This window comes from Pseudomonas sp. SJZ077, assembly GCF_007993905.1.
GTDB lineage: Bacteria > Pseudomonadota > Gammaproteobacteria > Pseudomonadales > Pseudomonadaceae > Aquipseudomonas > Aquipseudomonas mandelii.
On the sequence record NZ_VIUJ01000007.1, the window covers coordinates 123,516 to 179,958 of the forward strand.

Annotated in this window: 56 protein-coding genes (1 of these 56 running past the window's edge); 31 read left to right on the top strand and 25 right to left on the bottom strand. The window is 60.6% G+C overall.

What is annotated here, in order from left to right:
* The 6 genes from FBY01_RS13035 to FBY01_RS13070 all read right to left on the bottom strand — a co-directional run.
* On the bottom strand, window positions 1–2,119 hold a 2,119-nt coding region (locus FBY01_RS13035; protein WP_178114268.1), incomplete at its 3' end, for an Ig-like domain-containing protein.
* A gap of 360 nt (window positions 2,120–2,479) precedes the next feature.
* Entirely contained in the window at window positions 2,480–5,737 is a 3,258-nt protein-coding gene (locus FBY01_RS13045) for a hypothetical protein (protein ID WP_145308066.1), read from the bottom strand.
* Between the two features lie 141 nt (window positions 5,738–5,878).
* Window positions 5,879–7,819 carry a cyclic di-GMP receptor LapD gene (gene lapD, locus FBY01_RS13050; protein WP_010461980.1) on the bottom strand — a complete coding sequence of 647 codons (1,941 nt, stop codon included), beginning with the start codon at window positions 7,817–7,819 and terminating at the stop codon, window positions 5,879–5,881.
* 22 nt (window positions 7,820–7,841) lie between these two features.
* Complete coding sequence (gene lapG, locus FBY01_RS13055; RefSeq protein WP_010461977.1) at window positions 7,842–8,549, bottom strand: cysteine protease LapG; 708 nt, start codon at window positions 8,547–8,549, stop codon at window positions 7,842–7,844.
* A gap of 221 nt (window positions 8,550–8,770) precedes the next feature.
* Window positions 8,771–9,166 (bottom strand): YbaN family protein, encoded by a 396-nt coding sequence (locus FBY01_RS13065; RefSeq protein ID WP_042932301.1) that lies wholly within the window; start codon window positions 9,164–9,166, stop codon window positions 8,771–8,773.
* A gap of 10 nt (window positions 9,167–9,176) precedes the next feature.
* Window positions 9,177–9,764, bottom strand: coding sequence for a YecA family protein (locus tag FBY01_RS13070; protein WP_010461974.1), 588 nt, complete (start codon window positions 9,762–9,764; stop codon window positions 9,177–9,179).
* Between the two features lie 410 nt (window positions 9,765–10,174).
* Here FBY01_RS13070 and recQ point away from each other — a divergent pair, with 410 nt between their 5' ends.
* The 4 genes from recQ (at window position 10,175) to FBY01_RS13090 (ending at window position 15,070) form a co-directional block, all read left to right on the top strand.
* Window positions 10,175–12,301: a DNA helicase RecQ gene (gene recQ, locus FBY01_RS13075; RefSeq protein ID WP_010461973.1), complete on the top strand. Its 2,127-nt coding sequence runs from the start codon at window positions 10,175–10,177 to the stop codon at window positions 12,299–12,301.
* Window positions 12,302–12,419: 118 nt separating this feature from the next.
* Window positions 12,420–12,854 carry a MarR family transcriptional regulator gene (locus FBY01_RS13080; RefSeq protein WP_010461972.1) on the top strand — a complete coding sequence of 145 codons (435 nt, stop codon included), beginning with the start codon at window positions 12,420–12,422 and terminating at the stop codon, window positions 12,852–12,854.
* Between the two features lie 128 nt (window positions 12,855–12,982).
* Window positions 12,983–14,737 carry a FimV/HubP family polar landmark protein gene (locus FBY01_RS13085; protein WP_145308064.1) on the top strand — a complete coding sequence of 585 codons (1,755 nt, stop codon included), beginning with the start codon at window positions 12,983–12,985 and terminating at the stop codon, window positions 14,735–14,737.
* 45 nt (window positions 14,738–14,782) lie between these two features.
* A complete protein-coding gene (locus FBY01_RS13090) occupies window positions 14,783–15,070 on the top strand; it encodes a SelT/SelW/SelH family protein (RefSeq protein WP_010461968.1) in 288 nt (95 codons plus the stop codon).
* Here the strand turns inward: FBY01_RS13090 and FBY01_RS13095 are convergent.
* A complete protein-coding gene (locus tag FBY01_RS13095; RefSeq protein ID WP_145308062.1) occupies window positions 15,064–15,954 on the bottom strand; it encodes a DMT family transporter in 891 nt (296 codons plus the stop codon). The two genes, FBY01_RS13090 and FBY01_RS13095, sit on opposite strands and share 7 nt — an antisense overlap.
* 72 nt (window positions 15,955–16,026) lie before the next feature.
* Window positions 16,027–16,791 carry an AraC family transcriptional regulator gene (locus FBY01_RS13100; protein WP_077748023.1) on the bottom strand — a complete coding sequence of 255 codons (765 nt, stop codon included), beginning with the start codon at window positions 16,789–16,791 and terminating at the stop codon, window positions 16,027–16,029.
* 129 nt (window positions 16,792–16,920) lie between these two features.
* Here FBY01_RS13100 and FBY01_RS13105 point away from each other — a divergent pair, with 129 nt between their 5' ends.
* On the top strand, window positions 16,921–17,736 hold the full coding sequence (locus tag FBY01_RS13105; protein ID WP_010461962.1) for a UDP-2,3-diacylglucosamine diphosphatase: 816 nt from the start codon (window positions 16,921–16,923) through the stop codon (window positions 17,734–17,736).
* Window positions 17,737–17,873: 137 nt separating this feature from the next.
* Here the strand turns inward: FBY01_RS13105 and FBY01_RS13110 are convergent, their stop codons facing one another.
* A complete protein-coding gene (locus tag FBY01_RS13110) occupies window positions 17,874–18,464 on the bottom strand; it encodes an HD domain-containing protein (RefSeq protein WP_077748022.1) in 591 nt (196 codons plus the stop codon).
* A 99-nt stretch (window positions 18,465–18,563) separates the two neighbouring features.
* Window positions 18,564–18,875: a DUF962 domain-containing protein gene (locus FBY01_RS13115; RefSeq protein ID WP_010461958.1), complete on the bottom strand. Its 312-nt coding sequence runs from the start codon at window positions 18,873–18,875 to the stop codon at window positions 18,564–18,566.
* Between the two features lie 163 nt (window positions 18,876–19,038).
* Here FBY01_RS13115 and FBY01_RS13120 point away from each other — a divergent pair, with 163 nt between their 5' ends.
* Window positions 19,039–20,100, top strand: coding sequence for an AraC family transcriptional regulator (locus tag FBY01_RS13120; RefSeq protein ID WP_200667930.1), 1,062 nt, complete (start codon window positions 19,039–19,041; stop codon window positions 20,098–20,100).
* Here the strand turns inward: FBY01_RS13120 and FBY01_RS13125 are convergent.
* Window positions 20,057–21,511: a TrkH family potassium uptake protein gene (locus tag FBY01_RS13125; protein WP_010461954.1), complete on the bottom strand. Its 1,455-nt coding sequence runs from the start codon at window positions 21,509–21,511 to the stop codon at window positions 20,057–20,059. The two genes, FBY01_RS13120 and FBY01_RS13125, sit on opposite strands and share 44 nt — an antisense overlap.
* Before the next feature lie 122 nt (window positions 21,512–21,633).
* Between FBY01_RS13125 and FBY01_RS13130 the strand changes: the two genes are divergently transcribed.
* Complete coding sequence (locus tag FBY01_RS13130; RefSeq protein WP_010461952.1) at window positions 21,634–22,197, top strand: NAD(P)H nitroreductase; 564 nt, start codon at window positions 21,634–21,636, stop codon at window positions 22,195–22,197.
* Window positions 22,198–22,289: 92 nt separating this feature from the next.
* On the opposite strand, the gene FBY01_RS13135 is transcribed toward FBY01_RS13130, so the two are convergent.
* From FBY01_RS13135 to FBY01_RS13160, 6 genes are all read right to left on the bottom strand, one after another.
* Window positions 22,290–23,630 (bottom strand): cell wall metabolism sensor histidine kinase WalK, encoded by a 1,341-nt coding sequence (locus tag FBY01_RS13135; protein WP_010461950.1) that lies wholly within the window; start codon window positions 23,628–23,630, stop codon window positions 22,290–22,292.
* A 148-nt stretch (window positions 23,631–23,778) separates the two neighbouring features.
* Entirely contained in the window at window positions 23,779–24,228 is a 450-nt protein-coding gene (locus tag FBY01_RS13140) for a Spy/CpxP family protein refolding chaperone (RefSeq protein WP_077748019.1), read from the bottom strand.
* Window positions 24,229–24,490: 262 nt separating this feature from the next.
* Window positions 24,491–25,168 carry a response regulator transcription factor gene (locus FBY01_RS13145; RefSeq protein WP_010461945.1) on the bottom strand — a complete coding sequence of 226 codons (678 nt, stop codon included), beginning with the start codon at window positions 25,166–25,168 and terminating at the stop codon, window positions 24,491–24,493.
* Between the two features lie 7 nt (window positions 25,169–25,175).
* A complete protein-coding gene (locus FBY01_RS13150) occupies window positions 25,176–25,589 on the bottom strand; it encodes a translation initiation factor 2 (protein ID WP_010461943.1) in 414 nt (137 codons plus the stop codon).
* Between the two features lie 109 nt (window positions 25,590–25,698).
* Window positions 25,699–25,998, bottom strand: coding sequence for a YciI family protein (locus FBY01_RS13155; RefSeq protein WP_008156126.1), 300 nt, complete (start codon window positions 25,996–25,998; stop codon window positions 25,699–25,701).
* A gap of 1 nt (window position 25,999) precedes the next feature.
* The gene (locus FBY01_RS13160) at window positions 26,000–26,596 is read right to left on the bottom strand and encodes a septation protein A (protein ID WP_010461937.1); all 597 of its coding nucleotides are present in this window, start codon (window positions 26,594–26,596) and stop codon (window positions 26,000–26,002) included.
* Between the two features lie 87 nt (window positions 26,597–26,683).
* Here FBY01_RS13160 and FBY01_RS13165 point away from each other — a divergent pair, with 87 nt between their 5' ends.
* From FBY01_RS13165 to rluB, 6 genes are all read left to right on the top strand, one after another.
* Window positions 26,684–27,547, top strand: a complete 864-nt coding sequence (locus FBY01_RS13165) for a PHP domain-containing protein (RefSeq protein WP_010461935.1) — start codon at window positions 26,684–26,686, stop codon at window positions 27,545–27,547.
* A gap of 13 nt (window positions 27,548–27,560) precedes the next feature.
* Window positions 27,561–28,190, top strand: coding sequence for an L-threonylcarbamoyladenylate synthase (locus FBY01_RS13170; RefSeq protein ID WP_010461933.1), 630 nt, complete (start codon window positions 27,561–27,563; stop codon window positions 28,188–28,190).
* On the top strand, window positions 28,191–29,012 hold the full coding sequence (locus FBY01_RS13175) for a ScpA family protein (protein ID WP_010461931.1): 822 nt from the start codon (window positions 28,191–28,193) through the stop codon (window positions 29,010–29,012). It begins immediately after the preceding gene.
* Window positions 29,013–29,023: 11 nt separating this feature from the next.
* Window positions 29,024–30,010, top strand: coding sequence for an SMC-Scp complex subunit ScpB (gene scpB / locus FBY01_RS13180; protein ID WP_145308060.1), 987 nt, complete (start codon window positions 29,024–29,026; stop codon window positions 30,008–30,010).
* Between the two features lie 135 nt (window positions 30,011–30,145).
* On the top strand, window positions 30,146–30,337 hold the full coding sequence (locus tag FBY01_RS13185; RefSeq protein ID WP_145308058.1) for a DUF1289 domain-containing protein: 192 nt from the start codon (window positions 30,146–30,148) through the stop codon (window positions 30,335–30,337).
* Window positions 30,338–30,494: 157 nt separating this feature from the next.
* On the top strand, window positions 30,495–31,793 hold the full coding sequence (rluB, locus tag FBY01_RS13190; RefSeq protein ID WP_010461925.1) for a 23S rRNA pseudouridine(2605) synthase RluB: 1,299 nt from the start codon (window positions 30,495–30,497) through the stop codon (window positions 31,791–31,793).
* A 233-nt stretch (window positions 31,794–32,026) separates the two neighbouring features.
* Here rluB and FBY01_RS13195 read toward each other — a convergent pair whose 3' ends face one another.
* Both FBY01_RS13195 and FBY01_RS31550 read right to left on the bottom strand, forming a co-directional pair.
* Entirely contained in the window at window positions 32,027–32,992 is a 966-nt protein-coding gene (locus tag FBY01_RS13195) for a leucyl aminopeptidase (RefSeq protein WP_077748013.1), read from the bottom strand.
* Between the two features lie 70 nt (window positions 32,993–33,062).
* The gene (locus FBY01_RS31550; RefSeq protein ID WP_010461921.1) at window positions 33,063–33,200 is read right to left on the bottom strand and encodes a hypothetical protein; all 138 of its coding nucleotides are present in this window, start codon (window positions 33,198–33,200) and stop codon (window positions 33,063–33,065) included.
* A gap of 931 nt (window positions 33,201–34,131) precedes the next feature.
* Here FBY01_RS31550 and FBY01_RS13205 point away from each other — a divergent pair.
* A complete protein-coding gene (locus FBY01_RS13205; protein WP_083374760.1) occupies window positions 34,132–35,547 on the top strand; it encodes an amino acid permease in 1,416 nt (471 codons plus the stop codon).
* A gap of 225 nt (window positions 35,548–35,772) precedes the next feature.
* Window positions 35,773–36,186 carry an alternative ribosome rescue aminoacyl-tRNA hydrolase ArfB gene (gene arfB, locus FBY01_RS13210; protein ID WP_010461917.1) on the top strand — a complete coding sequence of 138 codons (414 nt, stop codon included), beginning with the start codon at window positions 35,773–35,775 and terminating at the stop codon, window positions 36,184–36,186.
* Here arfB and FBY01_RS13215 read toward each other — a convergent pair.
* The 5 genes from FBY01_RS13215 to FBY01_RS13230 form a co-directional block, all read right to left on the bottom strand.
* Complete coding sequence (locus tag FBY01_RS13215; RefSeq protein WP_145308056.1) at window positions 36,183–37,397, bottom strand: MFS transporter; 1,215 nt, start codon at window positions 37,395–37,397, stop codon at window positions 36,183–36,185. The two genes, arfB and FBY01_RS13215, sit on opposite strands and share 4 nt — an antisense overlap.
* 105 nt (window positions 37,398–37,502) lie before the next feature.
* On the bottom strand, window positions 37,503–37,685 hold the full coding sequence (locus FBY01_RS13220) for a hypothetical protein (RefSeq protein ID WP_145308054.1): 183 nt from the start codon (window positions 37,683–37,685) through the stop codon (window positions 37,503–37,505).
* A gap of 77 nt (window positions 37,686–37,762) precedes the next feature.
* Window positions 37,763–37,894, bottom strand: a complete 132-nt coding sequence (locus tag FBY01_RS31830; RefSeq protein WP_010461912.1) for a hypothetical protein — start codon at window positions 37,892–37,894, stop codon at window positions 37,763–37,765.
* 272 nt (window positions 37,895–38,166) lie between these two features.
* Entirely contained in the window at window positions 38,167–38,574 is a 408-nt protein-coding gene (locus FBY01_RS13225) for a PA2817 family protein (protein WP_145308052.1), read from the bottom strand.
* Between the two features lie 65 nt (window positions 38,575–38,639).
* Window positions 38,640–41,087 (bottom strand): acyl-CoA dehydrogenase, encoded by a 2,448-nt coding sequence (locus FBY01_RS13230; protein ID WP_145308050.1) that lies wholly within the window; start codon window positions 41,085–41,087, stop codon window positions 38,640–38,642.
* A gap of 248 nt (window positions 41,088–41,335) precedes the next feature.
* Between FBY01_RS13230 and FBY01_RS13235 the strand changes: the two genes are divergently transcribed.
* The 4 genes from FBY01_RS13235 (at window position 41,336) to FBY01_RS13250 (ending at window position 44,504) form a co-directional block, all read left to right on the top strand.
* Window positions 41,336–41,995 (top strand): transglutaminase family protein, encoded by a 660-nt coding sequence (locus FBY01_RS13235; RefSeq protein WP_145308048.1) that lies wholly within the window; start codon window positions 41,336–41,338, stop codon window positions 41,993–41,995.
* Between the two features lie 43 nt (window positions 41,996–42,038).
* Window positions 42,039–42,662, top strand: coding sequence for a glutathione S-transferase family protein (locus tag FBY01_RS13240; protein WP_010461904.1), 624 nt, complete (start codon window positions 42,039–42,041; stop codon window positions 42,660–42,662).
* A gap of 133 nt (window positions 42,663–42,795) precedes the next feature.
* Window positions 42,796–43,728, top strand: coding sequence for an ABC transporter ATP-binding protein (locus tag FBY01_RS13245; RefSeq protein ID WP_010461902.1), 933 nt, complete (start codon window positions 42,796–42,798; stop codon window positions 43,726–43,728).
* The gene (locus FBY01_RS13250) at window positions 43,725–44,504 is read left to right on the top strand and encodes an ABC transporter permease (RefSeq protein WP_010461900.1); all 780 of its coding nucleotides are present in this window, start codon (window positions 43,725–43,727) and stop codon (window positions 44,502–44,504) included. The genes FBY01_RS13245 and FBY01_RS13250 overlap by 4 nt, the downstream gene beginning before the upstream one ends.
* A gap of 141 nt (window positions 44,505–44,645) precedes the next feature.
* Here FBY01_RS13250 and FBY01_RS13255 read toward each other — a convergent pair whose 3' ends face one another.
* The gene (locus FBY01_RS13255) at window positions 44,646–45,164 is read right to left on the bottom strand and encodes a DUF2062 domain-containing protein (RefSeq protein ID WP_010461897.1); all 519 of its coding nucleotides are present in this window, start codon (window positions 45,162–45,164) and stop codon (window positions 44,646–44,648) included.
* Window positions 45,165–45,299: 135 nt separating this feature from the next.
* Here FBY01_RS13255 and FBY01_RS13260 point away from each other — a divergent pair, with 135 nt between their 5' ends.
* The 12 genes from FBY01_RS13260 to FBY01_RS13315 form a co-directional block, all read left to right on the top strand.
* The gene (locus FBY01_RS13260) at window positions 45,300–47,534 is read left to right on the top strand and encodes a DNA internalization-related competence protein ComEC/Rec2 (protein WP_145308046.1); all 2,235 of its coding nucleotides are present in this window, start codon (window positions 45,300–45,302) and stop codon (window positions 47,532–47,534) included.
* 98 nt (window positions 47,535–47,632) lie between these two features.
* Window positions 47,633–48,268: a MotA/TolQ/ExbB proton channel family protein gene (locus tag FBY01_RS13265; protein WP_010461893.1), complete on the top strand. Its 636-nt coding sequence runs from the start codon at window positions 47,633–47,635 to the stop codon at window positions 48,266–48,268.
* The gene (locus FBY01_RS13270; RefSeq protein WP_010461891.1) at window positions 48,265–48,696 is read left to right on the top strand and encodes a biopolymer transporter ExbD; all 432 of its coding nucleotides are present in this window, start codon (window positions 48,265–48,267) and stop codon (window positions 48,694–48,696) included. Before FBY01_RS13265 ends, FBY01_RS13270 begins: the two co-directional genes overlap by 4 nt.
* Window positions 48,696–49,706: a tetraacyldisaccharide 4'-kinase gene (gene lpxK / locus FBY01_RS13275; protein ID WP_077748005.1), complete on the top strand. Its 1,011-nt coding sequence runs from the start codon at window positions 48,696–48,698 to the stop codon at window positions 49,704–49,706. Before FBY01_RS13270 ends, lpxK begins: the two co-directional genes overlap by 1 nt.
* Window positions 49,707–49,731: 25 nt before the next feature.
* The gene (locus FBY01_RS13280) at window positions 49,732–49,917 is read left to right on the top strand and encodes a Trm112 family protein (protein WP_010461887.1); all 186 of its coding nucleotides are present in this window, start codon (window positions 49,732–49,734) and stop codon (window positions 49,915–49,917) included.
* Window positions 49,914–50,678: a 3-deoxy-manno-octulosonate cytidylyltransferase gene (gene kdsB / locus FBY01_RS13285; protein WP_077748004.1), complete on the top strand. Its 765-nt coding sequence runs from the start codon at window positions 49,914–49,916 to the stop codon at window positions 50,676–50,678. Before FBY01_RS13280 ends, kdsB begins: the two co-directional genes overlap by 4 nt.
* Complete coding sequence (locus tag FBY01_RS13290; RefSeq protein ID WP_010461884.1) at window positions 50,678–51,142, top strand: low molecular weight protein-tyrosine-phosphatase; 465 nt, start codon at window positions 50,678–50,680, stop codon at window positions 51,140–51,142. The genes kdsB and FBY01_RS13290 overlap by 1 nt, the downstream gene beginning before the upstream one ends.
* The gene (murB, locus tag FBY01_RS13295; RefSeq protein ID WP_145308044.1) at window positions 51,139–52,158 is read left to right on the top strand and encodes a UDP-N-acetylmuramate dehydrogenase; all 1,020 of its coding nucleotides are present in this window, start codon (window positions 51,139–51,141) and stop codon (window positions 52,156–52,158) included. The genes FBY01_RS13290 and murB overlap by 4 nt, the downstream gene beginning before the upstream one ends.
* Window positions 52,159–52,403: 245 nt before the next feature.
* Window positions 52,404–52,874 carry a (2Fe-2S)-binding protein gene (locus FBY01_RS13300; protein ID WP_010461879.1) on the top strand — a complete coding sequence of 157 codons (471 nt, stop codon included), beginning with the start codon at window positions 52,404–52,406 and terminating at the stop codon, window positions 52,872–52,874.
* Window positions 52,871–55,192: a xanthine dehydrogenase family protein molybdopterin-binding subunit gene (locus FBY01_RS13305; RefSeq protein WP_145308042.1), complete on the top strand. Its 2,322-nt coding sequence runs from the start codon at window positions 52,871–52,873 to the stop codon at window positions 55,190–55,192. The genes FBY01_RS13300 and FBY01_RS13305 overlap by 4 nt, the downstream gene beginning before the upstream one ends.
* Window positions 55,192–56,175 (top strand): XdhC family protein, encoded by a 984-nt coding sequence (locus FBY01_RS13310; RefSeq protein ID WP_010461876.1) that lies wholly within the window; start codon window positions 55,192–55,194, stop codon window positions 56,173–56,175. Before FBY01_RS13305 ends, FBY01_RS13310 begins: the two co-directional genes overlap by 1 nt.
* Window positions 56,172–56,443, top strand: the 5' portion of a protein-coding gene (locus FBY01_RS13315; protein ID WP_145308040.1) for an NTP transferase domain-containing protein. 319 nt of this gene lie beyond the right edge of the window; the window shows 272 of its 591 coding nt (coding positions 1–272); it begins with the start codon at window positions 56,172–56,174; its stop codon lies off the right edge, out of view. The genes FBY01_RS13310 and FBY01_RS13315 overlap by 4 nt, the downstream gene beginning before the upstream one ends.

Genomic DNA, 56,443 nt, shown 5'->3' on the forward strand with positions numbered 1-56,443 from the left:
TGACCGCCACCGCCACGGTAAACGTGCGCAACGGGGTGGATGCTTCGCCCTCGCCATACAGCGCCAGCGCCTTGAGACTGTAAGCCTTGACGGTCAATGCATTCACGACCTGAGTCCAGATGCCCGAACCATTGGTGGTAGGTTCTCCCAATGAAGTGGTGCCATCGAGCAAGCGGACTTTCTGGTTGGGGCTGGCCGTGCCAGTGACGGTTACTGATCGGTCAAAGGTGATGCCGCCCTGGGGGACCGGGCCTTTGGAGTCGGTGACTGTGTCCAGTGTCGGTGCAATCCATGCTGCGACCAGCAAATTCAACGTAATCGAATAACTCCACAACCCCGTAGCCGCATGCTTCACCGTGTAACGTACCTTGACGTACTTGCCGATGTTGGCCGCGACGAACTCCTCCGCCACTCTGAACGTCACGGGTTTTCCGGCGGTCACGGTGGTGATCGGCACCCAGTTGGTTGTGCTGCCAAAAGGACCGTTGCCGCTCCAGTGACAGGTCAGAATGTCGCCCGGGAGCGTGCCGAGGTAGTTGACCCTGACATTCACGTTATGGAAAACCTTCGAGGGGTCGAGCACATCCGGTGGGTCGGCTTCCAGCACCACGGGCACCGGCAGTGTGGTGCGCAATTGTTCGACCTTGAGCAGCAAGCGTTCCGATTCACTGATGCCATACAGCGCTACGGCGTCGTTGGTGATGCGGTAGGACAGGTCCAGCGAACCCTTGTCCAGCACGACAATGTGCTGACTGTCGATGTGGAAGGTCACTAGCTTGTCGGCGGCCTCTCCGGCGCTGACAGTGTGTGGCTCTTCGTGCAAATACGACTGACCGTTGGCTTGGGTGCCCAGCCAGATCAGGTTGAGGGAATCGCCGCTGGCCATGCCGGGATAGCTGACACGCACCGTTGCATATTCGTTGTCGGGTTCAAGCGTGCCGCCCACCGCTTGCTCAACGATGGGCGCCGGGATGATTGCCACATCCCCAACGACATCGGCGAATGCGCGCTTGGACGACAGGGGCGGCGAGTTATCCAGTTTGGTCAACACATACGAGGCGTCGGCCGACCCCATGGCGATTGCGCGGACCTCGGCGTAGGGCACCTTGAATTCGAGGTGGTGCGGGATGTTGTCCACGGTTCGCGATTGCGTATGGATCAACGGCTTGCCGACAGCAGGCGTGCCGATCCAGGTCAGCGTCACCGTATCGCCGATTGCAAAATCGTCGCCAGCAATCTTGACCAGAACGGTGACGTCTTCGTTGTTCAGATCCTTGAGGGTGATGACCCCGTTCACGGCTTCATTGATGATCGGTGATTCCAGGCGCCAGGCACCGGCATCGACCAGAACCGTCGTGCTTATGGAGTGCTTCTCGGCCCAGTTCCACACCGGGTCGTGCGGAAAGTAGCGAACCGGCAACGCCGCGCTGTCACCGCCGGCGAGAATGGCGTCCTGATCCACCGTGATGATGATGGGGGTTTCGCGATTGGCCTGATCGGGGGTGACGGTATGAGGGATTCGAACGCTGCCCCAGTGCAGATTCACCACGTCGTAAGGGAAAATTCCAAGGTAGAAGGGGATCGTGACAGGGACACCGCTGGCGGCCCACTCCGCATCGATACCATTGTCAATGACGTCTTGGGGGAGTTGAGGTTTATGCAGTTCGGAATGGCCTGGCAGATGAGGTTCCTTGTCGCGCCCCCCCGGCCTGTCGAGCTTCACCAGCACCCGCAACCCAGCTGACGGGTCGTCCGGCACTGTTTCGTCCTTGCGCGTGAGCACGTAGTAAACCGTTTCCACCCAACCGGGAACCATGGGGGCGACGGGCAGGAAAAAGAACAGGAAATCACCGTCGACTTCTTCTGGCTGGAGTTCCTTGTGGAAGATCTTGTCACCGTCCCAATACACATCAATCTGATCGCCCGCCAGCACTGGAGGGCTGTATTTATTGATAGCGCACAACACCCCCTCCGGATGGCTCTCCACCACACTGATGTTGATACCCGCGTCACCGTCGACAATCGGCTCGACCGCGCCGGCAATCATCAATGGCCGGTGCTGCAGCGGGGCGACGACCAACCTTGAAGGGCGAAACAGGAATAAACCAGAAGCGGCCATCAAAAACTCCTTGGCGAAGGTACGCCACTGTGGGGGAGGGGACATTGACGGGTAGATTGGGCACGATGAAAGGCGCGCTGACTACTGTCAGAACTAACAGGTGGGCGGGGGTTTTCGACAAACGGTAGGCGAAAAAAAACGGCCTGGGTAGGCCGTTTCTTGTTCCATGCACCTCCGTGATCGACCCAGACCCAATGTGGGAGCGGGCCTGCTCGCGAAAAACGATGACACGGTATGACTGGCCAGTGATGACTTCGGATCAAGGTTATCCAGCATCCGATTCACCGCCAGCTCGCCCAGCATCACCACTGGCTCAATCCCCAGTTCAGTGTTGCAATGCGTAGTCAATCGATCCGTCCCTTAAACACTCACCCCACGCGAAACTGCACTTACCTGATAGGAAACCTGACCGACCAACTGGTCTTGCACTGCACTGCTGTTGCCTCCTTTTACCGGGTTACCCCAGGTTACAACGCGACCATCGGAGGTCAGGGCGGCGAACGCCTCGTCGCTGGCGTATAGGGCTTGTACATTGATCAGTTGGTCCTCAACCGCTGACGTATCCCCCCCCATATCCGGCTGACCCCAAGCTACGACGGTACCATTCTTACGCAAGGCTGCGAACGCACTCTGCGTGCCGGCCACCTGCACAATGTCGTTCAGCAGCGCGATGTCGGCAGGCACCACGCCGCCCCTTTGCGGGTGTCCCCACGCCACTACATGGCCGTTGGCACGACGAGCTGCGAATGCTGATGCTGTCGAGCTCACGTCGACAATATCCGTCAATCCCGCGAACTCTGGGCTGATAGTGCCACCACTTGATGGTTCGCCCCAAGCCACCCATTGGCCTGTAGCGCGCTTCGCTATAAACGCCAGAGCATTACAACGCAGCTCGATGATATCGTTCAATGAAGCAATCGGTGCTGGCAGATTTCCACCAAACTCGGCCCTGCCCCAAGCGACGAGACGGCCGTTGGCGCGAAGGGCCGCAAAGGCATACTGGGCACCGAGGATCATGTTGATATCGGTGAGCAGGGCAATGTCCGTCGGCAGGTTTCCCCCCCGACTGGGATCCCCCCAAGCCACCACCTGCCCGGTGGCCCGTTGCGCGGCAAATGCGTTGCTACTGACAACGATCCGTACAATGTCCCTGAGTGCCGCGATTGCAGTAGGCACAGTGCCGCCCCCATTGTCATACCCCCAGGCAACCACCTGACTCGCATTCTTTAGACCGGCAAACGCCGCTGAGTTACCAACAACCCGAACAAAGTCCGAAGGCACAACACTGCCCATGTTCCCACCACCATACGGTCTCCCCCACACCACCACCGCGCCATGGGTTCGGCGGGCAGCGTAAGCGGAGTAAGTGCTACTGACTTCAACGATGTCTTTCAGGGGGATAATGGCCGGAGGAATCTTCCCACCGTAATCAGCGTTGCCCCAAGCGATCACGTCACCCCCGTCACGATGCGCGACGAAGCAGTGTCCGTTGCCGATAATATTTGCCGGATTGAGGGTGATCTGTTTGTCGGAGGAACGAACCTGTAAAGATTCCTGTGGCGTTGTATCAGTCCAGGTGGCGGCAGTTGTCCACTCAATGTCTGTGGCATATTTCCACTGCGCCTCTATGGGTTGCTCGGTCGTGGCATCGAACGCGCTCAATACACGAGAAGCGCCGGTATGCCCAAACGTATGGCAATTGAAGCGCGCCCCCATGACTTTCAGGTTGCCTGAGCCAATCGCCTGGCCAACCCCAAATTCCAGCACATTCGAATAACTCGTCTCGTTCGTCGCCGCCCGCCAGATCCGGTAACTCACCGTCACCTTCTTGCCGCGATTCGGCTCGATGTGTTCGGCGACAAACGTGGCGCTGAGGGTGAAATTCACATCCTTGTCCTTGGACAGCCCGTTGAGGGTGACGGAGTCTTCCGTGGTACCCGTGACTTCACCCGTCCAGGTGTAGGTCACGATGTCACCGGATTGGGTCGGTTTGACGGTCGGCCTTGGCGCGGTCAGTTTGCCGATGCCGCCGGGCAGGTCCCCGGGCTCCAGCGCTCCGTCCTGTTCACCGAGGACGATGGGTTTGACCAGTTCGAGTTGCGGCTCGCCCACCTGCAGCAGCGCCGCATGCAGCGATTCGCGGCGGATGACTTCACCGTTCGGGCCTTCGCGGAGCAGGTAGTACGACAGCTCCAGCGTGCCGCCTTCCAGGGTTTTCAGGTGCCTGCCGTCCACCGCGATGAAGAAATCTTGCTGGGCTTCGATCTCTTCCCAGGTTGGAAAATACCAATCCAGCTCAGGGGTGTAGCTGCCGGTATCCGGGCGGGTGCCGGCCCAGATGAGGTCGATGGCCATGCCCTGCTGCATGATCGGATCGAACGGAATCCGCACGCGAGGGTGAGGCAGGTCCGGATCAATCGCGCCGTTTTGTTCATCTTCGGCCTTGGGCGCGGCCAGGTGTTTCGGTTCGCCGATGAAGGTGACGAATTGCCCCTTGGACGGCAAGGGCTCGGCCACGCCGGGGCGCTCCACCTGGTAGGAAAAAGTCACCTGGGTTTTGGCCAGTTGACGCACGTCGGCATTGGACAGTTTGAATTCATAGGTATGCGGCAGGTTGTTGACCGTCTGGGCCGGCGTGTTGACTTCCACGGCCTCGTTGTCCACGGTGGTGCCGCGCATCTTCAGGATGATGCGGTCCTCCAGCTTGAACGCCGGCCCTTTGGCCCAGACCTGAGCCGTGATGTTTTTGTCCTCCAGCGCATCAAGGTCAAGGATGTTGTTCGTCGCCTCCTTGACGATCGGCGCATCAAGCAGATCGACGCCGGTCATGACCACCAGCCGCGTGGCCTTGCACCAGTCTTCCGAAAAATTGTGCACCACATCGCGCACGCGGAAGGTGACCGCCAGCCCGGAGATGTCGGTGTCGCCCGCGGCCAGGATGGTGGCTTCGTCGACGTGGATCACGATCGGGTGAGTGGCCGGGTCGCTGATCTGCTCGGCAGTCAGCGGCGCGGATTCCACGAGCACACCGCCCCAGCTCAGCACCATGACATCGCCCACCGCCGCATCCGGATAAGGCTCGCCGGTCCCGGACTCGGCCCGAATGATGATGTCCACCCCGGCCGCGGCAATCTCCTTGTCGACGATGTCCTCGACGATGGCCGGATCGATGAACAGGTACAGGTTCGAGTGGCTGCCTTCTTCCGGGTTAAGGTCCTGGCCCGCAGGGATCTCCAGCTTGGCGTAGAGCTTGAGTGCCGGCGTAAACGTCTCGGCGCCCTGATTGAAACGGGTCACCCGGTACGCCAGCGTGTGCGCCCCGGTCAGCCAATGCCTGGGCTCGACCCACAAGGTCACTCGCTGACCGACTTCGGCGTCGTCGGTGATGATGTGCTGATTGACCACCTGGTCGTCGAACTGCAGCTCGACCTTGTCGCCTTTGCCCATGCTTGACCAAGCCGGGACGTAGACTTTGAGCCCGTTGATGGGGAAGTTGTCCAGGGCCGCGGCGCGGTTGATTGCCCAGACGTCAGTGGAAGAGTCCAGTAGACGGGCACCGGGGATTTCTGGTTCACGCAGCAGCATGGAAACAAGGTGACGGACGGGTTGCACGAGCATGGGGAGACTCCTGTCGAGGGGGGATGTGCGACGGAGTCATTTAAGGTGTTAGACCGTGCGGTTGGCTACTGTCAGAAATAACAGGGTAAGTCCCTGTTTCCGATAAGCGGTAATGCATTAGCAGGATTGGTGTTCACCGGCCTACATCGGCTCCGGCGGCCCGATCAACCGTCCCATGACCCCGAACAACCCCAACGCCCGAATCACCTCCAGCTCGCCTTTGGTCTCGACCATCTCCGCAATCAACGGCAAATCAATGCTGTTGGTCGCCCGGTAGATCGCATCAATAAACAGCCGCTTGTCACTCTGCTCATCGATGTGGCGGATGTACGCCCCATCGATTTTCAAGTACGCCAATCCAAGCTGCGTCAGGTTGCCGATCTGGCTGAAACTGCCGCCAAAGTGCTGCAAGCCGATGCGATAACCGGTGTCGAGCAGGCTGTGGCTCAGGCGTTGCAGTTCATCGGGGGGCGGCAGTTGGCGTTCGTCGATTTCCAGGGTCAGCAGAGGTGCCAGATCGGGCAGTGACTCGAGCATGTCGATGATTTGTCGCAGTTGCGCCGGGTCGCGCAAGGTGCTGCCGGAGAGGCTCAACGCCAAGGGCCAGCGGTTGACGATGAGGTAGTCGAGGGTGGCTTCGAGCATCGCCAGGTCGAACCGCGCGGTCCAGCCGAGACGCTCGATCCACGGCAGGAAATGCCCGGCGGCGATGGCCTCGCCTTGCGGCTCGAGCAGGCGCGCGAGGACTTTGTGGTGCAGCACCTGGCTGGTGTCGGCGCATTGCACCACGGGTTGGAAATACAGCTGCATTTTGCCCTCGGTGAGGGCGTCGTCGATCCAGGTGCGCCAGTCGTGTTGGGTGTGGTTCGTCGCGGTATCGGAGCGGGCCAGATGCACCCACGGCCGTTCGGGATGTTGCTGGGCCTGGGCCAGTGCTTGATCGAGGCGCAGCAGGACGTCGCTGGCCGGTTCGCCGGGCTGATAAGCGACCACGCCCAAATGCGCCACGGGCATGCAATCGCTGGCACCGGTCAGGCGCAGATTTTCCAGGGTGGCGCTGATTTCCGAGGCGAGTCGGGCGGCTTCGGTACTGTCCAGGCCGGGGGTCAGCAGGCTGAACTCACCACCACGATTGCGCGCCGCCAGCCAGGTACGGCGTTCAGGCAGCTGCGTCAGACGCTTGAGCAATTCGCCGACGGCGCTGATCAGCCCGTCGGTGCGCAGTCCGCCCAGGCGCTGGTTGAGGCCGATCAGGTCGTTGATCCGCAGCATCAGTAAATGGCCGTCACTGCTTTGCTCGGAAACCAATAAATGGTCGGCCAGTTGTTCATCCAGCAAGCGTCGATTGGCCAGGCCGGTGAGGCTGTCCTGATAAGACTCGGCGCGCAGTTTTTCGCTGCGCGTGGCTTCTTCGGAAAACAGCGCCTTGAGCTTTTCGACCATCTGATTCATGGCCAGCACCACACGCCTCAGTTCAGGTGTGCGTGGCAATTTGGGCAGGCTGAGGAACTCGCGTTTGCTGATGGCTTCGGCCTGCCTGACCATTTTGTCGAGCGGGCGCAATTGCCGGCGTAACAACCATCCACCGAATACGGCGCTGAGCAATCCGCAGACCAACAGCCAGATCAGGCTGCCGAGGGTGCTGTCCCAGAGTTTGGCCAGGGCGAACTGCGGATTGCTCAGCACTTCGACCCGCGCCACCTGTTCCCAACCGCGCATGACCAGGGCATCGCCACCTTCCGGGCGCAGGTTGACCAGGCTCACAAACCAGCCGGGCACGCCTTCGATCTGCGCCGGTGCGCTGCGCTCCACCAGCACTTGTCCATCGACGATATTGACGACGCGGATGCTGCGGAAATAGCCGCTGTCGAAAATCGAGCTGACCATCAATTCGGTCATCGCCGGGTCGTCGATCTGCGCGGTCAACGATAAACCCAAGGCGGTGGCAGCGTCCTGGGCGTGGGAGCGCAACTGGCCGAGCATCTGTTCACGGGAGCTTTCCAGGCTGACAAAAAAACTGCCACTGAAGGCCACCAGCAAGAACAGGCAAATGGCGAGAAACAACTGTTTGCGCAGCGACATAAAACGCTCCTTGCGATGGCGGCTAGCCTTCGCCCACGGCGAACCCTTCGGCTTGCATCTTTTTCAACACGTCTTGCCAACGCGACAACTTCTTCGAGTCGCTGCTGCGTTTGCCGCCATTGGCCCCCGGCAAGTACAGGCCTTCGGCATTGAAGGCGTACACCGGCAACAGGTCTTTGCGTTGGGAGGCGGGGCGGATCTCGCCGATCAGGTTGTCGAGCACCAGCGGCTCGGCCGTGGGGCTGCTGTAGAAGGTCAGCACCATGTGCGCCTGGTTTTGGGACAGTGCCTTGACGTAGGTAATGCGCAGTTTCTCGCTGGGAATCCCGAGTTGGCGCAGGCTGAAATATTTCGCCAGGGCGTAGTCTTCGCAGTCGGCGGCGCCCTTGATCAAGGATTCTTCCGGCGTGGCCCAGTAATCGGTCTGGCGCCAGATGCGCGTGTCGTCCTGAAAATTCAGCTGTTGATTGAAGAAGCGATTGACCGCGTCCAGTTGTTCGCGCTCGGGTTGGTTGAGTTCGCTTTTGAGCATTTGACTCCAGGCCTCGATTCTTCCTTGGGCGGGGCCGAGCGGACCGTAGCGCTTTTCGGCGATTTGCAGGATCTGCGTAAAGTTCCAGTTGGCCCACACGCTGCCGAGCCCGGTCAGCAGAAAACTGGCCAGCAGCAGCCATCCGCCGAGCCGAAGTCGGAGCGTTGACCTTCCTGGACTACGCCATCGACGGGACATGTCTGGCTGCTCGGGTGCAGATGACTGAAGTCTAGGCGGTGTTCTTTAAAAGACAGGACTAATCGTCGGGTCGGCAGATGGACCCTGTGGCGAGGGCGCTTGCTCCCGTTCGGCTGCGAAGCAGTCGCCAAACCAATCAATGAGGTCTGTCAGGAGAATTGGGGGGAGGTTCTGGGGATGCTTCGCAACCCAGCGGGAGCAAGCTCCCTTGCCACAGAAGCTCAGGGCTTTTGCAGGGTTTTCTGTTTGAGGATGTAGATCGTCACCAGCACCGCGCTGGTCAGCATGGCCCCTCGCGCCCACGGCAGGGGAACCAGGTAGCAGGAGAACAGGATGCTCACCCACATCAGGCCGATGGCGTAGACCTTGCCCTTGAGCGGGATGCCGTTGCCGTCAAGGTAGTCGCGAATCCACGGGCCAAGCCGTGGATGCCCCACCAGCCATTGATAGAAACGTGGCGAACTGCGGGCGAAACAGGCGGCCGCCAGCAGCAGGAAGGGCGTGGTGGGCAACACCGGCAGGAAAATCCCGATCACCCCCAGCGCTACGCTCAGCCAGCCGATGGCTAGCAGCACGTAACGCAACATCAGGGAGCGGTTGCCTATGGGGTTGTCCATAGGCAAAACCTTAGTGGTGACGTGGCTTGAGGATCGCCGGTTTTTCGTCTGGCGCCTGGCACAGCAGGTACAGCGCGGTCAGGGCTTCCGGGATCTGCACGATCATGTCGTCCATCAGATTGGCGTCTTTGGCGATGTCTTCGAACTCAGGCTGTTCGTCGAACAGACCCGAACCGACCATGATCGGAAGCAGCATTTCGCTGACTTCGTCTTCGGCGGTTTCGAACCAGGCCGCTTCGCGCAGGAACACGCCTTCCATGAAACCGATGCACCAGCCGCGCAGGTCGGAATCGTCCGGCTCTTCGCCCAGGTCCAGGTCGCAAGGCAGCTCGAACTCTTCATCGGAGGCCAGTTGGCGCGCGATGTGAGCCTTGAGGGCCAGCAGGGTGGATTCGATCGCTTCACGCTCGGTGTCGTCAGCGTAATGCGGCTCTTCGGCGAAGAGGGCGTCGATCCATTCACGATCCGGAACCTCTTCGGAACAGATCGACAGCGCAGTGAGGTAGCCGTGGGCGGCCACGTAGTCCAGCGCCTCGTCGTGCAGTTCGTCGGCGTCGAGGAAGACTTGCAAACGGGTTAGTTGCTCAGCGAAGGACATTAAAGGGCTACCTTGGGGAATTAACAGATGCGGGAATTCTAGGCCTTCTTGAGCGCTCAGGCCAGCCGCGCGGGATATTTGCAACGCTGGGACCTCACAAACACCGCAATCCCTGTGGGAGCGAGCCTGCTCGCGATGAGGTCGGTACATCCAATACATTTATCGCCTGACATGCCGCCATCGCGAGCAGGCTCGCTCCCACAGGTTGTGCGGTGTTTGTCCTTATGTGTCTTCTCAGCGGTGCCCTTTGCAAGGGAGGCCTCGGGTATACTCGCGCGTTTTGTGATGCCCTGCTGGCGTCGCGGCTGAAATGTGAAGCGTCATGCAATGCGCACTTACGATTTGTCAGTGCAGCCTGCGTGGTTCTGAACCAGCCTTGCAGGGATGTTTCGGTGATTTTTGGAGTTTTTATGCTCGAACAGGCTCAACGCGTCCTCAAGGACATCTTCGGCTACGACAGTTTCCGTGGCCGCCAGGGTGCAATCATTGAGCGCGTGGCCAGTGGCGGTGACGCCTTGGTGCTGATGCCTACCGGTGGCGGCAAATCCTTGTGCTTCCAGGTGCCGGCGCTGCTGCGCGAAGGCCTGGCCGTGGTGGTATCGCCGTTGATCGCACTGATGGACGATCAGGTCGCGACCCTCGAAGAGCTCGGCGTCGCCGCCGCTGCATTGAACTCCACCCTGAGCGCCGAGCAGCAGCGTGATCTCGCCGCGCGGATCAAGCGCGGCGAAGTGAAGATGCTGTACCTGGCGCCCGAGCGTCTGGTCCAGCCACGCATGCTGGCTTTCCTGCAAAGCCTTGAAATCGCCCTGTTCGCCATCGACGAAGCACACTGCGTGTCCCAATGGGGTCATGACTTCCGTCGCGAATACCTGCAACTGGGCCAGTTGGCGGAGCTGTTCCCCAACGTCCCGCGTATTGCCCTGACGGCCACGGCCGACAAGCGCACCCGCGAAGAAATCGTCGACCGTTTGCATCTGCAGAACGCCGAGCGCTTTCTCTCGAGCTTCGACCGTCCGAACATTTTCTACCGCATCGTACCCAAGGAGCAGCCGCGCAAGCAGTTGCTGGCGTTCCTTGCCGAGCGCCGCAGCGATGCCGGTATTGTCTATTGCCTGTCGCGCAAGAAAGTCGACGAAGTCGCAGTGTTCCTCAGCGAGCAAGGTTTTCCGGCGCTGCCGTACCACGCCGGTTTGCCCAACGACACCCGGGCCCATCACCAGAAGCGTTTCCTCAACGAAGAAGGGCTGATCATGGTCGCCACCGTGGCGTTCGGCATGGGCATCGACAAGCCCAACGTGCGCTTTGTCGCCCACCTCGATTTGCCGAAGTCCCTTGAGGCGTACTACCAGGAAACCGGTCGCGGCGGCCGTGATGGTCTGCCGGCGGATGCCTGGATGGCTTACGGCCTGCAAGATGTGGTGATGCTCAAGCAGATGCTGCAAAACTCCGAAGGCGATGAGCGCCACAAGCGTCTGGAGCAACACAAGCTCGACGCCATGCTCTCGCTCTGCGAAGAAACCCGCTGCCGTCGGCAAACCTTGCTGGCCTACTTCGACGAAGACATGCCCGAGCCGTGCGGCCATTGCGACAACTGCGTCGATGGCGTGCAGACTTGGGACGCCACCGAGCCGGCCCGTCAGGCGCTCTCGGCAATCTACCGCACCGGCCAGCGTTATGGCGTCGGGCATCTGGTGGACGTGCTGCTGGGCAAGGACAACGAAAAGATCCGCAGCTTCGGCCATCAACACCTGTCGGTGTATGGCGTTGGCAAGGCCATGGGCGAGAGCGAATGGCGCTCCCTGTTCCGCCAGCTGGTGGCCCGTGGCCTGGCAGACATTGACCTCGAAGGCTACGGCGGCCTGCGCCTGAGCGACACCTGCCGGCCGCTGCTCAAGGGCGAAGTGACCCTGGAACTGCGCCGCGACCTCAAGCCGCAGACCACCGCCAAAAGCAGCAAGAGCCAGGCGAGTCAGCTGGTTCGTGGCGAAGAACGCGAACAGTGGGAAGCCTTGCGTGCCTTGCGTCGCAAGCTCGCCGAGGAACATGGCGTGCCGCCTTATGTCATCTTCCCCGACTCGACACTGTTGGAAATGCTCCGCAGCCAGCCAACCTCTCTGGCGGAAATGGCCACGGTCAGCGGCGTCGGCGCACGCAAGCTCGAGCGTTACGGCGAAGCCTTCCTCGAAGTGCTGGGCGGTCAGGTCGAGGCACCGAAAGTCGTTGCCGACGTGCGCCACGAGTTGATCACCCTCGCTCGCGCAGGCATGACGCCGCTGCAGATCGCCGGCCAACTGCAATGCTCGGAAAAGAATGTCTACACCATGCTTGCCGAGGCCATCGGCAAGCAGCAGTTGTCGCTGGAACAAGCGCTGGACCTGCCCGAAGAATTGATGGGCGAAGTTCAGGATGCCTTCCTCGATGGCGAGGGCGAGTTGCCGCCAGTGTCGGAGATTGCCGCGCTGTTCGCCGGGCGAGTGCCGGAAGGTGTCTTGTACTGCGTTCGGGCGGCGCTGCAATCCGAATTCGAGGTTTAAATGACCTGTTACAGTGATGTAACGATTCACTACAGACCAGACCTTGCCTCAAGCCAACGGTCATGCTTAGCTGACTAATAATTAGTTTTTCTCTTTTCAGTCTAATCATGAGTTTTTTATGCCGTTAACCGATCAACACCGTTTTGGCATGCAACTGGCCCAGATGTCGCGCGGCTGGCGTGCCGAACTGGATCGCCGTCTGGCTGGCCTGGGTCTGTCCCAGGCGCGCTGGCTGGTGCTGCTGCACCTGGCGCGCTTCGAAGAAGCACCGACCCAGCGTGAACTGGCGCAAAGCGTCGGCGTTGAAGGGCCGACCCTGGCCCGGTTGCTCGACAGCCTGGAAACCCAGGGTCTGGTCCAGCGCCAATCCGTGCTGGAAGACCGCCGGGCGAAAAAAATAGTCCTCTGTGCTCCGGCCCGTCCTCTGATCGAACAAATTGAAACCATTGCCACTCAACTGCGCCGCGAACTGTTCGACGGCGTCGATGAGGCGGATTTGAAGGTGTGCATGCGGGTCCACGGGCACATTCTGGCCAACCTGGAAAAATCTTGAGGCATAACCACGCGCCAGCTTTTTGAGATACCCCGTTGGGCAGACTATAAAGAACTACTAGGCAATATCGTGTTCGTACCGGATGTGCGAACGCGTACAGGTTGGTTCTGGTTATCTAAGGGATGCTCATGCTCGAGAGTTGGCACGTTGTATTGAAGTGTTGCGCCAGGCTGCTTCTGGTCGGTGGTGCTGTCACTTACTCGGCATTGGCCCCTGCGCTGGGATTGGGCGACATTACCCTTCATTCCGCGTTGAATCAGCCGTTGCGCGCTGACATTGCCCTGGTCGATGTCGGCGGGCTGGAGGAGGGCGAACTCTCGATCAGCCTGGCGACAGCGGAGGAATTCACCCGCGCCGGCGTCGATCGGGTGTTCTTCCTCAACGACCTGAAGTTCACGCCGGTCCTGCGGGGCAATCGCAGCCTGATCCGGGTGACCTCCAACAAACCGGTCAATGAACCTTTCCTGAATTTCCTGGTGCAGCTCAATCAGCCCAATGGGCGCTTGCTGCGCGAGTACACGGTGCTGATCGATCCGCCGGGTTCACCGGGGATCGTGCCGGCAGAAGACGAACCTGCCGCCAGCCCACAGAACTCTCCATTCCCGAGCGTCAAACCGGCCACTGCGCCGGCACCGGCGGCGAAGAAGTCCGCACCGGCGCCGGCCGTCGTGCAACCTGCCACCGATCCTGCCGCCGAACAACTGGCCGCCAGCGTGTTGCAAAACCAGCAGCTGCAAAAAACCATCGATGAGTTGAATGCAAAGCTTCAGGCTCAGGATGAACAGATCGCCGGTCAGAAGAAACAGGTGAGCGAACTGCAAACCCGGCTGTCGGAGGTCAATCAGGCGCCGCCGGTGACTCCGGTAGCGGTGGCACCTGCCCCCGTCGTTGTTGAAGAGCCCGAGGCCAGCCATTGGCCGCTGATTATCGGCTTGCTGGCGCTGATCGCGCTGGTATTGCTGGGGCTGTTTGTTCGACGTCAACGCCAGCAGGTTCAGGCGTTACCCGAGCCTTCGCCCGTTTTGCCCGTTTCACCCTTGAAACAGGAGCCGGGGCTTGAGCGTGCGGCGCACCCGTCGGTGCAACAGCCCATGCTGAAACCCGCTCCGGATCATCGTGAAGAGGCGCCGACAGGCGATGTGCTCGAAGGGGTCGGCATCTACCTGGCGTATGGCCGTTTTTCCGAAGCCGCAGGGTTGTTGCGAGAAGCATTGGTCAAGGAACCGCAGCGCACGGATCTGGGCGTGCAACTGCTGGAAATCCTCGGCAAACAGGGGGATGTTCCCGCCTATGACGCACAGGAAAAAAACCTGCGTGACGGCGGGCTCGACGAAAAAAAGCTTGAGGACATCCGCGCCCGCCACCCGAAACTGAGCAATGCGGCACCAGCGGCAGCCGTGGCAGTCATCACTTCCGCGCAAGCGGCACCTGCCGACGAGTTCCAGTTGAATCTGGATGACCTGTCCATGGATTCCAGCTGGGACCTGATCAGCCCTTTCGACAACGCTAAACCTTCAGGCGAATCACCCAAGGCCGTAGAGCCGGCGTTCACCTCGAATCTGCACGTGTTGCCCGAGGTATTCGAGATGCCTGAAGAGCCGACGCTGGATGAGCCAGAGCTTGAGTGGGTCGCCGAACCGGACTCACAGGCGCTGAGCGACGATTTTCTCGACGAGTTCAGCGATCCCGGTCAGTCCTTGGAGCTTGACTCCCTGACCTTGGAGCCTGTCGAGCCGACCAATGCCGGTAAACTGGAACAAGCCCAGACCTGCATCGATGATGGCGACCTGGACAGCGCCATCGAACTGCTCAACGAGCTGCTCAAGGAGGGCGATGAGCCGCTCAAGCAAACCGCCCGGAGCCTGTTGGCCGGGATCCGCTGAGCCACTACTATAGCGGCGCCCTCTGGCTCAGGAGTCTTGTCCGTCATGACCACGCATAAACCGGAAATCATCATCACCTACTGCACGCAATGCCAATGGCTGTTGCGTGCGGCCTGGCTGGCCCAGGAGCTGCTGAGCACCTTCGGCGACGACTTGGGCAAAGTGTCGCTGGTGCCCGGCACTGGTGGGGTTTTCCATATTTTTTGTGACGAGGTGCAGCTCTGGGAGCGCAAGGCCGACGGTGGTTTCCCGGAAGCCAAGGTGCTAAAGCAGCGGGTCCGCGATCAGATCGACCCGGACCGCGACCTCGGCCACAACGACCGCACTCAGTGAGATGGGGCTTCGGCTGCCACGGTCTTTTTGCTTGAACCGGACAGTCTGCTGGAGACCACAATCGCGACGATGATCAAGGCGCCACCAAGCAGCATGCGCAACGTCGGGTTTTCATCGAACAACAACCAGGCCACGGTGATGCCGTACACCGGTTCCAGTGCGAACACCACGGCGGCGGTGCGCGCCTTGATCACCGCCAGGCTGGCGACGAACAGACTGTGAGCGACGCCGGTGCAGAACACCCCGAGCAAACCGATCCACAGCCAGTCGATGGCGCGGACGTCGCTCAACTGCGGCGCCGCCACCGGCAGAAGGCACAGCGCGACCACCACGTTCTGACACAGCGCGGCCTGCACCGGCGGGATTCTGCCGGAGCTGGCGCGGTTGGTCAGCGACAGCAGGGCGAACAGCAAGCCTGAACCGATCGCCCAGAGCAGGCCCGTGGTGGCGCCACTTGCCAGATCGAAGTCCGGCGTCACCAGCACCAGCCCGACACTCACCAGTACCACCAACAGAATTTCATTGGCGCGGATCCGCTCCCGGAATATGACCCCTTCGAGGATCACGGTAAACGCCGGGAAGCTGGCGAAACCCAGGGTCGCTATCGCCACTCCGGCGACTTTAACCGCAATGAAAAAACTCACCCAATGCCCGGCCAGCAGCAAGCCACTGAGAAGCAGACGGCGCCAGTCCTGCGCTTCGAGTGTGTACCAGCGCGTCCTGCTGGCAAACCGCGCGAACACCGCCAGGGCGAGTACCGCAAATGCCGCGCGACCAAACACGATGACCGCGGGCGAGGCAGCAGCGAGTTTGCCGAACACACCGGTCAGGCCGAACATCAATGCGCCGATATGCAGGGCGCCAAGGGCGGTACGGGGAGTCATTGCGATCCTTAACAACAAGACAAACAGAGGGGGACATTGAACCGCGCCATACTCGTTGAGTCTGTCGGCAGACTATCGACTTTTGTCGCCAGCCTCGCGCCGCAGTTCGCCCGGAGTCTTACTAAACTCGCGCAACACCGCTGCGGCAAAGGCACTCTGCGAACTGTAACCGACCCGACTGGCAATCTCGCCGATGGGCAATGGCGAATCGCGCAGCAGTCTTACCGCACTATGCAGCCGCCGGCTGCGGATGTAATCCATCGGCGTCTGCCCGCACTCAGCGACAAACCGAGCATGCAATCGGGCACTGGACAGCCCGGCAACGCGCGCCAGGTCGGCGACCTGCAATGGATACGCCGCGTACTGATCGATATGCGCATTCAACGCCGCATATGGCAGACGGCGACCGCCCACGATTTCAGGCTTGGCGTTATTGAGGCTGGCCAATAACAGCACCGCGCCTTGCTGGGCAATCAACGGGTCACTGACCTGGCTGCCCGCCAGCCAACTCACCAATTGGCTTTGCCCGGCATCCAGCGGCAGGCGCCCAGCGTTGTCGAGCAAACGGCGGCTGGCGTCGGCGTGATCGCCAAGGGACTGCGAAACCCATTGGTCACTCGGTATATCCAGCACCAGGCAGCGGCTGCCATTGCTGCTGCCGCAGGCGTGATGAAAGCCCGACGGCACCACCACGAAACTCTGCTGAACCACTTGGCTACCATGCCCGTCGACCTCGAAGTCCAGCGCACCCGACAACCCGAACACCAGTTGTGCGTGGTCGTGGCTGTGGACGATCAGGTCCTTGGTGTATTGGCGCAGCGTGAGGATCGGTCTCATCGCAGGTCTCCCGGTCAAGATGCGGCCAGTCTACACCGGCCGGGCGTTGTCACAGGATTGACTCGCAGCTGTCATGGGCCATTAACCCGAACCGCGCAAGCTTGCCAAAACTTGTCCTGAGGGTTGCCAATGACCAGCGCCGAGCTCGCCAAACCCAGCCGTAAGCAACGTGTGCGGACCTTGTGGATTTCCGACGTGCATCTGGGCACCCGGGACTGCCAGGCCGAACACCTGTCGCAGTTTCTCAAGGGCTACCACGCGGACAAGATCTACCTGGTCGGCGACATCATCGATGGCTGGAAACTGCGCGGCGGCATGTACTGGCCTCAGGCGCACACCAACGTGATTCGCCGCCTGCTGACCATGAGTAAGCGCGGCACCGAGGTGATCTATGTCACCGGCAATCACGACGAATTCCTGCGCCGCTATTCGAAGCTGATCCTGGGCAACATCCAACTGGTGGACGAAGCGGTGCATGTGACCGCCGATGGCCGCCATCTGCTGGTGATCCACGGCGACCAGTTTGACGTGATTACCCGGTATCACCGCTGGCTGGCCTTTCTCGGCGACTCGGCCTACGAATTCACCCTGACCCTCAACCGTTGGCTGAATCACTGGCGCGCGCGTTATGGCTACGGCTACTGGTCGCTGTCGGCCTACCTCAAACACAAGGTGAAAACGGCAGTCAGTTTTATCAGCGACTTTGAAGAAGCCATCGCCCACGAGTGCGTCAAACGCGAGTTGCATGGAGTGGTGTGCGGGCACATTCACCATGCCGAGATTCGCAAGGTCGGCGGGGTGGATTACCTCAATTGCGGGGATTGGGTGGAGTCGTGCACGGCGTTGATCGAGCATTGGGACGGGTCGATCGAGTTGTACCGGTTGGCGGATGCCCAGGCGCGGGAGGCCGAATTGAAAGCCTTGAAGATCGCAGAGCCGGCATAAAAGTCAGCGTGCCTGGTCTGGCCCCATCGCGAACAGGCACGCGCCCACAATTTTGACCGTATTGACCTGAACGGACTCTGACACCTGTGGGAGCGAGCCTGCTCGCGATGGACCGCGCAGCAGTCCCCCCGGATCTGTCAGGCTGGCGAATATGCTTCCATCGCCGCCTTGTAGATCGAATGCTTCGGTTGCGCAAACAAGCGCTCCATCATTGGCTCAAAGAAGCTCAGCGGTAACGTCTCGTAAGCCGGATCAAACGCCGCCGCGTCATATTTGGCGCAGAACTCGATGGTCGCCTGATACTGCGGATGCCCGCTGAATTGTTCGCGCAGATGCCGATCCATTCCCAGGTGATGGAAGAAGTAATACCCCTGGAATATCCCGTGCTTCTCCACCATCCACAGGTTTTCGGCACTGACGAACGGCTTGAGGATCGCCGCGGCGATGTCCGGATGGTTGTAGGAACCGAGCGTGTCGCCGATGTCGTGAAGCAGCGCGCAGACCACGTATTCTTCATCCCGGCCATCGCGCCAGGCACGGCTGGCGGTCTGCAGGGAATGGGTCAGCCGATCCACCGGGAAGCCGCCAAAATCACCCTCCAGCAATTTCAGGTGCGCCACAATCCGTGACGGCAACTGCCTGGCGTAGGCACTGAAGTCGGCGGCGATGATCGCCCAGTCTTCCTGCGTGCCATCCTGCATGTGGGTGAATCGTGCATTGGCGTTCATCAGCTATCCTCTTGTTCTAATCGAAAGGGATGTCTTGAGTGTAGGACTTGGATCCAACATCGCACTGGCTGCGCAGGACGCTTTGATGGCCAGTGGAGCCTAGAAGGGCACGCGACCCAGAATCATGTCGCGGTACATGACAAAGTCGCCGAGCAGGCTATAAAGAGGATGCTGAAACGTGGCGGGACGGTTCTTCTCGAAAAAGAAATGCCCGACCCAGGCGAAGCTGTAACCCGCCAGCGGCAAGGCGAGCAACATCAACCAGGCACCTTTGCCGATGGTCAGCGCCAGAATGAAGATGACCAGGCTGGTGCCGATAAAATGCAATCGTCGACAGGTGCTGTTGCTGTGTTCACTGAGGTAGTACGGGTAAAACTCAGCGAAACTGTTGAAACGTTTGACGTTTTCCACGACTGCGATCTCTGTGGTTGTTGTTCTGATTGCAAGTTGTTCTGCGGGTAGCTTATTTGAGTCTAGAGTGATCATTGGCATCAGCCAGTGACAATGGGCGCCACTTTAGTATCCTTCGAAAACTTGCCGCGGTAGACGGCTCACAAAACAGTAAGAAAACGCCATGAGCGAACGAACGACTTCTGCAAGCTGGGCGATGGGGATTGTCAAAGCACTGGAGATGGACGGCCTGGATTGCCGGGTTCTGTTCAAGCAGCTGGGGCTCGACTACGCGTCTCTGGATGATCCGGATGCGCGCTTCCCGCAAGACTCCATGACACGCCTGTGGCAGCGCGCGGTCGAGCTGTCCGGCAACCCGGCGATTGGCCTGAACATGGGCAAGGTGGTGCGACCGGCGTCCTTCCATGTGGCTGGCTACGCACTGATGTCCAGTCAGACCCTGGCCGAAGGCTTTCAGCGGCTGGTGCGTTATCAGCGGATCATCGCCGAAAGTGCCGACCTGAGCTTCCGACTGCTGGATGAAGGTTATGCGCTGATTCTGACGGTGCATGGCGATCACTTGCCGCCGACCCGACAGAGCGCCGAAGCGTCGCTGGCCTGCGCGCTGGCGCTGTGTGGCTGGTTGACCGGGCGCACGTTGCAACCGCGCAAGGTGTTGATTCAGGGCGATCAGCCTGTCGATCTCGAACCCTATAAACAAGCGTTCCATGCGCCGTTGGTGTTCAACGCGCCCTATGACGCCTTGATCTTCGAACGCGCCGACATGGAGGCGCCGCTGCCGACGGCCAACGAGGCGATGGCGCTGTTGCACGACCGGTTTGCCGGCGAGTACCTGGCGCGGTTTTCCGAGAGCCGCGTGACCCACAAGGCGCGCCAGGTGCTGTGCCGTTTGCTGCCCCAGGGCGAACCCAAGCGCGATACGGTGGCGCAGACGCTGCACCTGTCGCAACGCACCTTGCAACGCCGTTTGCAGGAAGAAGGCACGAGTTTTCAAACCTTGCTCGACGACACGCGACGTGAACTGGCCGAGCAGTACCTGGCGCAACCCACCATGACCCTGCTGGAAATTGCCTACCTGTTGGGGTTTGCCGATCCGAGCAACTTCTTCCGCGCCTTTCGACGCTGGTTCGACGCCACGCCCGGCGAATACCGGGCGCGGCTGATGGAAACGCCGGCGCTGGTCAGTGCCGCCAGAACGCAGGAATACACAGAACAAACACCGTAATGATCTCCAGTCGGCCCAGCAGCATGCCGAACGAGAGAATCCACTTGGCAGCGTCCGGCAAGGTGGCGAAGTTGCCCGCCGGGCCAATGGTCTCGCCCAGGCCAGGACCGACACCGGACACGGTGCTGGCGGCGCCGGTCAGGGCGGTCATCCAGTCGACGCCGAGCAGCGACAGCAGCAAGGCAATCACGCAGATGGTGATGGCGAAGAAGAACGAGAAGGTCAGGATCGAACGCACGATCTCTTCGTCGAGACGATGGCCGTTGTACTTCTGCTTGATCACCGCGCGCGGATGAATCAATTGGTTAAGGTTGGCCTTGAGCAGGATGTAGGCGACCTGGAAACGGAAAATCTTGATCCCGCCAGCCGTCGAGCCTGAGCAACCGCCGACAAACCCCAGATAGAAGAACAGCATCAGCGAGAAGTTGCCCCAGAGGCTGTAGTCCCCCAGTGCAAATCCTGTCGTGGTGACGATCGAAGTCACGTTCAGCGCTACATGTCGCAACGCTTCAAGCCAATGCAGCTGGGTGGTCCACCAGTACCAGGTGCCGAGCACCAGCCAGGTCACCAGCAACATGCCGAGCAAGCCTTGCACCTGCTGATCCTTGATCAACGCTCGACGGTTACCGCGCAAGGTCGCCACGTACAGGGTGAATGGCAGGCTGCCGAGAATCATGATGACAATCGCCACCCAGTGCACCGCCGGTTGTGTCCACTTGGCCAGGGACTGGTCGGACGTTGAGAAACCTCCGGTGGAAATCGCTGACATCGCGTGGTTGATCGCATCGAACGGGCTCATTCCGGCCCACCAGAACGCCAGGCTGCCGAGAATAGTGATGCCCACATAAGCCGCGACGATCAAACGCGCCACCATGTGCGAACGGGGCATGACCTTTTCGGAACGGTCCGACGACTCGGTCTGGAACAGCCGCATGCCACCGATGCGCAGCAGCGGCAGAATGGCCACTGCCATGCCGATAAAGCCGATCCCGCCGATCCAGTGCAACAACGAGCGCCACATCAGGATGCCGGGGGACATGTCGTCGAGGTGGTTGAGTACGGTTGAGCCGGTGGCCGTGATGCCGGACATGCTTTCGAAGAACGAGTCGGTGTAGCTGATGTGCTGGGTCAGCAAGAACGGCAGCGCGGCAAAGACGCAGACCACCAGCCAGCTGCTGACGGTCAGCAAGTACATGTCTCGCGGGCGCAAGTGTATGTGTTCGGGCCGGCCGGGGATGACCAGGGCCAAACCCGCGACGAAGGTAATCATGCTCGCCCAGAGGAACGACGGCAGATCGCTCGTGCGCTCGAAAATCACCAGGGTGGCCATGGGCACGACCATGGCGATGGCCAGCGTGATCAGGAAGATGCCGATGATGAAACCAATAATCCGTAAGGTCGGCAACGCCATGAAGTCCGCTCGGGCTGAAGAAGGGAAGGCCGCTATTCTACCTGCGAGGCAGGGCATGTAAACCGGCATCCCCGCGCCAGATACCGCTAGAATAGCCGCACATATTTTTCAGGAGGTGGCCGATGCAGGCTCTCGACGCTTTGCTCAACCGTGTTTCCGTTCCACGACTGCTCGAACCGGCACCCACCGCAGAACAGCGCGAAGTGCTGTTTTCTGCCGCGATGCGTGCGCCGGACCACGGCCACCTGCAGCCTTGGCGCTTCCTGACAGTCGAAGGTGCGGCGCGCGAGCAAATGGGCGAGTTGCTGGCCGAAGCGGCGAAGCTGCAAGACAGCGAAGTGTCCGAGGCGGCGCTGGACAAGGCACGTAACGGTCCGTTGCGCGCACCGCTGGTGGTTGTGGTGATCGCGCGGTTGCAGGACCACGTCAAATACCCGAAATCCGAGCAATTGCTGGCGGCAGGATGTGCCGCTCACGGGATTCTGCTGGCCGCTTACGCGCAAGGCATTGGCGCGGTGTGGCGCACAGGGGATCTGGCCTATTCGGCGCATGTGGCCAAGGGGCTGGGGTTGGCGGAAGGAGAACAGGTGATCGCCTTCCTGTACCTGGGCACACCGCAGAAAGAACCGCGCGTGGCCGAGAAGGTTGACCTGGCCGAGTTCGTCAGCGCCTGGCCCGGTCAGTAAGGATCGTTCCTACGCTCTGCGTGTGAACGATCAGTGCCTCGATAGTGTGTTCGGCATAGGACCTGTAGGAGCGAGGCTTGCCCGCGAAGCTTTCAAGGCTGGACGACTGCACCGGGCACCAACGGTAATTCCAGGCTGGCGATGAACCCGCCTTGCGGGTGATTGGCCAGCACCAGGCTCCCGCCATGCCGTTCTGCCGCGCGTCGCGCAATCGCCAATCCCAAGCCATGTCCGGCCGCCGTCTGCCCCGGAGCCCGATAGAACGGCTCACCCAGCAGGTTCAAATGCTCGGCATCGACACCGGGCCCATGGTCCCTGACGCTGACCACAATCCGCTCGCCTTGGCGCACCGCCTGCATTTCAATCGGCTGCCCTGCGGGATTGAAGCGCTGGGCATTGCGCAGCAGGTTATCGACGGCACGCTCGATCATCGTCGGCCAGCCTTTGAGGTTCAGCTGCGGTTCGGCGTCGAGGTGAACGGTCTGCTCCGGTGAAGCCAGTTGCGCATCTTTTTGCAGCGTATTGAGCAGCGCATTCAGGTCCACTTCTTCAGCGCTGGCGTTGTCGGCATCGACCCGTGCCAGTACCAGGATTTCACTGATCAGGGCTTCTAGTCGATCGCACTCACGGGTCAAGCGTGGCGCGAGCTTCTCCCGTTCTTCGGGGGTGGCCCGTTCGGCCAGTGCCAAGGCAATGCGCAGTCGCGCCAGCGGTGAACGCAGTTCATGGGATACGTCGCGCAGTAACTGTCGCTGGCTGCCGATCAGACTTTGCAGGCGCGCACCCATGCGGTTGAAGTCGTTGGCCAATACACCAAATTCGTCGCGCCGGTTGGCCAGTTTCACCAGGCTGTTCTGCTGATAGGTGGTTTGCCCAAGGTCATGCACCGCGCCGCGCAAGCGGTTCAGCGGGCGAGTGATGGACAAGGTCACGAACAGGCTGAAGAGGGTCAGCACCACCAGCGCAATGCCCAGCGCACTTAGCGGCCAGAGCAGGCTTTCGCGGTGCCAGGCGTCCAGTTCCGGGTGCGGGATGCGGTAGATAAGCAGGTAGGTGTCGCCGGTCTTGGCGCTGGTGTATTCGTCGGTCAGACGTCGCCACGGCAGGCGGCGATCGTCGTTGTTCTGCCGTGCTTCGAAAGCCGCCGCACGCCGGGGAAAGGTACCGCGCACCACCGGGTCGCCGCTCTCGTTGAGCACCTGAACGTCAATGTGATACTGGCGCTTGCGCTGTTCCAGAATGTCCTGGGCCGCTTCCTCACCTTGGGCTTCGTAGGTTTGCGTCCACTGTTCGGCCAGGGTGTTGAGGCCCGGGTGGCGGCTGAGAATCCACGCGTCCTGGTTGAGCATGTGCCCCAACAGAATGGAAAGCCCTGCAACCAGAGTGATGGCCAGCCAGAAGCTGGCCAGGATACGCCAGAACAATGAGCGCACAGAAAATCCTCAAACGATCACAAATCCCATGTGGGAGCGGGCCGACCTGTAGGGGCGAGCGGTACGGCGATCCAACTTGCCCGCACCGCCAGGTCCTACAATGGCAAAAGACCCGACGGGGTTAGCCGTCGGGTCCGGGGTCAGTGCATTATTGCGCTTTTTGCGGTTGTTGCGCTTTCCACGCCTTGAATTCGGCCCATTCGGCGCGGCGCTCAGCCTTCTTCTTCTGGATCTCGTCGAATTTCTTCTGTTGATCCGGTTTCAGCAGGCCACGGACATCGGCTTCGGCTTTTTTGTGGTTGGCGGCCATTTCATCTTTCATGGCTTTCTGGTCGGCCGGCGAGAGTTTCTCCAGGTACTTCTCGACCACTTGCTTACGCTCGTGCATCTGCTCGCCCATGATTTTGCGGATCTGCTCACGCTGTTCGCGGCTCAGGTCCAGCTGGCTGTACGGGCCTTTACCGTGCATGCCGTGCATCTGACCGCCGTGGCGCGGGCCGTCCATCGGGCCATCCATCGGGCCGGAACCTTCAGGCATGGCCATGGCAACGGTCGGCAGGGCGGCAGCGAACATCAGAGCGATAAGAGTCTTGCGCATGGTGAATCTCCTTGTCTCGTTCCCGGTACGTTCCGGATGAGTTCAGAATACGCAGATCAAGGTCAGCGGCGGTCAGCGGAGCGTAAAGCTTGGGTAAAGACGATTTCGTGGCGTCCTTACAAACTTTGCTGGCAGTGACCTGTGGCGAGGGAGCTTGCTCCCGTCGGGCTGCGAAGCGGCCCCAAAAGAAGGCCTGCTGCGCAGTCCAGCGGGAGCAAGCTCCCTCGCCACAGGTTTGCTCCCATCCGGTTCTTCCAGGTGTTCAGAGGCTGTAGTAGTAACCGCGGCTACGCAGGGCAACGATGCGTGGGCGGCCGTCGGGGTGTGGGCCGATTTTTTTGCGCAGGTTGCTGACGTGCATGTCCAGGCTGCGGTCGTACAGGGTCAGCTTGCGGCCGAGGGCGATTTGCGCCAGGTCCTGTTTGTCCAGCGGCTCGCCGGGTTGCTTGAGCAGGGCTTCGAGCAGACGGCTTTCGGAGACGGTGAGGGTAAATTCCTGTTCGTCGATGCTGACCACGCCACGCACCGGGCTGAAGCACAGGTCGCCCAGTTCGAGCTGGCTGGACACCGCCGTCGGATGACTGCGGCGCAGTACGGCGCGCAGACGGGCTGTCAGTTCCCGCGGGTCGCACGGCTTGGCCAGGTAATCGTCGGCGCCGAGTTCCAGGCCGAGGATGCGATCCAGTGGTTCGCCACGCGCAGACAGCATCAGCACCGGCAGGTCCGGATGGTCGCTGCGCAATTGCTTGAGCAATTCCAGACCGCTGCCGTCCGGCAGCATCACGTCCAGCACCACGGCGGCGGGGGAGGTTTCGGCCAGCGCACGGCGAGCACTCTGGCCGTCGTGGCAGGCACGGACCTGAAAGCCTTCCTGGCTCAGCCAACTGCTCAGGAGCTCGCACAGCTCCTGGTCATCATCAATTAATAACAGCTCGCTCATTACTCACTCAATTTAGCCATTGCCGACGTTTTCTGGTGGCACCACTGGCGAAGATACCGCAGAGCAGGGCCAATAGCGCAACTCCACCACCGATTACGAACCATTGCTGCTGATCAGTCAGCAGACGTGGCAGCGGATTGCTCGCCTGGGCTTCCTTGAGTTGCAGCTTGAGGCGCTGGTTCTCTTGGCGCAACCGGCCCAGCTGAGCGCTTTCGCGTTCACTGTCGGTATTTTGCAGTTGTTTGCTCAGTTCTTCCCGTTGCTGCTCGCTTACCTTCAAGCGCTGCTGCAACTCGGTGATCTGGCTGCCGGCGCTCAGCGACAGCGGCGTCGTACTGCCGCCCTCGGCGCTTTCTTCACCATGGGCCGGCGCTACCATCGACAACGTCACCAACATCAGACACAACGGACCTTTGCGCATCGCAACTCCTGATTCCAATACGAGTATTGGGCAGGTTGTCGGCCGGCGAACGAGAATAATGAGCGTTGAGCGCGCGATGAACCGGCAAGGTTCATCGCGCGGGCGCGATTTACGGCAGGACTTGCTTGAACGGCTTGACCGAAACGTTGGCGTAGACGCCCGCAGCGATGTACGGATCCGCATCTGCCCAGGCCTGGGCGGCGCTCAGGGAATCGAACTCGGCGACGATCAGGCTGCCGGTGAAACCCGCCGCGCCCGGATCATTGCTGTCGACCGCCGGGTGCGGGCCGGCCAATACGATACGACCTTCGCCCTTGAGCACTTGCAGGCGCTCAAGGTGGGCAGGCCGAGCGGCCAGGCGGGCTTCCAGGGAGTTGGCGACGTCTGTGGCAATGATTGCGTAAAGCATGTCAGTCCTCGGTTTTTGGCGTGGTGGTATCGGCGTCGTGCAGGTGGCGGGACAGGTAAATGCCCTGGGCGACCAGGAACAGCAACGTCATGCCCAGGCTGCCGAAGACTTTGAAGTCGACCCAGTAGCTCTGGAACGTGAACGCGACGAACAGGTTGGCAGCACCGCAAAACAGGAAAAAGCCGATCCAGGCGATGTTCAGTCGCGTCCAGACCTGGTCCGGCAGGGTCAGTGCATGGCCCATGATGCGCTTGATCAGCAGTTGCTCGCCGATGAAGTGGCTGCCAATGAACGCCAGGGCGAACAGCCAGTTGACCACCGGCGCTTTCCACTTCAGGAAGGTTTCGCTGTGGAACGCCAGGGTCAGGCTACCGAAGACCAGGCAGGCGATGAGGGTCAGCCATTGGCTCTTTTCCAGCTTGCGCTGCTTGATGAACAGCGCACCGTAAACCACCAGGGAGCTGATGATCAGCATCGCGGTGGCGCTGTAAATACCGCCTACAGTCAGTTGATATCCGCCGATGTCGACGACCCGTGGATCAATTTTGAAAACGATGAAAAACAGCAGGAGCGGGATGAAATCGATGAATTGTTTCACAGTGGCAGCCAGAAGCAGGATGTGGCGGCATAATAACAAACATATGGGCGCGCGATAGCGCCAGCTGATTTGAGGTAACACATCCCCGTGAATGTTGATTTGCACTGCCATAGCACTGCCTCCGATGGCGCTCTCGCGCCTGCTGTCCTGGTGGCGCGTGCGTTCGAGAAAGGCGTGCGAGTCCTGGCCTTGACCGATCACGACACCCTCGAGGGCCTCGATGAGGCCCGCAGTGCGGCGACCTCGCTGGGGATGCAACTGGTCAACGGCGTCGAATTGTCCTGCACCTGGGGCGGCGCGACCATTCATGTGCTCGGCTACGGATTTGATGTCAATGCCGAACCGTTGGTCGAGGCGATCGCCAAATTGCACGATGGCCGCTGGCTAAGGTCCGAAGAAATAAGCCGCAAGCTGGCATTGAAAGGCATGCCCGGCGCGCTGGAAGGTGCCCGGGCGATCCAGCAGGAACTGGGCGACAGCGGCAATGCGCCGGCCCGTCCGCATTTCGCCGACTGGATGGTGCGTGAAGGTTTCGTCAAGGATCGCGCTGAAGCGTTCCGTAAGTGGCTGGGCGCTGGCAAGCTGGGCGACGTCAAGCAGCATTGGCCGACCCTGGAAGACACGGTCGAAACGCTGCGAGCCGCGAAAGCCTGGGTCAGCCTGGCGCATCCGTGGCACTACGATTTCACTCGCAGCAAGCGTCGCCGCCTGATTTCTGACTATATTCAAGCCGGGGGCCACGCAATTGAAGTGGTCAATGGCCATCAGCCCGCCGAGCAAGTGGGCAGCCTGGCGATTCTTGCCCGCGAGTTCGGTCTGCTGGTCAGCGCCGGCAGTGATTTTCATGGCCCTGGAGGCTGGTCCGAGATCGGCGAGTACCGCCCGCTCCCGGAGGATCTGCCACCACTGTGGTGTCGATTCAAACATGACCCAATTATTGCCGCCGTCTGAACAGGTAGAGAATGTGAGTCAATTTTTCCAGATTCATCCGGAGAACCCGCAAGCGCGCCTGATCAAACAGGCTGTCGAAATCATCCGCGGCGGCGGGGTGGTGATTTATCCCACAGACTCGTCCTACGCCATTGGTTGCCAGATCGGCGACAAGAATGCCGTGGATCGCGTGCGCCGTTTGCGTGGGCTGGATGAAAAGCACAACTTCGCGCTGATTTGCAGCGACCTGTCGCAACTGGGGGTGTTCGCCAAGATCGACACGGGCACCTTCCGCTTGCTCAAGGCGCACCTGCCGGGGCCTTACACCTTCATTCTCAACGCCACCCGCGAAGTCCCGCGGCTGTTGTTGCACCCGAAAAAACGCACCATCGGCCTGCGGGTGCCGAGTCATCCGATTGCCCTGGCGCTGCTGGAAGAGCTCGGCGAGCCCTTGATGAGCGTGACCCTGATCATGCCCGGCGACACCGATCCGATGAGCGATCCTTACGAAATGCGCCAATTGCTTGAGCATCAGGTCGACCTGATCATCGATGGCGGTTTCGGCGGGATCAAGGCGTCCACCGTGATCAACCTCGCCGACGGCGAGCCGGAAGTGATCCGCGTCGGTTGCGGCGACCCTACGCCGTTCATGGCCGAGGCGTAGATGTCTGCAGTAGAACCCGTTGTCGACAGTCAGGCCGGCGCCCAGCAAGAGCTGCCCTTCGCCATGGTCTATGGCCAGGCGGTCATGGAAATGCCGCTGGACCTGTACATCCCGCCGGATGCGCTCGAAGTGTTTCTCGAAGCCTTCGAGGGGCCCCTCGACCTGCTGCTGTACCTGATCCGCAAGCAGAACATCAACATCCTCGACATTCCCGTGGCGGAAATCACTCGCCAGTACATGGGCTATGTCGAGCTGATGCAGTCGGTGCGCCTGGAACTGGCCGCCGAGTACCTGGTGATGGCCGCGATGCTGGCCGAGATCAAGTCGCGGATGCTGTTGCCGCGGGCCGAAACCATCGAAGACGAAGAAGATGACCCGCGCGCCGAACTGATCCGTCGCTTGCAGGAATACGAACGCTTCAAGGCGGCGGCCGAAGGCATCGATGGCCTTACTCGCGTCGGGCGTGACGTGGTGGTGCCCAAACTGGATGCCCCGGAAGCGCGGGCGCGCAAGCTGTTGCCGGACGTGCGTTTGTCAGAGCTGCTGCTGTCCATGGCCGAAGTCCTGCGCCGTGGCGACATGTTCGAAAGTCACCAGGTCAGTCGCGAGGCATTGTCCACCCGCGAACGCATGAGCGATGTGCTGGACCGGCTCAAGGGCGGCGGTTTCGTGCCCTTTGTCGAGCTGTTCACCGCTGAAGAAGGACGCCTGGGGGTGGTGGTGACCTTTATGGCGATCCTCGAACTGGTCAAGGAATCTTTGGTCGAGCTGGTGCAGAATGAGCCGTTCGCGGCGATCCACGTGCGAGCCCGAGCCGAATAACGAGTTGAATCATGAACCTGACTGAACCCCGCGAGCTGGCGCCATTGCTTGAAGCCTTTCTGTTGGCCTCGGGAAAACCGCAATCGCTTGAACGCCTGTTCGAACTCTTCGAAGAGGGCGAGCGCCCTGAGCCGCCAGTCTTCAAGAAAGCCCTGACGATTCTGGCCAAGTCCTGCGACGGCCGCGCCTTCGAGCTGAAGGAAGTGGCCTCCGGGTATCGCCTGCAGATCCGCGAAAAATTCTCGCCGTGGGTAGGCCGTTTGTGGGAAGAACGCCCGCAGCGTTATTCCCGCGCCATGCTCGAAACCATCGCCTTGATCGCCTATCGCCAGCCGATCACCCGGGGCGAGATCGAAGACGTGCGGGGCGTGGCGGTCAACAGTCACATCGTCAAGACCCTGCTGGAACGCGAGTGGATTCGTATAGTCGGATACCGCGACGTGCCTGGCAAACCGGCGATGTTCGCCACCACCAAGGCGTTTCTCGACCACTTCAACCTGAAGAACCTCGACGATTTGCCGCCACTGGCTGAGTTGCGAGAGCTGGAGCCTGATCCGGTGCTCGATTTTGACGACGCGCCGGTACCGGCAGGCTTGCAGGAACTGGCGGATGCCAGTGCCGAACCGGAAGAACCCAAGGAGGAGACCAGTTTCCATACGCTGTTGCTGGAACTGGACACCATGGAAGAGGGGCTCAAGACCGACTTCGATGACATCCTGCGTGATAGTGCGGTGACGGATTCCGAAGAGGTGCTGGATCAGCCTGAGCCTGAAATCGAAGTTGAACTTCAAGTCGAGCCTGAAGCCACAGTCGAAGAAGAACCGGAAGAAGAGTTGGAAGATGACGTGCTGGGTGTCGCCGAAGCGCGGGAGAAACTTCTGGCTGCTGTGGCTGCCCTCGAACAGCACAACCCCGAACCCGAATTGAGCGACGAAGAGGCCGAAGCCCGGGCTCTGGCCGAAGCCATCGAAGCCGAACGCCGCGAATTCGACGACTGACCCGGACGCCGATTCCCCCTGAGGGAGTGAGCCTGTTCGCGATAGCGGTGGGTCAGGCAAAACGATGTCGATTGACACTCCCTCATCACGAGCAGGCTCGCTCCTACAGGGGTTCTGTGTTGCCTGGAGAATTTGATGAGCTCAACCAAAGACCCCTGCATCAGCGTCTGCAAATTCACCGATGACATCTGCCTCGGCTGCGGCCGCAGCAAGCGCGAGATCAGGGCCTGGAAGAAACTCGACAAGTCCGACAAGCGCACGGTGCTGGCCGAAGCGTCGCTGCGGTTGATCAAACTTGGCGCCGCCGGTCGGCGGAAAGGCAAGTAAGTCTCCAATCATCAGCTAGTCTCTGATGCGCGAACGCTTCCATGAGCGTATGATTCGCGACCCTTTGGCGATCCCTTTGTCAAAGTACCCAGTTTTACATCGCTTCAGGACGCTCAATTCAGGGCCGCCTGAACAGACCACACCGGGAGGTGCCCAGATGAGTATCAACGACCAGAAAGACGACCAGGAAATCGGCCCAGCAGGCGAAAAACTGCAGAAAGTCCTCGCCCGTATCGGCGTCGGCTCGCGCCGTGACGTGGAAGCCTGGATCAGCCACGGCCGCATCAAGGTCAATGGCAAAGACGCCACCCTTGGGCAGCGCGTCGACATGCATGACGCCATCACCATTGATGGCAAGGTGATCAAGCGCGAAGAAGCCGCCGAGTCGGTACGCCGCGTGATCATGTACAACAAGCCGGACGGCGAAATCTGCACCCGCCTTGATCCGGAAGGCCGTCCGACCGTTTTCGACAAGATGCCGCGCCCGAAAGAAGGTCGCTGGATCAACATCGGTCGTCTGGACATCAACACCACTGGCCTGCTGATGTTCACCACCGACGGTGAGCTGGCCAACCGCCTGATGCACCCTTCCTACGAAATGGACCGTGAATACGCGGTACGTGTGCGTGGCGAAGTCGATGACGAGATGATAGAGCGTCTGAAAGCAGGCGTCGTCCTCGAAGACGGCCCGGCCAAGTTCACCGACATCAAGCAAGCGCCGGGTGGCGAAGGTTTTAACCACTGGTACCACTGCGTGGTGATGGAAGGTCGCAACCGCGAAGTCCGTCGTCTGTGGGAATCCCAAGGCCTGGTGGTCAGCCGTCTGAAGCGCGTGCGTTTCGGTCCGGTGTTCCTCAACTCCGACCTGCCGATGGGCCGCTGGCGCGAAATGAGCCAGTACGAAGTCGACATTCTGAGTGCTGAAGTCGGCCTGACCCCAGTGGCCATGCCGCAAATGAACGCCAAGAGCAAAGACAAGCTCGACCGCATGCAGCGTAAATCGTCGCGTCCAATGGGCAAGACCGAGCGCGTGCGTTCGTTGCGTCCAGCCATCGGCAACCAGACCGCTGCTACGCCGCGTGACTCCCGTGAACCGCAAATCGAAGGCGAGCGTCCAGCCCGCAAACCAGCAGCGCCACGCGCTGATGGCGAGCGCGGTCCACGCACGCCGCGTCCGGCCAACGGTCGCACTGAACGTGGCGAAGGCCGTGGTGCTCCAAGTGGTGGTCGCAGTGATCGCGGTGCTCCAGCCGGTCGTGGCGAGTCTCGTGGTGAGTCGGGTCGCGGTACGCCAGTGGCAGACCGTCCTTCCGACACCAAGCGCCCGGCCAAGGCACCGGCGAAGAAGCGCCCAGGCATCGTTCTGGTCGACAAGGATGCGCCATCAGGCAAACGCCGTGGTGCGCCAGCCGGTTCGGGCCAGCGTCCGGGCTTTGGTCGTCGCAAGCCTGAGTAATCGGTAAGCACCGAATAAAAAACGCCAACCCTCGGGTTGGCGTTTTTTTTTGGTCTGGCAAAAGCCGGTCTTCAGAATGCAGATAAACCTGTGGTGAGGGAGCTTGCTCCCGTTGGGTCGCGAAGCGGCCCCAAACCCTCTACCCGGTGTGTCAGGCAAATCGTGGCGGCAGGTTTTGCGACTGCTGCGCAGTCGAACGGGAGCAAGCTCCCTCGCCACAGGGTTCATGTTGCTTAGAAAACAAACCGCCCATCAAACACCGGCTCATCATCCAGCGCCAACACGCCGCTGGAGAAGATCAGGTCCAGATGATGGCTGCCCTTGGCCCCACCACCCAACCCCAGATGCAGCCCGCAATGGCGCTCCTCGAACCCGGCATTTCGGGCATACAGCGCCTTCACGCCTTCATTGGTGCCGATTCCCAATTCCTCAATGCGCCGGTTCGACGGATTGGCCTCCAGGTACTTGTTGAAATCATGTTCCAGTCCCGGCACTTCCGTGGCGATCTTGTGGATGGTCGAGTTCTCGATCCACAACTCCAGCGGCGAATCCAGCACCCCGTACTTGCGGGCAAACGGAATGGTGCTGAGGAAGGTCCCCATGAACTTCACCCGGCCGTTGATCGCTTCGCTGTGCGTGGCAATTTCACCGGGGGCCAAATCAAAGTTGCCGATGCCGTTGATGTCGGTCCACTTCTTGATGCTGTTCAGCGGTGTTTCAAACCACGAGCCGTGATCATCTTTGAAACTCAACGTTGTCGCGTGAGACATGCGCTGGATCAAGTGGCTATTCAAACCCGCTATGCGCTGCGGAGTGACGCTGAAAGTGTCGTAGAAGTAATCGCCGTAATCCTTGAACAGCAGCGACTTCTTCCAGTTCTCGGCCATTACACCTTGCAGCGCACGGACAAACTCCGGGCCGTCGGGGCGAGGATTGGGCAGGGTGGAAGAGTCGTAGAAGAAAATGTACAGATCGCTTTCGGCAATCGCCTGGGCCAGCTTTTCTGTCGGCTCAATGTCCAGGCGCATGGTGCTGAAGCGGAAGGGCTGGCTGTCACTGGCCTGTTCGGCGATGGCGCCGGTCAGTGCCTCGTAATCAGCGGTGTGGCCGAGCAAGACCTTTGCCGGGTTGATGCCGGCAACGGCAGGGTGGTGTTCGAGGTAGTAAAGGAAATGCGATATGGCGCGTTGCTTATCCATGTAGTCCTCCCTGACAAACCGAGAAAAAGTGGCAGGCACAACCGGCCGGATCGTGCCTGCCGGGTGGGCCTTACAGAGGCCACATCGCCGTGCCGAACGGAACAACCGCATCGGCTTGCATCATTTCAACGGCGGCTTCATGGGTCGGTGCTTCAAACCAATCGTCCAGTTGCAGTTCAGTTTCCAAGTCTTTTTCAAGTGCTTGCATTGTGAATCTCCTAGATGACTTTTTCGGTAAGTGCAGCGGCGCGTTTTTCAGTCATTGAATAACGTGCCAACTTGCCGGTCGATGCGTCTCGGCAAGTCGCTGAAAACCTAGTCCAGAGCTTTTTAAATTGCAAAAAAATAATCAAATTAGATTTGTTTGAACTTTTTATTCTGTTTTATGAGGGCCTGTTTATCGATTAAAAACAAAAAACTAACTCGACCTTTTCCTTAGGAAGCTTCCTAACGTCAATTTGCAGTCGTCCTACGGATTGATCTGATTTGGAAAGTCTGCGTTACGGCTTGTAAAGAAAAGCTGACGGATTATCGCCTCTGAGCCCTTGGATTGACGTCCACGGAAGGTGTGTAAGGAAATCCTTCCGCAAACACGTCGTTCAACCACCCTGTAAGGCTCTGGCTCGCTTGTTTCAACGGCGCTGGCAGGGTGAGATGCGCTCCATGCCTGTCGTGCAGGTGCATAACAAGAAGGAGGCGCAATGAACGCCGTGACTCATCTCCACTTCTCCCCCGAGGGCGATTTGTTCGTCGTCCCCGTCGAAGACCCGCAAAGGTCTGACCCAGTTTTTGCAGCCGCCCGAAACCCTCGGGGCGGACACAGGCAATCCCGGCAAACGACGCGCTGATCCAGCGGTGTCTGGCAGCAGGGGGTTACAGGTGTACAATGCGCCGCGTTTTAACTGTGACCTCCTGCGCATCTGCGCAAACCTCAAGGCTATCCGCCTTGTTCACTCCGCCGCGCCACAAGCGTGTCGGGTTCGATTTCGTCACAGATAAAAACAAACAGGTGACGCATGACCGTTGTAAAAACGCTGAACTCCTTTTGCCTTCGCTGGGGTTTGATCGGCGCTGCTTGAAATCGCAACCGAGCAGCAACGTCTAACGAACATCATCAAACCTTGCGTGAGACCCTTTTCATGAGTGGACAAAACTCGCATTCAGGCGAACTGAAACGCGGCCTGAAAAATCGCCATATTCAACTGATCGCCCTCGGTGGCGCGATCGGTACCGGGCTGTTCCTGGGCTCGGCCGGTGTACTGAAATCTGCCGGCCCGTCGATGATCCTCGGCTACGCCATCTGCGGCTTCATTGCCTTCATGATCATGCGCCAGCTCGGCGAAATGATTGTCGAAGAGCCTGTGGCGGGTTCCTTCAGCCACTTCGCCCATAAATACTGGGGCGGGTTCGCCGGCTTCCTGTCGGGCTGGAACTGCTGGATCCTGTACATCCTGGTGGGCATGTCGGAGCTGACTGCGGTCGGCAAATACATCCACTACTGGGCGCCACACATTCCGACCTGGGTCTCGGCCGCCGGCTTCTTCGTCCTGATCAACCTGATCAACCTGGCCAACGTCAAAGTCTTTGGAGAGGCCGAGTTCTGGTTCGCGATCATCAAAGTCGTGGCGATTGTCGGCATGATCGCGCTCGGCAGCTACCTGCTGGTCAGCGGCCACGGCGGCCCGCAAGCCTCGGTGACCAATCTGTGGGCCCACGGCGGTTTCTTCCCGAACGGGGTTAGCGGCCTGGTGATGGCCATGGCGATCATCATGTTCTCCTTCGGCGGCCTGGAAATGCTCGGTTTCACCGCAGCAGAAGCCGACAAGCCGAAAACCGTGATCCCGAAAGCCATCAACCAGGTGATCTACCGGATCCTGATTTTCTACATCGGTGCGCTGGTCATCCTGCTGTCGCTGACGCCATGGGACAGCCTGTTGGCGACCCTGAACGCGTCGGGTGATTCCTACAGCGGCAGCCCGTTCGTGCAAGTGTTCTCAATGCTTGGCAGCGACACCGCCGCACACATCCTCAACTTCGTGGTCCTGACGGCGGCGCTGTCGGTGTACAACAGCGGCACTTACTGCAACAGCCGGATGCTGCTGGGCATGGCCGAGCAGGGCGATGCGCCGAAAGCCTTGGCGAAAATCGACAAGCGCGGCGTGCCGGTGCGTTCGATCCTCGCTTCGGCGGCGGTGACGTTGATTGCGGTGTTGCTGAACTACCTGATCCCGCAAAACGCGCTGGAACTGCTGATGTCGCTGGTGGTTGCCACCCTGGTGATCAACTGGGCGATGATCAGCTTCTCGCATTTCAAGTTCCGCCAGCACATGGACAAGACCAAGCAGACGCCGCTATTCAAGGCCCTGTGGTACCCATACGGGAACTACGTCTGCCTGGCGTTCGTGGTGTTCATTCTCGGCGTAATGCTGTTGATCCCGGGCATCCAGATCTCGGTGTATGCGATTCCGGTTTGGGTCGCGTTCATGTGGGTGTGCTACGGCATCAAGAACAAGCGCAGCGCTCAGCATGCGTTGCAGGCTGCAAACGCGAAGTAAGCGCAGCTCGCAGAAACAACAAACCCGGCCAATGTGCCGGGTTTGTTGTTTTCAGGCCTCACACAACCCCCTGTAGGAGTGAGCCTGCTCGCGATGGGGTCGTGTCAGGCAACAAAGATGTCGACTGACAACACTGCTATCGCGGGCAAGCCTCGCTCCTACAGGGACCGCATGCTTTCAGTTCATTCGCGGTATCCTGCGCGTTCTGAATACGGACGCTTTTCCATGCTGGTGATTTCCAACAATGTGCATCTGCCGGATGCCGAGATCGAGTTGACCGCCATCCGCGCGCAAGGCGCCGGTGGGCAGAACGTCAATAAGGTCTCCAGCGCCATGCACCTGCGCTTCGACATTCCGGCCTCGTCCTTGCCCGAGTTCTACAAGGAACGGCTGCTGGCGCTGCGTGACAGTCGCATCACCAGCGATGGCGTGTTGATTATCAAGGCCCAGCAATACCGCACGCAGGAAGCCAATCGCGCCGATGCGCTGGAGCGGCTGGTCGAGTTGATCCTCAGCGCCACCAAAGTCGAGAAGAAACGCCGCCCGACCAAGCCGACCCTCGGTTCGAAGAAACGTCGGTTGGAATCCAAGACCAAGCGCGGCAGCATCAAGGCCGGGCGCGGCAAGATCGATTTCTAGCGAGCGTCGCGCCCTTCGCGGTACTTTTCACTCAAGTGCTTCGGCGCCTGCCGGTACAAATAAACGCTCAGCGCCAAACCGCTCAATGCAGCAATCGCGGCGAACAGGAAGATCGAGGCAAAGCCAAACCCTGCAGCAATCGCACCGGCCAGCGGCCCGGTAATCCCCAGCGACAAATCGATGAACAGCGAGTAAGCCCCGACCGCAGCACCGCGACTGGAGGCCGGCACCAGGTTGACCGCTTCCACGCCCAGCGCCGGGAACACCAGCGAGAAGCCGAAACCGCTCAATGCCGCACCGGCCAGTGCCCAATGTGCATCCGGCGCCAGCCACAGCAGCAGCAGCCCCAGGGTTTCCACCGACAGGCAGGCAATCGCCACGCGAAAGCCGCCGAGGCGGTTGATCAGGTTGCCGAACAGCAATCGCGCGCCGATGAAACTGGCGCCGAACAGGCTCAGGCACAGCACCGCGTTGTCCCAGTGCTGTGTGGCGTAATACAGCGTGATGAAGGTGGCGATGGTGCCGAATCCGATCGAGCCCAGGGCCAGGCCGGAACCATGGGGCAGCACCCGTCCCAGCACATGCATGAACGGCAGCCGTTCACCGACCACAATCGGCGCGGCGGTTTTTGGCCAGGCCAGTGCCAGGCCAAGGACGGCCAGCAGCACGATGCTCACGCCCATGCTCCACAAGCCCAGTTGACTGACCAGCAACACACCCAACGGCGCGCCGACTGCCAGTGCGCCGTAACTCGCTATGCCGTTCCAGGAGATGACTTTGGCGGTGTTCGCCGCGCCGACCCGGCCGATGCCCCAACCAATCGAGCCGGAGCCCACCAGGCTTTCCGCGCTGCCGAGCACCAGGCGGCCGATCAGCAGGCTGATCAGGCTCAGCATCGGCAGGCTTTGGGTCCAGGCTGAAATCAGCATGAACACGCCGCTCAAACCGCAACCGGCGAGACCGTACATCACCGCGAGTTTGCTGCCCTTATTGTCGATGATTTTCCCGGCATAAGGGCGGCTGAGCAGGGTGGCCAGGTATTGCACGCTGATCACCAGCCCCGCGATTACTGCGCCGAAGCCGAGATCGCTGTGGACGTAGCCGGGCAATACGGCGAGGGGAATGCCGATGTTCAGGTAGCCGATGAAGGTAAAGAGAACGATGGAAACGACTTGCAGCGTGACCGCCAGGGGGCGCTGGTTTTCAGACATGGGTAAAGGTCCACGGGAAAGCAGGATAGATAGGCAGCTTATGATAGCGGCGCGAGCGTCCGTGGGGCGTGGAAAAGTAAAACTATTTGCCGTGCGGGGGGTTAATCAGGGTTTTTCGGGGGCGACCAGTTGCGTCGTGACCAGGGCGGCCAGGGCGTTTTCTTCGGTGCCGAAACGGGCGAGCAACGCGGCTTGTTTCTCGGGGGAGAGGCGATTCCAGATCTCGATCATCTTCTCGGCGGTGCCGATCAGGACGCTGGCCTGGGTCTCTGTGAAGTCGTCGGTCATGGTAGGCAGCTCAAGGGTTCAGGCGGTGTGGAAAGCGCATGTTAGCGCTTTCCACACGGTCTGGCATTGCAGGTGTTTCAGTCTTCGCTGTCGGCCTGGCGGCGTTCAGTGGCTTCTTTCGGCTCGGGCTGTTGGGCACCGGCTTGTTGCGTGGTTGTCTGCTCAGTTTCGTGCAGGCTTGGGAAGGGGAGATTAGGGATCTCGTGCATGGTTCGCGCTCCTCGCAAAGTCTGTTGATAGATCTGGTAGATCCGCGCTTTTAAAAAAGCTTGGGCAGGATACAGCAGGAGAAATGACAAACAGACTTTTATATCCATTTGTTTCGACGGATGGAGTTGTCTAGACAGGTCAGTAGCAGTGACACAAAACCAAGGTGCGAGCCTTCTCGCGAAGGGCCCGGCCAGACCTCACATTTTTTGGCAATGCCATAAAAAAGGCCCGCATGAATAACCATGCGGGCCTTTTGCATTCCAGTCGGTGATCAGTGCTTCGGCTCGTCGTTCGACATTGCCAGCAGCTGTTTTTCCTGATTCCAGTCGAAAGGTTCGTCGTTCTGTTCGGCTTCGAAACGACGCTCTTCCAGTGCCTGGTACAAATCGATTTCATCATCGGGCATGAAATGCAGGCAGTCACCGGCGAAATACCACAACAGGTCGCGCGGGACCAGGTGGGCGATTTGCGGGTAACGGGCGATCACCTGGCCCAGAATGTCCTGGCCCAGGTATTGGCTTTCGATCGGGTCGACCGGCAGCAACGCACGCAGCTCATCGAAGCGCTCCAGGAACAGGGCATGGCTTTCTTCGGGAACCTGTTCGGCCTCACCTACCGCGACCAGGATGCTGCGCAAGTGGTCGAGCAAGACAAGATGATCGGCAACGACGTTGGACACGAGATAAGTCCTCAAGAGCAAAACGGGCGCAGGAGTATAAAGCTCCTGCGCCCGTTTTTACAGGATCAGCGGACCTTTCCGTCGGCCAGTGCCAGTTCGTCTTTGTCGAAATCATCGACGTCGATGACCTTGCGCCGCGCTACTTCGGCATCACGCAGGGACTGCGCCTCACCCGCTTGCAACACTCCAGCCTCCAGCGCTGCATCGATGACCTGTTCCCCAGCCGCCGGTTTGACCTGACCGCTCTTGAGCGCCACGTGCAGTTTTTTCTGTAACGGCTGCGCCGCGTTCAACAGGTTGCAGGCGTGTTGCAGGGCACCGACCGCGTCGTCTGCCGATTGCGGGCGGTAGCAACCGCCGAGCAATTCTTCGAGGGTTGGATCGCCCTTGGCGCGTCCGATCACTGCGGCGACTTCGGCGCCGAGTTTGTCCGATGGACCTTTGTGGCGACGGCCGAACGGGAACACGATCACCCGCAACAGGCAACCCAGCACCTTGTTCGGGAAGTTGCTGAGCAATTCATCCAGCGCACGCTCCGACTGGCCAAGGCTTTCTTCCATGGCCCACTTGAACAGCGACGCCATGTGCTCCGGCGAATCGAGGTCGTGGTAACGCTTGAGCGCGGCGGAGGCGAGGTACATGTTGCTGAGCACATCCCCAAGACGCGCCGACAGGCGTTCGCGACGTTTCAGTTCACCGCCCAGCAACATCATGCTGAGGTCGGCAAGCATGGCAAACGCAGCCGCCTGTCGATTAAGCGCACGGAAGTAACCCTGACTGAGCTTGTCACCCGGCGAATGTTCCAGGTGCCCGAAGCCGAGGTTCAACACCAGCGTGCTGGCGGCGTTGCTCACGGCGAAACCGATGTGCTTGAGCAGCAGGCCATCGAATTCGGTGAGTGCCTGATCCTTGTCTTCACGGCCGGCGAGAGCCATTTCTTTCAGCACGAACGGATGGCAGCGAATGGCGCCCTGACCAAAGATCATCAGGTTGCGCGAGAGGATGTTCGCGCCTTCCACGGTGATGAAAATGGGCGCGCCATTCCAGCTGCGACCGAGGTAGTTGTTCGGCCCCATGATGATCGCCTTGCCGCCGTGAACATCCATGGCGTGGCTGATGCACTCGCGGCCGCGTTCGGTGAGGTGGTACTTGAGAATCGCCGACAGCACCGACGGTTTCTCGCCCAGGTCCACCGCGTTGGCGGTCAGCATTCGGGCGGCGTCCATCATCCAGGCGTTGCCGCCGATGCGTGCCATGGCTTCCTGAATACCTTCGAACGCCGACAGTGGAACGTTGAACTGCTCACGAACCTGTGCGTACTGACCGGTGACCAGGCTGGTGAACTTGGCCGCACCGGTGCCGACCGCCGGCAGGGAAATCGAACGCCCGACTGACAGGCAGTTCATCAGCATCATCCAGCCCTTGCCGAGCATTTCCTGGCCGCCGATGAGAAAGTCCAGCGGCACGAAGACGTCCTTGCCGGAGTTCGGGCCATTCATGAAGGCGGCACCCAGCGGCAGATGGCGGCGGCCGATCTCGACACCGGCGGTGTCGGTCGGGATCAGCGCCAGGCTGATGCCCAGGTCTTCCTTGTCACCCAGCAAATGGTCCGGGTCATAGGCCTTGAAGGCCAGGCCGAGGAGGGTGGCGACCGGGCCCAGCGTGATGTAGCGCTTTTCCCAGTTGAGGCGCAGACCGAGGGTTTCCTTGCCTTCCCATTCACCTTTGCAAATGACCCCGGTGTCGGGCATGGCGCCAGCGTCGGAGCCGGCCAGTGGGCCGGTCAATGCGAAGCACGGGATATCGTCACCCCGGGCCAGCCTTGGCAGGTAATGGTTGCGTTGTTCGTCGGTGCCGTAATGCAGCAGCAGTTCGGCCGGGCCCAGCGAGTTAGGGACCATTACGGTCGACGCGAGGTCGCCACTGCGGGTTGCCAGTTTCATCGCCACCTGGGAGTGGGCATAGGCCGAGAAGCCCTTGCCGCCAAACTCTTTGGGGATGATCAGCGCGAAGAAGCCGTTCTCCTTGATGTGGGTCCAGGCTTCGGGCGGCAGGTCCATGTCTTGCCCGATCTGCCAGTCGCTGACCATGGCGCAGAGCTCTTCGGTCGGGCCGTCGATAAAGGCCTGTTCCTCTTCACTGAGCTGCACTTTTGGATAGGACAGCAACTTGTTCCAGTCCGGGCGACCGCTGAACAGTTCGCCATCCCACCACACGGTCCCGGCGTCGATCGCATCGCGCTCGGTTTGCGACATTGGCGGCAGGGTTTTCTGGAACCAGCTGAACAGCGGCGCGCTGAAGAATTTGCGACGCAGGTCGGGCAGCAACAACGGCGCCGCGACGGCTGCAATCAACACCCAGAAAACCAGCAGCAGCCAGCCTGGCGCGCGACTGAAGGCCCCCATCGCGACGATATAGGCAGCGACGATGCACAGGGCGGGCAGGGGGGCGATGCGACGGTGGGCTAAATAAGCTATCCCGACAACCAGAACCAGTATCCACAACAGCAGCATATTTAATCCTCCGTGAACCAGGGCAAAACCAACCTTCAGAGCTTAGACGGCATCCGCAAAACAGGGTGGTCGGAGCGAGGTGATTGAATTCGTGGGAAACCATCGATGAGTTTTGTAGGTTGGGTTGGCAACACGCCCGGGAAATCGTTCGTTTCCTACGCGGCAATACGCCCATGTTTGGCCGAAACGTCGTTATCTCTGTGCTGAAGGTGTCGTTAGACTCGTGGCTTCCCCAGGAGATTGTTCTCATGCACGAGTATCTGAGTCCCGGCCGCTTCATCGATAGTGACCACCCCTCGGTGGTGGAGTTCGCCGAAAAACACCGGGGCGCCAGTCGCGATCCGCTTGAGCAGGCGATCAATCTCTATTACGCGGTGCGCGAGGCCGTGCGCTACAACCCCTACACGTTCAGTCGCGACCCGGATACGTTGCGCGGCAGTTATGCCTTGGCGGCCGGGGAAAGTTATTGCGTGCCCAAGGCCACGCTTCTGGCCGGTGCCGCGCGACATTGCGGGATCCCTGCGCGGATCGGTCTGGCGGACGTGCGCAATCACCTGTCGACCCCGCGTTTGCTCGAGTTGCTCAGAAGCGATGTGTTCGCCATGCACGGTTATACCGAGCTGTATCTGAACGGTCGCTGGGTCAAGGCGACGCCGGCCTTCAACCAGCAACTCTGCGAACTGTTCAATATCGCGCCGCTGGAGTTCGACGGCATCAACGACAGTGTTTTCCATCCCTTCAACCGTGACGGCGAGCAGCTGATGGAGTACCTGGTCGACCACGGCCAGTTCACCGACGTGCCTGAGACGTTCTTTTTCGAGCACCTGGAAAAGTGCTACCCGCATCTGTTCAGCGACACATTGCCGGCGTTGCTGGGTGACATGCAGAGTGATTTGAGCCGCGCCTGATCCGGCGTATGCTGCCTGCGCATTCATCCATAAAGAGGCGGTCATGCTGAAGATCTGGGGTCGGAAAAATTCGTCGAATGTCAGAAAGCCATTGTGGGCCGCCGAGGAGTTGGGCCTGGCCTATGAAGCCATCGATGCGGGCGGCGCGTTTGGCGTAGTCGATACGCCGCAGTATCGTGCGATGAATCCCAACGGTCGTGTGCCGGTGATCGAAGACGACGGCTTTGTGCTCTGGGAATCCAACGCCATCGTGCGTTATCTGATGGCCAGTCGCGCCAATGGCACCGCGTGGTACCCGACGGATCTGAAGGCTCGCGCCGCTGCCGACAAGTGGATGGACTGGACCACCTCCAGTTTTGCCGGCCCGTTCCGCACGGTGTTCTGGGGCGTGTTACGCACACCTGAAGACAAGCAGGACTGGACCGCCATCAACGCCGCAATCAAGGAGTGCGATGATCTGTTGGCGATGGCGAACCAGGCGTTGGCGGCCACACCGTATCTGTCCGGCGACGAAATCGGCATGGGCGACATTCCCCTTGGCAGTTTCATTTATGCCTGGTTCGAGATGCCGATCGAGCGTGCACCGCAGCCGCATCTTGAAGCCTGGTATGCACGACTGAAACAGCGTCCGGCGTATAAAAAAGCCGTTATGACCGCGTTGACTTAATACTCACTATCGACACACTTGACTGTACTTGTTTGGCGGCGACAAGCACCATTGCGCTCGTGCGCCGCGGTTGCATTGCTCGCCGCCCGCCCATAGTTATCCCTTTCTTCCCTTCTTGGTGCGTAAATCCGATATGAGTTCCGCTCTGTCCATCCGGCAGCTAACCAAAACCTACGGCAACGGTTTCCAGGCCTTGAGTGGTATCGATCTGGACGTCGCCGAAGGTGACTTTTTCGCCTTGCTCGGCCCTAACGGTGCCGGCAAATCCACGACCATCGGCATTCTCTCGACCCTGGTGAACAAGACCAGCGGCACGGTGAATATCTTCGGTCACGACCTGGACAAGGAGCCGGCAGCGCTCAAGCGTTGCATCGGCGTGGTGCCCCAGGAATTCAACTTCAACCAGTTCGAAAAAACCTTCGACATCGTCGTGACCCAGGCCGGTTACTACGGCATCCCGCCGAAGATCGCCAAGGAACGCGCCGAGCAGTATCTGACCCAGCTCGGGCTGTGGGACAAACGCGATGTGCCATCGCGTTCGCTGTCCGGTGGCATGAAGCGTCGCCTGATGATCGCCCGCGCACTGGTCCACGAACCGCGCCTGCTGATCCTCGATGAACCGACCGCGGGTGTGGACATCGAACTGCGTCGCTCGATGTGGACCTTTCTCACCGAGCTGAACCAGAAAGGCATCACCATCATCCTCACCACTCATTACCTGGAAGAGGCTGAGCAGTTGTGCCGCAACATCGGCATCATCGACCACGGCACGATTGTCGAGAACACCAGCATGAAACAGCTGCTCGGCCAGCTGCATGTGGAAACCTTTCTGCTTGATCTCAAGAACACGCTGAACGTCGCGCCGCAGTTGCTCGGTTATCCGACCAAGCTGCTCGACAGCCACACACTCGAAGTCCAGGTCGACAAGGCCATGGGCATCACCGCGCTGTTCACCCAGTTGGCGCAGCAGAACATCGAAGTGCTGAGCCTGCGTAACAAAACCAATCGCCTCGAGGAGTTGTTCGTGTCCCTGGTGGAGAAAAATCTGTCGAAGGTGGCGGTATGAGTTCCGAGCTGCAACCCAACCTCGTTGCCCTCAACACCATCGTTTACCGCGAGGTGAAGCGCTTTACCCGGATCTGGCCGCAGACCCTGCTGCCGCCGGCCATCACCATGGTCCTGTACTTCGTGATCTTCGGTAACCTGATCGGTCGACAGATTGGTGATATGGGTGGCTTCACCTATATGGAATACATCGTGCCGGGCCTGATCATGATGTCGGTGATCACCAACTCCTACGGCAACGTGGTGTCGAGTTTCTTCGGCAGCAAGTTCCAGCGCTCCATCGAAGAATTGATGGTGTCGCCGGTATCGCCGCATACGATTCTGATTGGCTACACCCTGGGCGGCGTGCTGCGGGGCTTGATGGTCGGGTTGATCGTGACGCTGTTGTCGCTGTTCTTCACCGAATTGCAGGTGCATCACCTGGGCGTGACCATTCTGGTGGTGGTGCTGACGGCGACGATCTTCTCGCTGCTGGGCTTCATCAACGCCGTGTTTGCACGTAACTTCGATGATATTTCGATCATCCCGACCTTCGTGCTGACACCCCTGACGTACCTGGGCGGGGTGTTTTACTCGATCAGCTTGCTGCCGCCGTTCTGGCAGACCGTGTCCCTGGCCAACCCGGTGCTGCACATGGTCAACGCCTTCCGTTACGGCATTCTTGGCGTTTCGGACATCAGGATCAGCGTGGCGATTACTTTCATGTTGGTGGCGACCGTCGTTCTATACATCGGTTGTGCGCGGCTGCTGGTCAGTGGGCGCGGGATGCGTACCTGAGAAAGACCGCGTCGCCTGCTTCGCGGGCAAGCCTCGCTCCTACAGTTCACCATCAGACCTGTAGGAGCGAGGCTTGCCCGCGAAGGCGTCAGCTCAAACACCATAAAAAAACGGCCTCCAACAATGGAGGCCGTTTTGCATTTACTGCATCCGGTTTCTCTTGCGCCGCTTCCACTGCCGCCCAACCCACCAGCGCCAATACATCATCACCAGGCAATAGGCGAGGGCGCCCAGCACCAGTCCCGTCACCACTGAACCCAGCAAAAACGGCTGCCACAAGGTGGAAAGCTCGCCACTGATCCATTCCCACGTCAGCTCGTCCGGCAAATGCCTGGCCGGCACGTCCATTAACCACGCTCCCGTCTGATAGGTGCAGAAGAACACCGCTGGCATCGTAATCGGGTTGGTCAGCCAGACCAGGCTGACGGCGATGGGCATGTTGCCCCGCACGACGATCGCCAGAATGGCAGCGACCAGCATCTGCAACGGAATGGGCAGGAAGGCCGCGAACAGGCCCACCGCCATGGCCCGTGCGACGGAATGACGATTGAGGTGCCAGAGGTTCGGGTCATGCAGCAGGGTGCCGAGAAAGCGTAAGGATTTGTGTTCCCTGATGCTGGTCGGGTCTGGCATGTAACGTTTGAATAAGCGCCGGGGCATAAGGCTTCTCGGTCGGTTAAGGCGGCAAGTATGTCTGGATTCTATGAACCGCCCATTCAGACTTTGTGACAATTAATAACCGTGTGCGTGCAGTCGGGCAGCTATGCCTAGGGTGGGACTCTCAAGGACGGGCTTATGCGCACAGGGATGATGGCGCTGGCGTTGGGTTTGCTGGCCCTGCGTTTTTTACCGGTTTTACCGCCGGTCTGGTTATGGATGTTGCTGCCGGTCGTGGGTTTGATGCTGTTGCCGTTTCGTACTCACCCGTTGGCGTTTTTTCTGTTCGGCTTCAGTTGGGCGTGCGCGAGTGCGCAGTGGGCGCTGGATGATCGCCTGTCGCTGACGCTCGATGGCGAGACTCGTTGGATCGAAGGTCGGGTGACGGGCCTGCCGCAGAATGCCGAAGGGGTGGTGCGCTTCGAGTTGACCGACAGTCAGTCCCGAAGCACCCGGCTGCCCCGGCATCTGCGCCTCGCCTGGTATGACGGACCGCCCGTCAACAGCGGCGAACGGTGGCGGCTGGCGGTCAAGTTGAAGCGTCCTGCCGGGCTGCTCAATCCGCATGCCTTTGACTACGACGCCTGGTTGCTGGCACAACGCATCGGCGCTACCGGTACGGTCAAGGATGGCCATAGGCTGGCCGCCGCCCAATGGGCCTGGCGTGACAGCATTCGGCAGCAATTGCAGGCCGTCGATGCCCAAGGCCGGACGGGGGCGCTGATCGCATTGGTGTTGGGCGACGGCGGCGGGCTGAGTCGCGAGGACTGGCAAGTGCTGCAAGACACCGGCACGGTGCATCTGCTGGTGATTTCCGGGCAGCACATCGGGTTGCTGGCGGGGCTGGTGTATCTGCTGATCGCCGGGCTGGCGCGCTATGGTCTGTGGCCGAGCCGTTTGCCCTGGCTGCCATGGGCCTGCGGACTGGCGTTTGCCGCTGCGCTGGGTTACGGGTTGCTGGCCGGTTTTGAGGTGCCGGTGCGCCGGGCCTGCGTGATGATCGGTCTGGTGTTGTTGTGGCGGCTAAGGTTTCGGCACCTTGGCGCCTGGTGGCCGCTGTTGCTGGCGCTCAATGGCGTTTTACTGCTCGACCCGCTGGCGAGCCTGCAACCGGGGTTCTGGTTGTCCTTCGCAGCGGTGGCGGTGTTGATCTTCACCTTCGGTGGGCGTCTGGGGCCGTGGCGTTGGTGGCAAACGTGGACCCGTGCGCAATGGCTGATCGCGATCGGACTGTGCCCATTGCTATTGATACTTGGCTTGCCGATCAGCGCCAGCGGACCAGTGGCCAATTTGTTGGCGGTGCCCTGGGTCAGTCTGGTGGTATTGCCGCCAGCCTTGCTCGGGACGTTGTTACTGCCCGTCCCTTATGTGGGCGAGGGGTTGCTGTGGCTGGCGGGCGGTCTGGTCGACCTGTTGTTCAAGGGGCTGGCCTTGATGGCCGGGCGATTCCCCGCCTGGGTGCCGGTCGCGGTGCCGGTGTGGATTTGGGCGCTCGGTACGCTGGGGGCCTTTCTTCTATTACTGCCTAAAGGGGTGCCGTTGCGCCCGTTGGGTTGGCCGCTGCTGCTGTTGCTGGTTTTTCCACCTCGCCCGATGCTTGCCGAAGGCGTCGCCGAAGTCTGGCAACTGGACGTCGGCCAGGGCCTGGCCATCCTGGTGCGCACCCGCCATCACACCTTGTTGTATGACGCCGGGCCGCGTTTTGGCGATTTCGACCTCGGCGAGCGGGTGGTGCTGCCGTCATTGCGCAAACTGGGCGTGTCCGGGATCGACCTGATGCTGCTCAGTCACGCCGACGCCGATCACGCCGGCGGTGCACGTGCGGTTGCCAACGGATTGCCGGTGGCGCGGGTCCTGAGCGGTGATCCCGAGGCGCTGCCAGCCGAATTGCGCGCCGAAGGCTGTGAAAGCGGCCGGCAATGGACCTGGGACGGTGTGGACTTCCGGCTCTGGCAATGGACATCCGCCGCCGACAGCAATCAAAAATCCTGTGTCTTGCAGATCGAAGCCAATGGCGAGCGATTGTTGCTGACCGGTGATATTGATGCGGCAGCCGAGCGGGCATTGCTCGACAGTCCGCTTGCCGTGCCGACCGATTGGCTGCAATCGCCTCACCACGGCAGTCGCAGTTCCTCTTCGATGGCGCTGCTCGCCGCGTTGCAACCCAGGGCTGTGCTGATTTCCCGGGGCCAGGGCAATTCCTTTGGCCACCCGCATCCCACCGTCATGGCGCGCTATCAAAAACGCGGCATGGCGATCTACGACAGCGCCACCCACGGCGCCATTCGTCTGCAACTGGGACGGTTCAAGCCGCCATGGACGATGCGTCTGGATCGGCGTTTCTGGCGCGATCCGCCACCGTTGGGCCCATAACCGCCAGTTATGAAAGCCCGACCGGATGCGACATCACGGTCTTCGGTGCATCCGGCCCCTATGTTAGAGTGGCGCACTTTTTCGAGGGGGCTGTCACTGTGTGGGAATTGGTCAAATCCGGCGGCTGGATGATGCTGCCGATCATTCTGAGTTCCATCGCGGCAATGGCGATCGTCGCCGAGCGTCTCTGGACCCTGCGAGCCAGCCGTGTGACCCCTGAGCATTTGCTCGGGCAGGTCTGGGTGTGGATCAAGGACAAACAGCTCAACAAAGAAAAACTCAAGGAACTGCGCGCCAACTCACCGTTGGGCGAGATCCTGGCGGCGGGCCTTGCCAACTCCAAACATGGTCGCGAGATCATGAAAGAGTGCATCGAAGAGGCCGCCGCACGGGTGGTTCATGAACTCGAACGCTATATCAATGCGCTGGGCACCATCGCCGCCATGGCCCCATTGCTGGGCCTGTTGGGTACGGTGCTGGGCATGATCGACATTTTCAGCGCGTTCATGGGCACGGGCATGGGCACCAATGCCGCGGTGCTGGCGGGCGGTATCTCCAAGGCGCTGATCACTACGGCCGCTGGCCTGATGGTCGGTATCCCGGCAGTATTCTTTCACCGATTCCTGCAACGCCGGATCGATGAGCTGGTGGTGGGCATGGAGCAGGAAGCGATCAAACTGGTCGAAGTGGTTCAGGGCGACCGTGATGTGGACCTGGCCGAGGGCAAAGCGTGAAATTCCGCCGCAAACCGCGGGAAACGGTCGACATCAACCTCGCGTCGCTGATCGACGTGGTGTTTATCCTGCTGCTGTTTTTCGTGGTCACCACTACGTTTACCCGTGAAACCCAGTTGCGCGTCGATCTGCCGGAAGCGGTCAGCGGTTCGCCTGCCGAAGACCAGCAGGTCAAGCACCTGGACGTTGCCATCAGTGCCGAAGGCGCGTTCTCGGTGAACAATCAGCTATTGCCGAAGAACGACCTCGCGACGCTGATGGAGGCGCTGCAAAAAGAATCCAATGGCGACACCAACCTGCCGCTGTCCATCAGCGCGGATGGCAAGACTCAGCATCAGTCGGTCATCACCGCCATGGACGCCGCCGGCAAGCTGGGTTTCAGCCACCTGCGCATGACCACGGTCGAAGCGGCACCGCCCGCGCCCTGATGGCCATGTCCGATCGCTTGCTCGCCGCGTGGTACCAAGGTCATCCGGCCCTGAAACTGTTGCAGCCACTGGAGTGGCTGTACCGGCGCATCGTCATGAACAAGCGCAAGCGCTTTCTGGCGGGCGAGGGCGAGATCTATCAGCCGCCCGTGCCGCTGATCGTGGTCGGCAATATCACCGTCGGCGGCACTGGCAAGACGCCGCTGATTCTGTGGATGATCCAGCATTGCCAGCGCAGTGGTTTGCGGGTCGGGGTGGTCAGTCGCGGTTACGGCGCCAAACCGCCGCAATTGCCGTGGCGCGTCGAGGCCGATCAAAGCGCGGACATCGCCGGCGACGAACCGCTGTTGATCGTCCAGCGCACGGGCGTGCCATTGATGATCGACCCGGATCGCAGCAGCGCCGTCAAAGCGCTGCTGGCGAGTGAACCGCTGGATCTGATCCTCTCTGATGACGGCATGCAGCATTACCGGCTGGCCCGGGACCTGGAACTGGTGTTGATCGACGCCGCCCGCGGCCTGGGCAACAAACGCTGCCTGCCGGCCGGTCCCTTGCGTGAACCGGTCGAACGCCTTCAGAGCGTCGATGCCGTGCTGTACAACGGCGCCGCCAATGATCGCGAAAACGGTTTTGCCTTCCAGCTGCAACCTACCGAACTGGTCAACCTGCAAAGCGGTGAGCGTCGCCCCCTCGACCACTTCCCCGCAGGTCAGGCACTGCACGCCGTGGCCGGGATCGGCAATCCGCAGCGTTTCTTCACGACCCTCGAAACGCTACACTGGCAGCCAGTGCCGCATGCGTTTGCCGACCACGCCGAATACAGCGTTCAGGCCTTGAATTTCACACCGTCATTGCCGTTGGTGATGACCGAAAAGGACGCGGTGAAGTGCCGTGCCTTCGCCGCCGCCGATTGGTGGTACCTGGCGGTCGATGCTGCGCCATCGCCGGCTTTCGTGGCCTGGTTCGATACGCAGCTGATGCGCCTGTTGCCGGCTCGTCTTTTGCCTTAACTCCGTTCTTACCCAGGGAATGCTCATGGACACCAAATTGCTCGACATCCTCGCTTGCCCGGTCACCAAAGGCCCCCTCAAACTCAGCGCCGACAAGACCGAGCTGATCAGCAAGGGCGCCGGCCTGGCTTACCCGATTCGCGATGGCATCCCGGTGATGCTCGAAACTGAAGCCCGCACCCTGACCACCGACGAGCGCCTGGATAAATGACCACAGCCTTTACCGTTGTCATTCCATCGCGTTATGCCTCCACCCGTCTGCCGGGCAAACCGCTGCTGCTGATCGCCGGCAAGCCGATGATCCAGCACGTCTGGGAGCAGGCGAGCAAAAGCAGTGCCGAGCGTGTCGTGGTCGCCACTGACGACGTGCGCATTGTCGAGGCGTGCAAGGCGTTTGGCGCCGAAGTGGTGCTGACCCGCGAAGATCACAATTCCGGTACCGATCGCCTGGCCGAAGTCGCCGCGAAACTGGGCCTGGCCGCCGACGCCATCGTGGTCAACGTCCAGGGTGACGAACCGTTGATTCCGCCGAGTGTGATCGATCAGGTGGCTGCCAACCTGGCCGCCCACGCCGAAGCGCGCATGGCCACCCTGGCCGAGCCGATCGAAGACGTGGAAACCCTGTTCAATCCCAACGTGGTCAAGGTTGTCAGCGACCTTAATGGCTTGGCGCTGACCTTCAGTCGTGCCACGTTGCCGTGGGCCCGCGACGCGTTCGCCAAAAGCCGCGAGCAATTGCCGGAAGGCGTGCCGTACCGCCGCCACATCGGCATCTATGCCTACCGCGCCGGTTTCCTGCATGACTTCGTCAGCTGGGGCCCGTGCTGGCTGGAAAATACCGAATCCCTGGAACAGCTGCGTGCCCTGTGGCACGGCGTGCGGATTCACGTCGCTGACGCACTGATCGCACCGCCCACCGGTGTCGACACCGTCGAAGACCTCGAGCGCGTCCGTCGCCTGCTGGAGGCCTGATGCGCGTTCTGTTCGTGTGCCTGGGCAACATCTGTCGCTCCCCGACGGCCGAAGGCGTGCTGCGGCATAAATTGCGCGAGGCGGGGCTGGCCGATCACATCGAAGTCGCCTCCGCCGGCACCGGTGACTGGCACGTCGGCAAGGCGCCGGACAAACGCAGCCAGGCCGCCGCCAGACTGCGCGGTTACGACCTGTCCGCCCAACGCGCACAGCAAGTGACCCGCGCCGATTTTTCCGCCTACGACCTGATACTGGCGATGGACAACAGCAACCTGCGCCACCTCAAGGCCCTGCAACCGGCCAAGGGCAAAGCCGAGCTGGACCTGTTCCTGCGTCGCTACGAGTCAGAACTCGATGAAGTGCCGGATCCGTACTACGACGGGGACCAAGGCTTCGAGCAGGTGCTGGACCTGATCGAACGCGCCAGTGATCGACTGGTGATCGAATTGAAGGGGCGGTTATGAGTTTGCAAGTTCAACCCCGGGTTTCGCTCAAGTCGTTCAATACGTTTGGTGTCGACGTTCAGGCCCGGTTGTTCGCCGAGGCCCACAGCGACGCCGATGTGCGTGAAGCCCTGGCGTATGCGTCGGCCCATGACGTGCCATTGCTGGTGATCGGTGGCGGCAGCAACTTGCTGCTGACAGCTGATGTCCAGGCGCTGGTGCTGCGCATGGCTACGCGCGGGATTCGGATCCTGAGCGATAACGGCAGCAAGGTCGTGATCGAAGCCGAGGCGGGCGAGCCTTGGCATCCGTTCGTGCAACACACCCTGGCGCAGGGGTTGTCGGGGCTGGAGAACCTCAGCCTGATTCCCGGCACCGTGGGTGCGGCGCCGATGCAGAACATCGGTGCCTATGGCGTCGAGATCAAGGACGTGTTCGCCGGCCTGACCGCGCTGGATCGCCAGAGCGGCGAGCTGCGGGATTTCACCCTGGAAGAATGCAACTTCGCCTACCGTGACAGCCTGTTCAAACAGGAACCGGGGCGTTGGTTGATCCTGCGCGTGCGTTTCACCCTAAACCGCGCCGCGCACCTGCACCTGGAATACGGCCCGGTTCGCCAGCGCCTGACCGAGCAAGGCATCGATCAGCCGACTGCCACCGACGTCAGCCAGGCGATCTGCAGCATACGCAACGAAAAGCTCCCGGACCCGGCAGTACTCGGCAATGCCGGCAGCTTCTTCAAGAACCCTCTGGTGCCGACCGCGCTGGTCGCGCAGCTGAAAAGCCGATACCCGGACCTGGTGGCCTACGCGCAACCCGATGGGCAGATGAAACTGGCGGCGGGCTGGTTGATCGAGCGGGCCGGCTGGAAAGGCTTTCGCGATGGCGATGCCGGCGTGCATAAGTTACAGGCGCTGGTGCTGGTCAACTATGGCAGCGCCACCGGCCTGCAATTGCTGCACCTGGCGCAGCTCATTCAGAAAGACATTTCCCAGCGTTTCAACGTCGACCTGGAAATGGAGCCGAATCAGTATTGAGGCTACGCTTTAATGGCTGATCTCAAAGCCCTGCACACCTTAAACTGTGCAGGGCTTTTTTGTTAATGCTGGGTTAACTTAGCCACCTAACGATGCAAGCATTTGCTCCACCAAAGGCCCGATGCAGACGTTTCCGTCCGCGTAAGAGAGCCTCTTAGCCTGAGCCGATCTGCATGATGCCAACCGCCAAGTCTCGGCGGCAGATTGCTCGACCCCATAACCTCCAGAAATATGCGGGCGTGCCCATGATTACCCTGAAGCTCAATGGTCAAGACCATCAACTCGACGTCACCGAGGATATGCCGCTGCTCTGGGCAATCCGCGACGTGGCCGGTTACAACGGCACCAAATTTGGCTGCGGCATGGGCCTGTGTGGTGCCTGCACCATTCATATCGAAGGCGCTCCGGCGCGCAGTTGCATCACGCCGATCGGTTCAGTGGTCGGCCAGAACGTCACCACCATCGATAACCTGCACGTCGACCCGGTCGGGCAAGTCGTGCAGCAAGCCTGGCTCGACAGCGCCGTGGCTCAGTGCGGTTTCTGCCAGGGCGGGCAGATCATGTCAGCGACGGCGTTGCTCAAGACCAACCCGAATCCTAGCGACGCACAGATCGAAGAGGCGATGGTCGGCAATATTTGCCGTTGCGGCACCTATAACCGCATCAAGACCGCCATCCGCCAGGCATCCACTCACCTGAAGGAGGCCAAGGCATGAGCCAGTTACCGAATGATTTTGCGCTGAGCAACCTCAGCCGCCGTGGCTTCCTTAAAGGCGTCGGTGCGACCAGTGCGTTAGTTCTGGTAGCGAGCTGGGGCTGGCAAGACGCTTTTGCCGAAGAAAAAGAGAAAAAATTCGGCGCCGACGGCATGCCCAATGGCTGGATCGATGATCCCAAGGTTTACATCAGCATTGCCGCTGACGGCATGGTGACCGTGGTCTGCAACCGTTCGGAAATGGGCCAGGGTGTGCGCACCAGCTTGACCATGGTAGTGGCCGATGAACTGGACGCCGACTGGGCCATGATGAAAGTGCAGCAGGCGCCGGGTGACGAGGTTCGCTTCGGTAACCAGGACACAGACGGTTCGCGCAGCATGCGTCACTGGTACGAGCCGATGCGTCGTTGCGGTGCCGCCGCGCGAACCATGCTGGAACAAGCGGCTGCCGAGCAGTGGAAAGTGCCGGTCAGCGAGTGCCATGCGCAGCTGCATAAAGTGGTGCACCAACCGAGCGGTCGTGAACTGGGCTACGGCGCTCTGGCCGCCGCGGCGGGTGCGCTGGCAGTGCCGGCCCGTGACAGCCTGCGGCTCAAGCAACCGTCGGAGTTTCGCTACATCGGCAAGGAAGGCACCAAGGCGATCGACGGTGCCGACATCGTCAACGGCCGCGCCATTTACGGGGCCGATGTGCATTTCGACGGCATGCTCTACGCCGTGATTGCGCGTCCGGCGGTTTATGGCGGCACGGTCAAATCCGTCGACTCCAGCGCGGCGATGAAGGTCCCGGGCGTGATCAAGGTCGTTCAGATCGAAGGCCGTCCGCTGCCATCCGAGTTCCAGCCATTGGGTGGCGTGGCCGTGGTGGCCAGCAATACCTGGGCCGCGATCAAGGGCCGCGAAGCGCTGAAAATCGAGTGGGATGACGGCCCCAATGCCAGTTACGACTCGATCGCCTACCGCAAAGAACTGGAAGCCGCGTCCCTCAAACCCGGCAAAGTGGTGCGCAATACCGGCAACATCGACGACGCGATGAAAGGCGCCAACAGTACCCTCGAAGCCTCGTATTACCTGCCGCACCTGGCGCAGGCGCCGATGGAACCGATGGTCGCCATCGCCCGCTTCCAGGACGGTGTGTGCGAGGCCTGGGCCCCGAGTCAGGCGCCACAGGTCACCCGGGAACGGATTGGCGAACGCCTTGGTATTCCGTTCGATAAGGTCACGTTCAATGTCACCTTGCTTGGCGGCGGTTTCGGTCGCAAGTCCAAGCCGGACTTCGTCATCGAAGCGGCGATCCTCGCCAAGGAATTCCCCGGTAAAGCGGTGCGGGTGCAATGGACCCGTGAAGACGACATCCACTGCTCCTACTTCCACACCGTGTCGGCCGAGTACCTGAAGGCCAGCCTGGACAAGGATGGGCTGCCCTCTGGCTGGTTGCACCGCACCGTGGCCCCGAGCATTACCGCGCTGTTCGCCCCGGGCATGAACCACGAGGCGGCTTTCGAGCTGGGCATGGGCTTTACCAACATGGCCTACGCCATCCCCAACGTGCGCCTGGAAAACCCCGAAGCGGCGATTCATACCCGGGTCGGCTGGTATCGCTCGGTGTCGAACATTCCCCACGGGTTTGCGATCCAGAGCTTTGTCGATGAGCTGGCGCACAAGGCCAAGCAGGACCCGCTCAAGTACCAGATCAAACTGCTCGGCCCGGATCGTCAGATCGATCCGCGTACCTTGAGTGAAGAGTGGAACTACGGCGAATCGCCCGAGCGTTATCCGATCGACACCGGGCGGATGCGCACGGTACTGGAAACAGCCGCCAAGGCCGCCGGTTGGGGGCGCGAGCTGCCCAAGGGCCGAGGCCTGGGCCTGGCGGTGCATTACAGCTTCGTCAGCTATGTGGCGGCGGTGATCGAAGTCGAAGTCAAAGACGACGGCACGTTGATCGTGCACAAGGCCGACATCGCGGTGGATTGTGGTCCGCAGATCAACCCCGAACGGATTCGCGCTCAGTTCGAAGGCGCGTGCGTCATGGGCCTGGGCAATGCCGTGGTCGGGGAAATCAGCTTCAAGGACGGCAAGGTGCAGCAGGACAACTTCCACATGTACGAAGTGGCGCGCATGTCGCTGGCGCCGAAGGAAGTGGCGGTGCATCTGGTGACGCCTCCGGGCAATGTGCCGTTGGGCGGAGTCGGTGAGCCAGGCGTACCGCCGATTGCGCCTGCGCTGTGCAACGCGATCTTCGCTGCCACTGGCCAGCGCATCCGCAACTTGCCGGTTCGCTTCCAGCTGCAAGGTTGGCAGAAGGCGCAGGCCTGATGGACAGCGCAGACCTGAACGTCCTGCGCAGCGTGCTGGAATGGCGTCGCGCCGGTCGGCGGGTGGTGTTGTACAGCGTGGTCCAGACCTGGGGCACTGCGCCCCGGGCACCTGGCGCGATGCTGGCGTTGCGTGAAGATGGCGTGGTGATCGGCTCGGTGTCCGGCGGCTGTGTCGAGGATGATCTGATTGCCCGGCTGCACGATGGGCGGATTCCACCTGACGGGCCGCCGGTGCAATTGATCACCTACGGCGTCACCCGCGAGGAGGCCGCACGGTTTGGTTTGCCCTGCGGTGGCACCTTGCGCCTGACCGAGGAGCGGGTCGGCGATCCAGGTTGGGTCGCCGAGTTGCTGGAACGCTGCGAGGCCCATGAAATAGTGGCTCGTTCGCTGGATATTGCGACCGGTGAAGTGATTTTGCAGGCGGCGAACAAAAGCGATGTGCTGAGCTTTGACGGCCACACCCTGCGCGCCATCTACGGTCCGCGTTGGCGGCTATTGCTGATCGGTGCGGGGCAATTGTCCCGGTATGTCGCCGAAATGGCGCGACTGCTGGATTTCGAAGTGCTGATCTGCGATCCGCGCAGCGAGTTTGTCTACGGTTGGGAAGAGCAGCACGGCCGTTTCGTCTCGGGCATGCCGGATGAAGCGGTGCTGACCATCGAGACCGACGAACGCACGGCCATTGTCGCCCTGACCCATGATCCGCGCCTGGATGATATGGCGTTGCTGACCGCTCTGGATTCCAGGGCTTTTTATGTCGGCGCCCTCGGCTCGCGGGTCAACAGCCTGAAGCGGCGGGAAAACCTGGCTCAGCTAGGCTTGTCATCACAGGCCATCGAGCGGCTGCACGGCCCGATCGGTTTGCACATCGGCAGCCACAGTCCCGCGGAAATCGCCTTGTCGCTGCTGGCCGAGATTGTGGCGATCAAGAACGGTGTCGAATTGAAGCAGAAGAAGCCGTTGCAGGAGGTTGTATGAGTGAACCCATCGGCGTCATCGTGCTGGCGGCGGGGCAGGGCAGACGCTTCAGGGAGGTGGCGGGAGCGGACAAGGACAAGCTGCTGGCCGACTGCACGGGGCGAGATGGCGCGGTTCGGTCGGTGATCGAGCACGTGCTGCTGAGTGTGCCGGCCAACCTTGGGAAGCGTGTGCTGGTGACGACCGAAGATCGCCCACAAGTGATGCGCATGGCTCAGGCGTACGGTTTCGAGAGTGTGGAGATCGGGCCTGCCGGGATGGGCGATAG

Coding starts and splice junctions, on each gene's coding strand:
- FBY01_RS13045 (WP_145308066.1), bottom strand. CDS start 5,737: ATGCTCGTGCAACCCGTCCGTCACCTTGTTTCCATGCTGCTGCGTGAA.
- lapD (WP_010461980.1), bottom strand. CDS start 7,819: ATGTCGCTGCGCAAACAGTTGTTTCTCGCCATTTGCCTGTTCTTGCTG.
- lapG (WP_010461977.1), bottom strand. CDS start 8,549: ATGTCCCGTCGATGGCGTAGTCCAGGAAGGTCAACGCTCCGACTTCGG.
- FBY01_RS13065 (WP_042932301.1), bottom strand. CDS start 9,166: ATGGACAACCCCATAGGCAACCGCTCCCTGATGTTGCGTTACGTGCTG.
- FBY01_RS13070 (WP_010461974.1), bottom strand. CDS start 9,764: ATGTCCTTCGCTGAGCAACTAACCCGTTTGCAAGTCTTCCTCGACGCC.
- recQ (WP_010461973.1), top strand. CDS start 10,175: ATGCTCGAACAGGCTCAACGCGTCCTCAAGGACATCTTCGGCTACGAC.
- FBY01_RS13080 (WP_010461972.1), top strand. CDS start 12,420: ATGCCGTTAACCGATCAACACCGTTTTGGCATGCAACTGGCCCAGATG.
- FBY01_RS13085 (WP_145308064.1), top strand. CDS start 12,983: ATGCTCGAGAGTTGGCACGTTGTATTGAAGTGTTGCGCCAGGCTGCTT.
- FBY01_RS13090 (WP_010461968.1), top strand. CDS start 14,783: ATGACCACGCATAAACCGGAAATCATCATCACCTACTGCACGCAATGC.
- FBY01_RS13095 (WP_145308062.1), bottom strand. CDS start 15,954: ATGACTCCCCGTACCGCCCTTGGCGCCCTGCATATCGGCGCATTGATG.
- FBY01_RS13100 (WP_077748023.1), bottom strand. CDS start 16,791: ATGAGACCGATCCTCACGCTGCGCCAATACACCAAGGACCTGATCGTC.
- FBY01_RS13105 (WP_010461962.1), top strand. CDS start 16,921: ATGACCAGCGCCGAGCTCGCCAAACCCAGCCGTAAGCAACGTGTGCGG.
- FBY01_RS13110 (WP_077748022.1), bottom strand. CDS start 18,464: ATGAACGCCAATGCACGATTCACCCACATGCAGGATGGCACGCAGGAA.
- FBY01_RS13120 (WP_200667930.1), top strand. CDS start 19,039: ATGAGCGAACGAACGACTTCTGCAAGCTGGGCGATGGGGATTGTCAAA.
- FBY01_RS13125 (WP_010461954.1), bottom strand. CDS start 21,511: ATGGCGTTGCCGACCTTACGGATTATTGGTTTCATCATCGGCATCTTC.
- FBY01_RS13130 (WP_010461952.1), top strand. CDS start 21,634: ATGCAGGCTCTCGACGCTTTGCTCAACCGTGTTTCCGTTCCACGACTG.
- FBY01_RS13140 (WP_077748019.1), bottom strand. CDS start 24,228: ATGCGCAAGACTCTTATCGCTCTGATGTTCGCTGCCGCCCTGCCGACC.
- FBY01_RS13145 (WP_010461945.1), bottom strand. CDS start 25,168: ATGAGCGAGCTGTTATTAATTGATGATGACCAGGAGCTGTGCGAGCTC.
- FBY01_RS13150 (WP_010461943.1), bottom strand. CDS start 25,589: ATGCGCAAAGGTCCGTTGTGTCTGATGTTGGTGACGTTGTCGATGGTA.
- FBY01_RS13155 (WP_008156126.1), bottom strand. CDS start 25,998: ATGCTTTACGCAATCATTGCCACAGACGTCGCCAACTCCCTGGAAGCC.
- FBY01_RS13175 (WP_010461931.1), top strand. CDS start 28,191: ATGTCTGCAGTAGAACCCGTTGTCGACAGTCAGGCCGGCGCCCAGCAA.
- scpB (WP_145308060.1), top strand. CDS start 29,024: ATGAACCTGACTGAACCCCGCGAGCTGGCGCCATTGCTTGAAGCCTTT.
- FBY01_RS13185 (WP_145308058.1), top strand. CDS start 30,146: ATGAGCTCAACCAAAGACCCCTGCATCAGCGTCTGCAAATTCACCGAT.
- rluB (WP_010461925.1), top strand. CDS start 30,495: ATGAGTATCAACGACCAGAAAGACGACCAGGAAATCGGCCCAGCAGGC.
- FBY01_RS13195 (WP_077748013.1), bottom strand. CDS start 32,992: ATGGATAAGCAACGCGCCATATCGCATTTCCTTTACTACCTCGAACAC.
- FBY01_RS31550 (WP_010461921.1), bottom strand. CDS start 33,200: ATGCAAGCACTTGAAAAAGACTTGGAAACTGAACTGCAACTGGACGAT.
- FBY01_RS13205 (WP_083374760.1), top strand. CDS start 34,132: ATGAGTGGACAAAACTCGCATTCAGGCGAACTGAAACGCGGCCTGAAA.
- arfB (WP_010461917.1), top strand. CDS start 35,773: ATGCTGGTGATTTCCAACAATGTGCATCTGCCGGATGCCGAGATCGAG.
- FBY01_RS13215 (WP_145308056.1), bottom strand. CDS start 37,397: ATGTCTGAAAACCAGCGCCCCCTGGCGGTCACGCTGCAAGTCGTTTCC.
- FBY01_RS13220 (WP_145308054.1), bottom strand. CDS start 37,685: ATGACCGACGACTTCACAGAGACCCAGGCCAGCGTCCTGATCGGCACC.
- FBY01_RS31830 (WP_010461912.1), bottom strand. CDS start 37,894: ATGCACGAGATCCCTAATCTCCCCTTCCCAAGCCTGCACGAAACTGAG.
- FBY01_RS13230 (WP_145308050.1), bottom strand. CDS start 41,087: ATGCTGCTGTTGTGGATACTGGTTCTGGTTGTCGGGATAGCTTATTTA.
- FBY01_RS13235 (WP_145308048.1), top strand. CDS start 41,336: ATGCACGAGTATCTGAGTCCCGGCCGCTTCATCGATAGTGACCACCCC.
- FBY01_RS13240 (WP_010461904.1), top strand. CDS start 42,039: ATGCTGAAGATCTGGGGTCGGAAAAATTCGTCGAATGTCAGAAAGCCA.
- FBY01_RS13245 (WP_010461902.1), top strand. CDS start 42,796: ATGAGTTCCGCTCTGTCCATCCGGCAGCTAACCAAAACCTACGGCAAC.
- FBY01_RS13250 (WP_010461900.1), top strand. CDS start 43,725: ATGAGTTCCGAGCTGCAACCCAACCTCGTTGCCCTCAACACCATCGTT.
- FBY01_RS13255 (WP_010461897.1), bottom strand. CDS start 45,164: ATGCCCCGGCGCTTATTCAAACGTTACATGCCAGACCCGACCAGCATC.
- FBY01_RS13260 (WP_145308046.1), top strand. CDS start 45,300: ATGCGCACAGGGATGATGGCGCTGGCGTTGGGTTTGCTGGCCCTGCGT.
- lpxK (WP_077748005.1), top strand. CDS start 48,696: ATGGCCATGTCCGATCGCTTGCTCGCCGCGTGGTACCAAGGTCATCCG.
- FBY01_RS13280 (WP_010461887.1), top strand. CDS start 49,732: ATGGACACCAAATTGCTCGACATCCTCGCTTGCCCGGTCACCAAAGGC.
- kdsB (WP_077748004.1), top strand. CDS start 49,914: ATGACCACAGCCTTTACCGTTGTCATTCCATCGCGTTATGCCTCCACC.
- FBY01_RS13290 (WP_010461884.1), top strand. CDS start 50,678: ATGCGCGTTCTGTTCGTGTGCCTGGGCAACATCTGTCGCTCCCCGACG.
- murB (WP_145308044.1), top strand. CDS start 51,139: ATGAGTTTGCAAGTTCAACCCCGGGTTTCGCTCAAGTCGTTCAATACG.
- FBY01_RS13300 (WP_010461879.1), top strand. CDS start 52,404: ATGATTACCCTGAAGCTCAATGGTCAAGACCATCAACTCGACGTCACC.
- FBY01_RS13305 (WP_145308042.1), top strand. CDS start 52,871: ATGAGCCAGTTACCGAATGATTTTGCGCTGAGCAACCTCAGCCGCCGT.
- FBY01_RS13310 (WP_010461876.1), top strand. CDS start 55,192: ATGGACAGCGCAGACCTGAACGTCCTGCGCAGCGTGCTGGAATGGCGT.